Source organism: Pseudomonas fortuita (genome assembly GCF_026898135.2).
GTDB classification, from domain to species: Bacteria; Pseudomonadota; Gammaproteobacteria; order Pseudomonadales; family Pseudomonadaceae; genus Aquipseudomonas; species Aquipseudomonas fortuita.
Genome location: NZ_CP114035.2, coordinates 4798435 through 4854969, shown reverse-complemented (window position 1 = coordinate 4854969; position 56535 = coordinate 4798435). Strand labels below are relative to the sequence as shown.

General features: G+C 62.1%; 50 protein-coding genes, 4 tRNA genes and 2 pseudogenes (2 of these 56 cut by a window edge). 34 read left to right on the top strand and 22 right to left on the bottom strand.

The annotated features are described in order from the left end of the window. Positions 1–1628 carry the 5' portion of a ribonucleoside-diphosphate reductase subunit alpha gene (locus OZ911_RS22245; protein ID WP_016488686.1) on the bottom strand. Its footprint begins 1252 nt before the window's first position, so the window shows 1628 of its 2880 coding nt (coding positions 1–1628); its start codon is at positions 1626–1628; its stop codon lies off the left edge, out of view. Between the two features lie 769 nt (positions 1629–2397). On the opposite strand from OZ911_RS22245, the gene OZ911_RS22240 reads away from it, so the two are divergent. Continuing rightward, on the top strand, positions 2398–3096 hold the full coding sequence (locus OZ911_RS22240; RefSeq protein WP_016488685.1) for a response regulator: 699 nt from the start codon (positions 2398–2400) through the stop codon (positions 3094–3096). After that, positions 3093–4700 carry an ATP-binding protein gene (locus OZ911_RS22235; protein WP_016488684.1) on the top strand — a complete coding sequence of 536 codons (1608 nt, stop codon included), beginning with the start codon at positions 3093–3095 and terminating at the stop codon, positions 4698–4700. Before OZ911_RS22240 ends, OZ911_RS22235 begins: the two co-directional genes overlap by 4 nt. Before the next feature lie 3 nt (positions 4701–4703). Here the strand turns inward: OZ911_RS22235 and OZ911_RS22230 are convergent, their stop codons facing one another. Together OZ911_RS22230 and OZ911_RS22225 are read right to left on the bottom strand one after the other, a co-directional pair. After that, positions 4704–5405, bottom strand: coding sequence for a 4'-phosphopantetheinyl transferase family protein (locus OZ911_RS22230; RefSeq protein WP_016488683.1), 702 nt, complete (start codon positions 5403–5405; stop codon positions 4704–4706). A 124-nt stretch (positions 5406–5529) separates the two neighbouring features. After that, positions 5530–6324: a dienelactone hydrolase family protein gene (locus tag OZ911_RS22225; RefSeq protein WP_016488682.1), complete on the bottom strand. Its 795-nt coding sequence runs from the start codon at positions 6322–6324 to the stop codon at positions 5530–5532. A 129-nt stretch (positions 6325–6453) separates the two neighbouring features. Between OZ911_RS22225 and OZ911_RS22220 the strand changes: the two genes are divergently transcribed. From OZ911_RS22220 to OZ911_RS22205, 4 genes are all read left to right on the top strand, one after another. Beyond that, complete coding sequence (locus OZ911_RS22220) at positions 6454–7059, top strand: outer membrane beta-barrel protein (protein WP_016488681.1); 606 nt, start codon at positions 6454–6456, stop codon at positions 7057–7059. Between the two features lie 149 nt (positions 7060–7208). Beyond that, positions 7209–7886 (top strand): response regulator, encoded by a 678-nt coding sequence (locus OZ911_RS22215; protein ID WP_016488680.1) that lies wholly within the window; start codon positions 7209–7211, stop codon positions 7884–7886. Then, positions 7883–9229 (top strand): ATP-binding protein, encoded by a 1347-nt coding sequence (locus tag OZ911_RS22210; RefSeq protein WP_016488679.1) that lies wholly within the window; start codon positions 7883–7885, stop codon positions 9227–9229. Before OZ911_RS22215 ends, OZ911_RS22210 begins: the two co-directional genes overlap by 4 nt. Positions 9230–9536: 307 nt before the next feature. Continuing rightward, positions 9537–10859 carry a dicarboxylate/amino acid:cation symporter gene (locus OZ911_RS22205; protein WP_016488678.1) on the top strand — a complete coding sequence of 441 codons (1323 nt, stop codon included), beginning with the start codon at positions 9537–9539 and terminating at the stop codon, positions 10857–10859. Positions 10860–10933: 74 nt separating this feature from the next. Here OZ911_RS22205 and tsaA read toward each other — a convergent pair whose 3' ends face one another. The 4 genes from tsaA to OZ911_RS22185 all read right to left on the bottom strand — a co-directional run bounded on the left by tsaA (position 10934) and on the right by OZ911_RS22185 (position 13382). Continuing rightward, a complete protein-coding gene (gene tsaA / locus OZ911_RS22200; protein ID WP_016488677.1) occupies positions 10934–11626 on the bottom strand; it encodes a tRNA (N6-threonylcarbamoyladenosine(37)-N6)-methyltransferase TrmO in 693 nt (230 codons plus the stop codon). A 6-nt stretch (positions 11627–11632) separates the two neighbouring features. Further along, positions 11633–12094: a YehS family protein gene (locus tag OZ911_RS22195; RefSeq protein WP_016488676.1), complete on the bottom strand. Its 462-nt coding sequence runs from the start codon at positions 12092–12094 to the stop codon at positions 11633–11635. 47 nt (positions 12095–12141) lie between these two features. Beyond that, positions 12142–12852, bottom strand: coding sequence for an rRNA pseudouridine synthase (locus tag OZ911_RS22190; protein WP_016488675.1), 711 nt, complete (start codon positions 12850–12852; stop codon positions 12142–12144). 77 nt (positions 12853–12929) lie between these two features. Beyond that, on the bottom strand, positions 12930–13382 hold the full coding sequence (locus OZ911_RS22185) for a GNAT family N-acetyltransferase (RefSeq protein WP_016488674.1): 453 nt from the start codon (positions 13380–13382) through the stop codon (positions 12930–12932). Positions 13383–13668: 286 nt separating this feature from the next. Between OZ911_RS22185 and OZ911_RS22180 the strand changes: the two genes are divergently transcribed. The 4 genes from OZ911_RS22180 to OZ911_RS22165 are packed head-to-tail and all read left to right on the top strand — an operon-like array spanning position 13669 to position 17485. Then, positions 13669–14190: a hypothetical protein gene (locus OZ911_RS22180; RefSeq protein ID WP_311124158.1), complete on the top strand. Its 522-nt coding sequence runs from the start codon at positions 13669–13671 to the stop codon at positions 14188–14190. 47 nt (positions 14191–14237) lie between these two features. Beyond that, the gene (locus tag OZ911_RS22175; RefSeq protein WP_023048905.1) at positions 14238–15032 is read left to right on the top strand and encodes a DUF6502 family protein; all 795 of its coding nucleotides are present in this window, start codon (positions 14238–14240) and stop codon (positions 15030–15032) included. Beyond that, positions 15029–16681, top strand: a complete 1653-nt coding sequence (locus tag OZ911_RS22170; protein ID WP_023048904.1) for a DUF5666 domain-containing protein — start codon at positions 15029–15031, stop codon at positions 16679–16681. The genes OZ911_RS22175 and OZ911_RS22170 overlap by 4 nt, the downstream gene beginning before the upstream one ends. A gap of 54 nt (positions 16682–16735) precedes the next feature. Then, positions 16736–17485, top strand: coding sequence for a hypothetical protein (locus tag OZ911_RS22165; protein WP_016488670.1), 750 nt, complete (start codon positions 16736–16738; stop codon positions 17483–17485). 72 nt (positions 17486–17557) lie between these two features. Here OZ911_RS22165 and rimO read toward each other — a convergent pair whose 3' ends face one another. Next, a complete protein-coding gene (gene rimO, locus OZ911_RS22160; RefSeq protein WP_016488669.1) occupies positions 17558–18889 on the bottom strand; it encodes a 30S ribosomal protein S12 methylthiotransferase RimO in 1332 nt (443 codons plus the stop codon). A 236-nt stretch (positions 18890–19125) separates the two neighbouring features. Between rimO and OZ911_RS22155 the strand changes: the two genes are divergently transcribed. Then, on the top strand, positions 19126–21036 hold the full coding sequence (locus OZ911_RS22155; RefSeq protein ID WP_023048903.1) for a potassium transporter Kup: 1911 nt from the start codon (positions 19126–19128) through the stop codon (positions 21034–21036). Positions 21037–21952: 916 nt separating this feature from the next. On the opposite strand, the gene OZ911_RS22150 is transcribed toward OZ911_RS22155, so the two are convergent. The 5 genes from OZ911_RS22150 to OZ911_RS22130 form a co-directional block, all read right to left on the bottom strand. Then, the gene (locus tag OZ911_RS22150; RefSeq protein WP_070086528.1) at positions 21953–23245 is read right to left on the bottom strand and encodes a virulence factor family protein; all 1293 of its coding nucleotides are present in this window, start codon (positions 23243–23245) and stop codon (positions 21953–21955) included. Then, positions 23245–25887 (bottom strand): bifunctional lysylphosphatidylglycerol flippase/synthetase MprF, encoded by a 2643-nt coding sequence (gene mprF / locus OZ911_RS22145; RefSeq protein WP_016488666.1) that lies wholly within the window; start codon positions 25885–25887, stop codon positions 23245–23247. Before mprF ends, OZ911_RS22150 begins: the two co-directional genes overlap by 1 nt. A 262-nt stretch (positions 25888–26149) precedes the next feature. After that, positions 26150–26226 (bottom strand) — tRNA-Met (locus OZ911_RS22140). Positions 26227–26361: 135 nt separating this feature from the next. Beyond that, positions 26362–26438 (bottom strand) — tRNA-Met (locus OZ911_RS22135). Positions 26439–26572: 134 nt separating this feature from the next. Further along, positions 26573–26649: transfer RNA gene (locus OZ911_RS22130), tRNA-Met, on the bottom strand. Between the two features lie 219 nt (positions 26650–26868). On the opposite strand from OZ911_RS22130, the gene dinB reads away from it, so the two are divergent. Beyond that, a complete protein-coding gene (dinB, locus tag OZ911_RS22125) occupies positions 26869–27927 on the top strand; it encodes a DNA polymerase IV (protein ID WP_161775550.1) in 1059 nt (352 codons plus the stop codon). A 27-nt stretch (positions 27928–27954) separates the two neighbouring features. Here dinB and OZ911_RS22120 read toward each other — a convergent pair whose 3' ends face one another. From OZ911_RS22120 to OZ911_RS22110, 3 genes are all read right to left on the bottom strand, one after another. After that, on the bottom strand, positions 27955–28908 hold the full coding sequence (locus OZ911_RS22120) for a hypothetical protein (protein WP_023048902.1): 954 nt from the start codon (positions 28906–28908) through the stop codon (positions 27955–27957). 20 nt (positions 28909–28928) lie between these two features. Then, positions 28929–30644 (bottom strand): proline--tRNA ligase, encoded by a 1716-nt coding sequence (locus OZ911_RS22115; RefSeq protein WP_016488663.1) that lies wholly within the window; start codon positions 30642–30644, stop codon positions 28929–28931. A 159-nt stretch (positions 30645–30803) separates the two neighbouring features. Further along, positions 30804–32084 carry an OprD family porin gene (locus OZ911_RS22110; protein ID WP_016488662.1) on the bottom strand — a complete coding sequence of 427 codons (1281 nt, stop codon included), beginning with the start codon at positions 32082–32084 and terminating at the stop codon, positions 30804–30806. Between the two features lie 683 nt (positions 32085–32767). On the opposite strand from OZ911_RS22110, the gene OZ911_RS22105 reads away from it, so the two are divergent. Both OZ911_RS22105 and OZ911_RS22100 read left to right on the top strand, forming a co-directional pair. After that, positions 32768–33187, top strand: coding sequence for an HIT family protein (locus tag OZ911_RS22105; RefSeq protein ID WP_023048901.1), 420 nt, complete (start codon positions 32768–32770; stop codon positions 33185–33187). Position 33188: 1 nt separating this feature from the next. Further along, positions 33189–33395: a SlyX family protein gene (locus OZ911_RS22100; RefSeq protein ID WP_016488660.1), complete on the top strand. Its 207-nt coding sequence runs from the start codon at positions 33189–33191 to the stop codon at positions 33393–33395. Between the two features lie 56 nt (positions 33396–33451). Here OZ911_RS22100 and OZ911_RS22095 read toward each other — a convergent pair whose 3' ends face one another. Further along, positions 33452–34045, bottom strand: coding sequence for a cold-shock protein (locus OZ911_RS22095; RefSeq protein WP_016488659.1), 594 nt, complete (start codon positions 34043–34045; stop codon positions 33452–33454). A 280-nt stretch (positions 34046–34325) separates the two neighbouring features. On the opposite strand from OZ911_RS22095, the gene OZ911_RS22090 reads away from it, so the two are divergent. The 18 genes from OZ911_RS22090 to OZ911_RS22005 all read left to right on the top strand — a co-directional run bounded on the left by OZ911_RS22090 (position 34326) and on the right by OZ911_RS22005 (position 48049). Further along, positions 34326–34799, top strand: a complete 474-nt coding sequence (locus tag OZ911_RS22090) for a Dps family protein (RefSeq protein ID WP_003254783.1) — start codon at positions 34326–34328, stop codon at positions 34797–34799. 228 nt (positions 34800–35027) lie between these two features. Continuing rightward, positions 35028–35357, top strand: coding sequence for a ribbon-helix-helix domain-containing protein (locus tag OZ911_RS22085; RefSeq protein WP_016488658.1), 330 nt, complete (start codon positions 35028–35030; stop codon positions 35355–35357). A gap of 92 nt (positions 35358–35449) precedes the next feature. Then, the gene (locus tag OZ911_RS22080; protein WP_003254776.1) at positions 35450–35671 is read left to right on the top strand and encodes an FmdB family zinc ribbon protein; all 222 of its coding nucleotides are present in this window, start codon (positions 35450–35452) and stop codon (positions 35669–35671) included. A 93-nt stretch (positions 35672–35764) separates the two neighbouring features. After that, positions 35765–37540: an aspartate--tRNA ligase gene (gene aspS / locus OZ911_RS22075; protein WP_016488657.1), complete on the top strand. Its 1776-nt coding sequence runs from the start codon at positions 35765–35767 to the stop codon at positions 37538–37540. A 113-nt stretch (positions 37541–37653) separates the two neighbouring features. Continuing rightward, positions 37654–38400, top strand: a complete 747-nt coding sequence (locus OZ911_RS22070) for a YebC/PmpR family DNA-binding transcriptional regulator (RefSeq protein WP_023048900.1) — start codon at positions 37654–37656, stop codon at positions 38398–38400. Between the two features lie 184 nt (positions 38401–38584). Then, positions 38585–39109 carry a crossover junction endodeoxyribonuclease RuvC gene (gene ruvC, locus OZ911_RS22065; RefSeq protein ID WP_016498323.1) on the top strand — a complete coding sequence of 175 codons (525 nt, stop codon included), beginning with the start codon at positions 38585–38587 and terminating at the stop codon, positions 39107–39109. A 109-nt stretch (positions 39110–39218) separates the two neighbouring features. Then, positions 39219–39836: a Holliday junction branch migration protein RuvA gene (gene ruvA / locus OZ911_RS22060; protein WP_016488654.1), complete on the top strand. Its 618-nt coding sequence runs from the start codon at positions 39219–39221 to the stop codon at positions 39834–39836. Continuing rightward, the gene (gene ruvB, locus OZ911_RS22055) at positions 39833–40879 is read left to right on the top strand and encodes a Holliday junction branch migration DNA helicase RuvB (RefSeq protein WP_016488653.1); all 1047 of its coding nucleotides are present in this window, start codon (positions 39833–39835) and stop codon (positions 40877–40879) included. Before ruvA ends, ruvB begins: the two co-directional genes overlap by 4 nt. Before the next feature lie 125 nt (positions 40880–41004). After that, the gene (ybgC, locus tag OZ911_RS22050) at positions 41005–41457 is read left to right on the top strand and encodes a tol-pal system-associated acyl-CoA thioesterase (protein ID WP_016488652.1); all 453 of its coding nucleotides are present in this window, start codon (positions 41005–41007) and stop codon (positions 41455–41457) included. Positions 41458–41459: 2 nt separating this feature from the next. Continuing rightward, positions 41460–42155 carry a protein TolQ gene (gene tolQ, locus OZ911_RS22045; protein WP_008090219.1) on the top strand — a complete coding sequence of 232 codons (696 nt, stop codon included), beginning with the start codon at positions 41460–41462 and terminating at the stop codon, positions 42153–42155. A 14-nt stretch (positions 42156–42169) separates the two neighbouring features. Continuing rightward, positions 42170–42622 (top strand): protein TolR, encoded by a 453-nt coding sequence (gene tolR, locus OZ911_RS22040; protein ID WP_012273765.1) that lies wholly within the window; start codon positions 42170–42172, stop codon positions 42620–42622. Next, on the top strand, positions 42622–43740 hold the full coding sequence (gene tolA / locus OZ911_RS22035; protein ID WP_016488651.1) for a cell envelope integrity protein TolA: 1119 nt from the start codon (positions 42622–42624) through the stop codon (positions 43738–43740). The genes tolR and tolA overlap by 1 nt, the downstream gene beginning before the upstream one ends. Before the next feature lie 26 nt (positions 43741–43766). After that, entirely contained in the window at positions 43767–45038 is a 1272-nt protein-coding gene (tolB, locus tag OZ911_RS22030; RefSeq protein ID WP_012273763.1) for a Tol-Pal system beta propeller repeat protein TolB, read from the top strand. A 54-nt stretch (positions 45039–45092) separates the two neighbouring features. Then, positions 45093–45593 carry a peptidoglycan-associated lipoprotein Pal gene (gene pal, locus OZ911_RS22025; RefSeq protein ID WP_012273762.1) on the top strand — a complete coding sequence of 167 codons (501 nt, stop codon included), beginning with the start codon at positions 45093–45095 and terminating at the stop codon, positions 45591–45593. A 6-nt stretch (positions 45594–45599) separates the two neighbouring features. Next, complete coding sequence (gene ybgF / locus OZ911_RS22020) at positions 45600–46406, top strand: tol-pal system protein YbgF (protein WP_016488650.1); 807 nt, start codon at positions 45600–45602, stop codon at positions 46404–46406. Between the two features lie 168 nt (positions 46407–46574). Continuing rightward, positions 46575–47222 carry a 7-carboxy-7-deazaguanine synthase QueE gene (gene queE / locus OZ911_RS22015; RefSeq protein WP_016488649.1) on the top strand — a complete coding sequence of 216 codons (648 nt, stop codon included), beginning with the start codon at positions 46575–46577 and terminating at the stop codon, positions 47220–47222. 16 nt (positions 47223–47238) lie between these two features. Then, entirely contained in the window at positions 47239–47913 is a 675-nt protein-coding gene (gene queC / locus OZ911_RS22010; protein ID WP_016488648.1) for a 7-cyano-7-deazaguanine synthase QueC, read from the top strand. A 60-nt stretch (positions 47914–47973) separates the two neighbouring features. Continuing rightward, positions 47974–48049 (top strand) — tRNA-Lys (locus OZ911_RS22005). An 83-nt stretch (positions 48050–48132) separates the two neighbouring features. Here OZ911_RS22005 and OZ911_RS22000 read toward each other — a convergent pair. The 3 genes from OZ911_RS22000 to OZ911_RS21990 all read right to left on the bottom strand — a co-directional run bounded on the left by OZ911_RS22000 (position 48133) and on the right by OZ911_RS21990 (position 52722). Beyond that, complete coding sequence (locus OZ911_RS22000; RefSeq protein WP_016488647.1) at positions 48133–49092, bottom strand: cation diffusion facilitator family transporter; 960 nt, start codon at positions 49090–49092, stop codon at positions 48133–48135. Positions 49093–49237: 145 nt separating this feature from the next. Further along, on the bottom strand, positions 49238–51304 hold the full coding sequence (locus tag OZ911_RS29130; protein ID WP_070086902.1) for a methyl-accepting chemotaxis protein: 2067 nt from the start codon (positions 51302–51304) through the stop codon (positions 49238–49240). A 65-nt stretch (positions 51305–51369) separates the two neighbouring features. Further along, positions 51370–52722 carry an APC family permease gene (locus OZ911_RS21990; RefSeq protein ID WP_016488645.1) on the bottom strand — a complete coding sequence of 451 codons (1353 nt, stop codon included), beginning with the start codon at positions 52720–52722 and terminating at the stop codon, positions 51370–51372. A gap of 439 nt (positions 52723–53161) precedes the next feature. Between OZ911_RS21990 and OZ911_RS21985 the strand changes: the two genes are divergently transcribed. After that, on the top strand, positions 53162–54670 hold the full coding sequence (locus OZ911_RS21985; protein WP_023049389.1) for a YdgA family protein: 1509 nt from the start codon (positions 53162–53164) through the stop codon (positions 54668–54670). Positions 54671–54940: 270 nt separating this feature from the next. Further along, positions 54941–55999, top strand: coding sequence for a quinolinate synthase NadA (gene nadA / locus OZ911_RS21980; protein ID WP_016488643.1), 1059 nt, complete (start codon positions 54941–54943; stop codon positions 55997–55999). A gap of 114 nt (positions 56000–56113) precedes the next feature. Here nadA and OZ911_RS21975 read toward each other — a convergent pair. Together OZ911_RS21975 and OZ911_RS21970 are read right to left on the bottom strand one after the other, a co-directional pair. Further along, a pseudogene (locus OZ911_RS21975) lies at positions 56114–56269 on the bottom strand (M48 family peptidase); the annotation flags it as partial. A 179-nt stretch (positions 56270–56448) separates the two neighbouring features. After that, positions 56449–56535 (bottom strand): annotated as a pseudogene (locus OZ911_RS21970) (M48 family peptidase); its annotated part runs 69 nt beyond the window's last position; the annotation flags it as partial.

The following is a 56535-nucleotide window of genomic DNA, read 5'->3' as shown; positions in this document are numbered from 1 at the left end:
TGGATGGTCTTGAACACCTTGATCTTGTTGTACTCGGTCAGGGCTTCGTAGTACTCGTAGCGCTCTTCGAAGGCCTTGCCGGTCAGGTCGTGCAGGTCTGGCACTTCCGAAGGCGAGAACAGGGTCCACTTGCCGTCATCGAAGACGCGCTTCATGAACAGGTCAGGGATCCAGTTGGCGGTGTTCATGTCGTGGGTACGACGGCGGTCATCACCGGTGTTCTTGCGCAGCTCGATGAACTCTTCGATGTCCAGGTGCCAGGTTTCCAGGTAGGCACACACGGCGCCTTTGCGCTTGCCACCCTGGTTGACGGCAACGGCGGTGTCGTTGACCACTTTCAGGAACGGTACAACGCCCTGCGACTTGCCGTTGGTGCCCTTGATGTAGGAGCCCAGTGCACGCACCGGGGTCCAGTCGTTGCCCAGGCCACCGGCGAATTTCGACAGCATGGCGTTGTCGTGGATCGCGTGGTAGATGCCCGACAGGTCGTCCGGCACGGTGGTCAGGTAGCAGCTGGACAGCTGCGGGCGCAGGGTACCGGCGTTGAACAAGGTCGGGGTCGAGGCCATGTAGTCGAAGGACGACAACAGGTTGTAGAACTCGATCGCACGGGCTTCCTTGTCTTTCTCTTCCAGCGCCAGGCCCATGGCCACGCGCATGAAGAATACCTGCGGCAGCTCGAAGCGTACGCCATCCTTGTGGATGAAGTAGCGGTCGTACAGGGTCTGCAGGCCCAGGTAGGTGAACTGCTGGTCGCGCTCGTGGTTGATCGCCTTGCCCAGTTTTTCCAGGTCGAAGTCGGCCAGGGCCGGGTTCAGCAGCTCGAACTCGATACCTTTGGCGATGTAGGCCGGCAGGGCCTTGGCGTACAGGTCAGCCATCTCGTGGTGGGTGGCGCTGTCGGCAACGCTGAGGAAGCCCAGGCCTTCGGCACGCAGGGTGTCCATCAGCAGACGGGCGGTCACGAACGAGTAGTTCGGCTCGCGCTCGACCAGGGTACGGGCGGTCATCACAAGGGCGGTGTTGACGTCCTTGATGGCGACGCCGTCGTACAGGTTCTTCAGGGTTTCGCGCTGGATCAGGTCGCCATCGACTTCGGCCAGGCCTTCACAGGCTTCGCTGATGATGGTGTTCAGGCGGGCCATGTCGAGCGGCGCCAGGCTACCGTCAGCCAGTGTAATGCGGATGCTTGGGTGCGGCTCGACCACGGCGTCGGTGTTGGCGCGGGTGGCGCGCTCCTTGGCGCGCTGGTCGCGGTAGATCACGTAGTCGCGGGCGACTTTCTGCTCGCCGGCGCGCATCAGGGCCAGTTCTACCTGGTCCTGGATTTCTTCGATGTGGATGGTACCACCCGATGGCATGCGACGTTTGAACGTGGCGGTGACCTGCTCGGTCAGGCGCGCAACGGTGTCGTGGATGCGCGACGAAGCGGCGGCGGTGCCGCCTTCAACTGCGAGGAACGCCTTGGTGATGGCAACGGTGATCTTGTCGTCGGTGTAAGGGACGACAGTGCCGTTACGCTTGATCACGCGCAGTTGGCCAGGGGCGGTGGCGGCCAGATCCTGGTTGGAATCGGCGGCCTGCGGCACCTTGGCCTGCGGGTTCTCGCGAGTTGTGTCGGTTTGCATGGGTGGGTGTCTCCACAGTTTCTATATTGTTCAGGCGCCTTTTGGGCGCCCACCGTTCCGTCCACTTGCTCGATGACCCGGCGGGGGATGCGCAATGCATGCGCATCCGCCCGCACGGGCGTACCGACTTCGGGACAGACTCAGGAATAAGGGGCAATAGCTTGCCGCTCCCTGGCCGAAGTCAAAGGTTTTGGGCAGGGCCCAAAAACTGTTGCTGATGGATGCCAGGGCTGGCCTGCAACACCCATACCCGAACAAGGCCCTGGAGGGGCTTGCCTCGGTCGCCTCCGCAGGAGCGGTTTGGCTGCTGAAATCACCTGAAGTTCAGCTCGTAAAATCGCTTGATTTTGCGGGTTGACTTTTGTGTGTGATTTTGCACGAAACCCTATATGTAGTGGTTCGCTGCGTTCGGGATACAAGATAATGCGGTATTGGGGGCTTTGCAAGGCGAGCGCCTGTGGATAACTTGTGCGTACTTTGTGTGTGAATGGTGGGTATTCGCTGTAGGCCTTGTGCCAAGTGGTTTGCAGTATTTTTCTGCGTGGTGACGCCCTTGGGCAGTTTTTTTCGGGCGGGATACCTGTCACAAAAAACGGTTCAGTTCAGGGGGGCGGTATTGCATGTCTGAAGATCTGGGGTGCCTGGGAGATCGAGCGCCGCCCGCGCGGCGCATCGCGAGCGGGCGGCGCTTGGTCTCGCAGGCGCCACCCATCTACAGCCATACTCTCAGCTGCCCTTACACGATCCCAAGAACAACAAGGCCAAAGCCATGGACCACCCCGTACCCCGCATCCTCATCGTCGAAGACGACCAGCGCCTGGCCGAGCTCACCGCCGAGTACCTGCAGGCCAACGGCTTCGAGGTCGCGGTGGAGGGCGATGGCGCCCGGGCCGCGCGGCGCATCGTCGACAGCCAGCCCGATCTGGTCATCCTCGACCTCATGCTGCCCGGTGAGGACGGCCTGAGCATCTGCCGCCGGGTGCGCAACCAGTACCCTGGCCCGATTCTCATGCTTACCGCACGCAGTGACGAACTCGACCAGGTCCAAGGCCTGGACCTTGGGGCCGACGACTACGTTTGCAAACCCGTACGCCCACGCCTGCTGCTGGCGCGTATCCAGGCTCTGCTGCGCCGCAGCGAAGCCGTGGACAGCAAGCGCCAGGGCCTGGCCTTTGGCGCCCTGCGTATCGACAACCGCCTGCGTGAAGCGCGCCTGGGTGACCAGCTGATCGAGCTGACCGGTGCCGAATTCGACCTGCTCTGGCTGCTGGCCAGCAACGCCGGGCGGGTACTGACCCGCGAACAGATCTTCACCGCGTTGCGTGGCGTCGGTTACGACGGCCAGGACCGCTCCATCGACATACGTATCTCGAAAATCCGCCCCAAGATCGGCGATGACCCGCTTCAGCCACGGCTGATCAAGACCCTGCGCAGCAAAGGCTACCTGTTTGTCGGCGAGGCACCATGAACAACTCGATCTTTTTGCGCATCTACGGCGGCATGCTGGCTGTGCTGGTGCTGGTTGCCCTGCTCGGCGTGCTCAGCCTGCACCTGGTGAATGAAGTGCGCGCTGCCCAGCACCGGGAGGGACTGGCACAGGGCACCTTCAGCCTGATGGCTGACAACCTGGCACAGCAGAATGCAACCGAACGCAAGCGCTCGCTGCTGATCTGGGAGCGACTGCTCGGCGTGCCGCTGGCGCTGCAACCGATGACGGCGCGCAGCCTCGACGGTGGCCAGCGGGCGCGCCTGTACCGCGGCCTGGTGGTGGTCGAAAAGACTGGCCCGCATGCGGCGCAAGTGCTGCGCAAGGTTGGCCACGAAGACCTGATGCTGGTGGCGCAGATCAAACAGATAAGCGAGCAACTGGCGCGGGCCACGCTGTACCTGTTGGCCGATGAACTGGTGCGCTACCCGATCACCGAGCAGCAGCAGCGGCTGGCACAGATCAAGCAGGAAAAGGGCTTCGGTTTTGGCGTCGCCCTGCAGCGCATCGAACGGGTAAGCCTGGACGATGACCAGCGGCGCCGGGTAGAGGAGGGCGATACGGTCATGGCGCTGGGCAAGGATGGCGACTCGATTCGTGTGTTTGCTGGGCTGGCGGGCTCGCCCTGGGTACTGGAAATCGGCCCGTTGTACCAGCTAAACCCGTATCCGCCGCAGTTGCTGGTCCTGATTACCTTTCTCGGCCTGTGCCTGATCGGTCTGGTGGTCTACCTGCTGGTACGCCAGTTGGAGCGCCGTGTGTCGGGCCTTGAGATTGCCGCCACACGCATCGCCCAAGGCAGCCTGGACACCCGTGTGCCCGCCGGTGACGCCGACTCGGTAGGGCGCCTGGCTGCCGCCTTCAATGGTATGGCCGAGCACCTTCAGCGCTCGCTGACCATGCAGCGCGAGCTGGTGCGGGCGGTATCCCACGAGTTGCGCACGCCCGTTGCGCGCCTGCGCTTTGGGCTGGAGATGATCGAAAGTGCCGCCACCGAACAGGCGCGGGCCAAGCACCTGGCGGGCATGGACGGAGATATTCAGGACCTCGACAAGCTCGTCGACGAAATGCTGACCTACGCCCGCCTGGAGCAAGGCGCGCCGGCCTTGAAGTTTCAGCGGGTCGACCTGGACGTCTTGCTCGCGCGGGTAGTCGAAGAGCTGGCGCCGTTGCGTGCCGAGGTACGGGTAGTGCGCGGCGATTGCCAGGGCGCGGATGCCGAAGGCGCCTGGGTCGAGGCCGAGCCGCGCTACTTGCACCGGGCGTTGCAGAACCTGGTCAGTAACGCCATGCGCCATGCGGCGTCTGAGGTGCGCGTGAGCTACCAGTTGGGGCAGCAGCGGTGCCGTATTGATGTCGAAGATGACGGCCCCGGGATCCCCGAGGGCTTCTGGGACCGCATCTTCACCCCGTTCACCCGACTGGACGACAGTCGCGCCCGTGCTTCGGGTGGGCACGGCCTGGGCCTGTCGATCGTGCGGCGAATCATCTACTGGCACACGGGCCGTGCGACGGTGGGGCGCAGCGAAGCGCTGGGTGGCGCCTGCTTCAGCCTTAACTGGCCACGGCAGCAGGCGCCACTGTGAAGGTCAGACGCTGACCAGGCTGAGCAGGTGGCCGTCCTGCAGGCAGAACTGGCCCTGCAACACTGTGCCATGGCGCCACTGCGGCGACAGGTCGGTGAGCAGGCGCAGCTGAGCCAGGCCTTCGGTGGACCAGTCGATCACTTCGGCATGCTCGAAATAGAAGCGCTGGCGGGTCAGCGGGTAGAGGGTCTTGAACAGGCTTTCCTTCAGCGAGAAGGTCAGGGTGACCGTCAGGCCGAGCTGGCGGCGGTCCAGGCGTTCGAGCTCGGGCGGGGTGAGGATTTCGGCCATCAGCCGCTCGGCGCGCTCGTCATCCAGCAAGGCCTCCTGATCCAGGCCCAAGCCTTGGCAGCTGCGCTCGGCGGCGACCACGGCGGCGGCCCAGCCCTTACCGTGGGTGATCGAGCCATGGATACCCGCCGGCCAGATCGGCGAGCGGTCCTCATGGGTGCCAGGCACGTAGTCGCGACCGTCCAGGCCCTGCAGCGCGGCGCGCGCGCATACGCGACCGGCCAGGTACTCAGCCTGGCGCTTGGCCACCGAGCGCTGCAGGCTGGCGCTGGGCACGAGCCCGGCGCGCTGGAAGTCGTCGGGTGCCAGGCGGGCAGGGTCGAAGGCGCAACTGACCAGCACCGCGCCGGGCAGCGGGCGGGGCAGGGGCCAGTGGTGCTGGAGCGGGGCGCAGCAGGCGGGGAGAATGTTCATGGGGCTATTGTGCCAGCCGCAGCGGCGGTGTGGGAGGTGGAACAGCAGGGGGCTGCTGCGCAGCCCATCGCCGGCAAGCCAGCTCCCACAGGTGTTGCGCAGCGCTTGAGGTTTGCGCTAATCCTTATTTGAACACCTGCTTGAAGAACGCCTGCATATCCGCCCATGAGCTCTCGTCCGCAGCCTTGTTGTAGCCTATGTCCGGTCCGCCATGCTCACCATGGCTCAAGCGGTCGGCATCCGGGTTGGTGAAGCCATGCTTGGCCCCCGGAATGTTGACGAACTGGTAGTTGACCTTGGCGGCGTCCATTTCCGCTTTGAACGCATTGACCTGCTCTTGGGTGACCATGCTGTCTGCGGCGCCGTGCTCGACCAGTACATAGGCCTTCACCTTGCCAGCCTGGGCCGGCGTCTGTGTGGCCAGTGCACCGTGGAAGCTCACCACTGCATCGAGCTTGTCCACGCCGCGTCGTGCTGCATCGAGCACCACCTTGCCGCCGAAGCAGTAACCGACGGCACCTAAACTGCTCTTATCGGTGTAAGGCTGTAGTTCCAGCAGTTTCAGGCCGGCGTCGAAGCGCTTGGCGGCCGCCGCCGGGTCTTTCATCGCTTCGGCCATGAACGCTTGGGCATCCTGCGGATGTTCGGTCTGCTTGCCATCGCCATACATGTCGATGGCCAGCGCACTGTAACCCAAGGCCGCGAGGTCACGGGCGCGGCGCTTGGCATAGTCATTCAGCCCCCACCATTCATGCACCACGACGATGCCCGGACGCTTGCCTTGGACTGCATCATCATAGGCGTAGTAGCCGATCAAGCGCTTGCCCTCGGCGTCCTGATAGGGGATCTCGCGGGTCACTATTGCCGCCTGGGCGAGGGCGGCGCTGCACATCAGGGTCAGGGCCAGCAGGGCACGCATCTTTACTACTCCTTGTCTTGCAGACAGTTCGTTCAGCCGGTGTTCAGCCAGGGTTCAGTCACGGTTCAGGGTGCCTTCCTTACTCTAGCTTCCAGACCGAAACAGCGCACCCAACTGGAGTATCCAGCCATGAAAACCTTCAACACCCTGCTTGCCGCCATGGCCGTCTGTGCCGCTGGCATCACCACTGCCCAGGCCGCCGACGACAACTTCGCCAGCCTGACCTACGGCCAGACCAGCGACAAGGTTCGCAAATCCGGCCTGCTGCAGCGCAACACTGACCAGCTCAACGCCGATGGCATCATCGGCAAGGACGACACCTGGGGTGTACGTGTGGGCAAGATCAACGACCAGGGCCGCTACTACATGACTTATGACAACGTTTCAGGCGACCACAGTGGCCTGAAGTTGCGCCAGGAAAACCTGCTGGGCAGCTACGACTTGTTCCTGCCGGTGGGCGATACCACCAAACTGTTCGGCGGTGGCAGCCTGGGCATGACCAAGCTCACCCAGGACTCGCCCGGGGCCAGCCGGGATACCGACTACGGTTATGCCTACGGCCTGCAGGCCGGCGTGATCCAGGACATCACCGACAAGGCTTCGGTGGAGCTGGGCTATCGTTACCTGCGCACCAATGCCGCGACGGAAGTGGGCGCGCATGGCGGGCCCAAGGACGGCACCCTGCGCCTGACCAGCAGTGCGCAGACTTATCTGGCCGCAAGCTACAAGTTCTGACGCGCGAGCCGCGTTATCCTGTACCGGCCCTTTTGCGGCTAAAGCCGCTCCCACAGGGATCGCACAGTTCCTGAGACGTGTGCAGCACCTGTGGGAGCGGCTTTAGCCGCGAAAGGGCCGGCACAGGCAATACACACAAGGAGCTGCACATGAAATTGCTGGTGGTCGAGGACGAAGCCCTGCTTCGCCATCACCTCTACACCCGCTTGGGCGAAAGCGGCCATGTGGTCGAGGCGGTCGCCGATGCCGAGGAGGCGCTGTTCCAGGCTGGGCAATACCACTTCGACCTGGCCATCATCGACCTGGGCCTGCCCGGTATCAGTGGCCTGGAGCTGATCACGCGCCTGCGTAACCAGGACAAGACCTTCCCCATTCTCATCCTCACCGCCCGCGGCAACTGGCAAGACAAGGTCGAGGGCCTGGCCGCCGGTGCCGACGACTATCTGGTCAAGCCGTTCCAGTTCGAAGAGCTCGAAGCGCGGCTGAATGCCCTGTTGCGCCGCTCCAGCGGCTTCACCCAGTCGACCATCGCTGCTGGCCCCTTGGTACTCGACCTCAACCGCAAGCAGGCTACCCTCGACGACCAGCCCTTGGCGCTGACTGCCTACGAGTACCGGATTCTCGAATACCTCATGCGCCATCATCAGCAGGTGGTGGCCAAGGACCGCCTGATGGAGCAGCTGTACCCGGGGGACGAGGAGCGCGACCCCAATGTGATCGAAGTACTGGTTGGCCGCCTGCGCCGTAAACTTGAGGGCGAGCATGGCTTCAAGCCCATCGACACCGTGCGCGGCCTGGGTTATCTGTTCACCGAGCGCTGCCGATGATCCGCTCGCTGCGGGTACGCCTGATGCTGGCCGCAGCCGTGCTGGCATTGCTGTTCATGTTGGCCCTGCTGCCGGCCTTGCAGAAGGCCTTCAGCCTCGCCCTGCAGGAATCGATCGAGCAGCGCCTGGCTTCGGATGTGACCACGTTGATTTCCGCCGCGCGTATCGAGCATGGCCAGCTGCAGATGCCGACGCTGCTGCCGGACGAGCGCTACAACCTGCCTTACACGGGCTTGCTCGGCTACATCTTTGACCGCGATGGCAACCTTGTCTGGCAGTCGCGTGCCACCGCCGATCGGCACATCAACTACCGCCCCCGATATGACGGGCGCGGCAACGAGTTTGCCCGCATTCACCAGGCAGATGGCGAAGAATTCTTCGTGTACGACGTTGAGATCAAGCTGCTGGGGGGGCAGAGCGCTGCTTACAGCATTGTCGCCCTGCAGCCGGTGAGCGAGTACAAGGCTACCCTCAATGGCCTGCGGGAAAAGCTCTATCTGGGCTTTGGTGCTGCCTTGCTGGCGCTGATGGTATTGTTATGGGCTGGCCTGACCTGGGGCCTGCGCTCGTTGCGCCGGCTGAGCCGCGAGCTGGATGAAGTGGAGTCGGGCACACGCGATGGCCTGAGCGGCGAGCACCCTCGTGAGTTGTTGCGCCTGACCCGCTCGCTCAACCGTCTGTTGCGCAGTGAGCGTGAGCAGCGCACGCGCTACCGCGATTCACTGGACGACCTGGCGCACAGCCTGAAGACGCCACTGGCGGTGTTGCAAGGTGTGGGCGAAAGCCTGCAGCAGCGTAGCGGTGAGCGCGAGCAGGCGCGGGTGCTACAAAGCCAGATCGAGCGCATGAGCCAGCAGATCGACTATCAGTTGCAACGTGCCAGCCTGCGCAAGAGCGGCCTGGTACGCCACAGCGTGAGGCTGCGGCCGTTGCTCGATAGCCTGTGCAGCACCTTGGCCAAGGTGTACCGGGACAAGCGGGTGAACGTGACGCTGGAACTGCCCGATGCGGCGCAGGTGCCGATGGAGCAGGGCGCCTTGCTGGAAATGCTGGGCAACCTGCTGGAAAACGCCTACCGCCTGAGCCTGGGCCAGGTGCGGGTTAGCCTTGAGCAGGCGCCCGGGCAGTTGACCTTGTGTATCGAAGACGATGGGCCCGGGGTGCCGGCCGACCAGCGTGAGCGCATTCTGGAGCGCGGTGAGCGGCTGGACAGCCAGCACCCGGGCCAGGGCATCGGGCTGGCGGTGGTCAAGGACATTGTCGACAGCTATGACGCCGAGCTGAGCCTGGGGGACTCGCCCTTGGGGGGCGCGGCGTTCAGAATCACTTTCCACCTCGATTGATTGGCCGGCACTTCTGATTCAGGAGGGCGGATTCCCGCCATACCCCGTGTACAAAAACCGCCACCGGGCGGAAATCCGCCAGCCTTCCTCAGGCAAATCGCCCTGTCGTTGGGCATTTATCCCCAGCAAATGTGGCCCTTGCACCCTTCATGGGCATTTTGGCACCACCCTTGCTATTGATCATGGCAGAGGCCTGCCCAGGCAGCTCGAACACAACGACAAATCCCTCCAAGTGCAGGAGGGTTAGCGATTCAGGTGCCGCATCACCCTGGGAAGGGTGAACCGGCACACTTGAGGAAAATGAGCCATGACGACACGTCAGCCGCTGTACAAATCCCTGTATGTCCAGGTGATCGTTGCCATCACCATCGGCATCCTGCTCGGCCACTACTACCCGGAAACGGGCGTTGCCCTCAAACCCTTGGGTGACGGCTTCGTCAAACTGATCAAGATGGTCATCGCCCCGATCATCTTCTGCACCGTGGTCAGCGGCATCGCCGGCATGCAGAGCATGAAGTCGGTTGGCAAGACTGGCGGCTACGCGCTGCTGTACTTTGAAATCGTCTCCACCATCGCCCTGATCATCGGCCTCGTCGTCGTCAACGTGGTCAAGCCAGGCGCTGGCATGCACATCGACGTCAGCACCCTGAACGCCAGCAGTGTGGCTGCCTACGCCGCCGCCGGCGCGCAGCAGACCACCGTCGGCTTCCTGCTCAACGTCATCCCTAACACCGTGGTCGGCGCCTTCGCCAATGGCGATATCCTGCAGGTGCTGATGTTCTCCGTGCTGTTCGGCTTCGCCCTGCATCGCCTGGGCAGCTACGGCAAGCCGTTGCTGGATATGATCGACCGCTTCGCCCATGTCATGTTCAACATCATCAACATGATCATGAAGCTGGCCCCGATCGGTGCTTTCGGCGCCATGGCCTTCACCATCGGCCAGTACGGCGTTGGTTCGTTGGTGCAACTGGGTTACCTGATGGCCTGCTTCTACATCACCTGCCTGCTGTTCGTGCTGGTGGTGCTGGGCGGTATCTGCCGCGCCCATGGCTTCAGCGTACTCAAGCTGATCCGCTACATCCGTGAAGAGCTGCTGATCGTGCTGGGTACTTCCTCCTCGGAATCGGCCCTGCCCCGCATGCTGGCCAAGATGGAGCGCCTGGGCGCCAAGAAGTCGGTCGTCGGCCTGGTCATTCCGACCGGTTACTCGTTCAACCTGGACGGCACCTCGATCTACCTGACCATGGCTGCGGTGTTCATCGCCCAGGCCACCGATACCACCATGGACATCACCCACCAGATCACCCTGCTGCTGGTGCTGCTGGTGGCTTCCAAAGGTGCTGCCGGCGTGACCGGTTCGGGCTTCATCGTGCTGGCCGCCACCCTGTCGGCTGTTGGCCACCTGCCGGTAGCTGGCCTGGCGCTGATCCTCGGCATCGACCGCTTCATGTCCGAAGCCCGCGCACTGACCAACCTGGTGGGCAACGCCGTTGCCACGGTGGTCGTGGCCAAGTGGGTCAAGGAAATGGACAACGACAAGCTGGCCTCCGAACTGGCCTCCGGTGGTGCACCGCTGGTCGATACCCGTCCGACCGATGACCTGGGCGTGGCAGAAGGCCCAGCGCGCTGATCGCGCGGCTGTAGTACGAAAAAGGCGACCTTCGGGTCGCCTTTTTAATGTGTGTGGTGCGCCTCGGTGCGCGGTCAGGCCGGCACCACCTCCAGCACCCGGATCACATCCGGCTGAGGGTAATGCCACCTCACCTGCACATCCCAGAACTTCACCCCGTAGACCCGTTCGGCCGGCGGTACCTGGTAAGCCGGTCTCGGGTCTTGCGCCAAGCATTGTTCAATCAGTTCTACCAGCGGTTCAGCCAGGCGCAGTGCATGCTCGCGGGCCTGGGGCAGGGCGTTGTCGCCCCACTGTACGGCAATTGCGGCGGGCGCTGCGTTGGCCATCTGGTTGCTGGCGTCTGCAATGCTGTCGGCATACGGCACATAGGGCTTGATGTCCAGTACCGGCGTGCCATCGAGCAGATCGATGCCGGACAGCAACAGGCGCCCCGGCTCCACACCCTCCAGGCGTACCACCGACTGGCCGATGCCGTTTGGCCGGTGGGTTGCACGGGTGGCGAACACCCCCATGCTCTTGTTGCCGCCCAGCCGCGGTGGCCGCACTTTCAGGCGCGGCTTGTCCTCCAGGGCCTGGTGGAACAGGAACAGCAGCCAGACATGGCTGACCTGCTCCAGGCCTTCGACCGCATCCCCTTGGTCGAACGGCGGCAGCAGTTCGAGCACGCCGCGCGCGGCAGGCGCCAGTTGGGGCTGGCGCGGGATGGCGAATTTTTCCTTGAAGCAGGAGCGGACGATGCCGACCGGAGCAACCGTATGCTGCATGGCCAATCAGCCGCGCACGCGCTGGGTCAGGCCTTTGAGGAAGTTGCGCAGCAACTGGTCGCCGCATGGGCGATAGTTTTCGTGGCCGGCTTTACGGAACAGCGCGCTAAGTTCAGGCTTGCTGACCGGGAAATTGACCGACTTGAGGATCGTGTGCAGGTCGTCTTCCTTCAGTTCGAAGGCCACCCGCAGCTTCTTGAGGATGAGGTTGTTGGTCACTGGCAGCTCTACCGGCTGCGGCGGGCGGCTGTCGTCCTTGCCGCGGCGGTGGATCACCAGGCCATCGAGAAAGTGCGCCATCACCCGATCAGGGCAACGCACGAAGCCTTCCTCTTCTTCCTTCTTCAGGTAGGTGGCCAATACCTGAGGGTGCACTTCGAGGCCGGAAAGGCCGATGATCTCGGCCATCTTGGCGTCGTTCACCTTGAGCATGTAGCGCAGGCTGCGCAGGACGTCGTTGTGGTTCATTGCTGCAGAATCCTGTTCAGGTGCCACGCTTGTGCGTGGCGTATTGCTTAGAAACGTTCGGTGGTCGCCATGTAGCGCCATTGGCCCAGGGGCAGCTTGCCCATCGACACCCCGCCCAGGCGAATGCGGCGCATGCTGACCAGTTCCAGGCGCAGGTAGGCGCACAGCTCGGCGATTTGCCCGGGCTGGGGGTTTTTCACGACCATGCGCAGGTGGGTCTCGTTCTGCCAGCTGGCCTTGGCCTTGGGCAGCTCGCGGTCATTGCGCGTAGCACCGCGCGCCAGGCGTTCCAGCGCCTGAGGTGTGGTCTCGCCGCGCACTTCGACAATAAACTCCTGCTCCAGGCGACGCAGGTCGGCCTCGATCTTGCGGCTGACCCGCCAGTCCTGGGTGAATACCTGCAAGCCGCTGGCGCCGCGCTCGAGCGGTGCCACGCAGGCCTGCCGGGTGAAATGCCCGTGCAGGGCGCGCACACCTTCGCGGTGCGCCTCGCTGAGGTTGCCCATGTTCATGCTGGCGCGGGCGCTTTCGCTGTCCACGCCGGCCGCCTGGTTGAGCAGCAGGGTTACCGGCTCCAGCGCTTCGACCCGGGCACCCGGGAGCAGCTCGACGTGCTGGTGTTCGACCTTGAACTGCGGCTGCTCGACCACCACGCCGTCGACTGTGACCCAGCCGCCTTCGATATAGAGCTCGGCATCGCGGCGGGAGCAGCCAAGTTGCTCGATAAGGCGTTTGGACAGGCGGACGGGTTCGGACATGACGGCAATTCGCAGAGGCAGGGAAAGGCCAGCATTGTACCTGCCTGAGCGGCAGAGGGGCTGGGAATCTGTGTCATTTACGCCATTTTGCAAAGGCGCATGTGCAGCAGCGGGTAGGGCTGGCCCAAGCCGTCGGTTTCCGATCGGCCGATCACCTCGAAGCCTTCATGCAGGTAAAAGCCCAAGGCCTGAGGGTTTTGCTCGTTGACGTCCAGGCGCTCGGCATTCAGCTCGTTGATCGCATAGTGCAGCAGGCGCTTGCCTACCCCTTTGCCACGGTACTCAGGCGCAACAAACAGCATGTCCACGCGCCCGTTGGCGACCCCGGCAAAGCCACAGATGCGTTGCCGGTCCTTGCAGCAGATCAGCATCACCGCGTCGAGGTAGCGGCGCAGCACCTGTTCGCGCAGTAACACGATGTACCCCTCTGGCAGAAAATCGTGAGTGGCACGCACCGAGTCCTCCCAGATCTGTACCAGCTCGCCGTAGTCGCGCAAGTGCGGGGTTTGCAGCGTCAGTAGCGATTGCATGCCGGTGGTCCTCCATGGTGATAGGGAAAACATAGCAGGCCAACCACCGGTCGGCTTGTCCGTGCTGTGCTTGAACGGTGGGGGGCAGGGGTCTATTAATTAAGCGTGGGAAAAAATCCCACAAAAAGAAAATTCGAAAAAGATTCGTACTGATCTGGCGTTCTCGTGGCGACTATCTGGAGACGGACCATGCAAATCCACCTGCTGTTCAAGAAGGCTTTAATCGCGGCTGCTGTAGCGGGCGTGCTGTCGACGGCCGTTGTTTTGATCCCTGACTCGATTTCTCATGGCTCCAGCGCCTACGCCAAAGATGGCGGTGGCGGTGGCGGACACGGAGGTGGAAGCGGTGGTGGTGGGGGTGGCCACGGAGGTGGAAGCGGCGGTGGAAGCGGCGGTGGAGGGGGTGGCCACGGTGGTGGCGGAAGCGGCGGTGGTGGTGGCCACGGTGGTGGGGGCGGAAGCGGCGGTGGAAGTGGCGGCGGTGGTGGCCACGGCAGTGGAGGAGACGGCGGTGGCCATGCCGGCAACAGTGGCAGCGGCCAGGGCCACGCCGGTGATTCAAACGCTGGGCGCAGCGGCAACCATGCTGAAGCGGGTGACGATCATGGCAATCATGTGGGGGGTGAGCCCGGTGACGATCACGGCAATCACGTGGGCGGCGAGCCCGGTGACGATCATGGCAACCATGTCGGCGGCGAGCCTGGCGATGATCACGGCAATCACGTTGGTGGTGAACCTGGTGATGATCACGGCAACCATGTGGGTGGCGAACCGGGTGATGACAACAGCAGGGGCTGACAGGCGTTGATCAGCCCAACTCTGCCCCCTTCGCTGTTAAGCGCACTGCGGCGTGTCATGCGCCCGCTGGTGCGCTTGATGTTGCGCAAAGGGGTTAGCTATACGATGTTCGCCGACCTGCTCAAGGAAGTGTTCGTCGACGTAGCCCATCGTGAGTTTGGCCTGGACGGCGCCCCGCCCACCGACAGTCGCATCAGCCTGCTCACGGGTGTGCATCGCAAGGATGTCCGGCGGCTGCGCAGCGAAGGTGGCACGGCACTCGAGGCCTTGCCGGCGAACATCACCCTGGGCGCACAGTTGGTCAATGCATGGACCACCCGCCCGCCGTTCTGCTCGGCACCTGGCCAGGCCCTGGCACTGCCGCGTTTGGCAAGTGTGGGTGGCGAGTGTTCATTCGATGCCTTGGTGGCCACGGTCAGCACTGATATCCGCGGGCGTGTGGTGCTGGATGAGTGGTTGCGCCTTGGCATCGTCCGGCTTGATGAGCAGGATCGTGTGCACCTGGAAGCCAAGGCGTTCGTGCCGCAGAAAGGTTTCGATGAAAAAGCCGCGTACTTCGGCCACAACCTGCATGACCATGCCTGCGCAGCGGTGCACAACCTCAGTGGCCAGGGCCTGCCGTTCTTCGAACGCAGTGTGCACTACGATGCTTTGAGCCCGGCCAGCGTCGAGCACGTGCGTGAAGTGGTTGCCAAAGATGGCATGCAGACGCTGCTGGCCTTCAGCCGGCTCGCAGCAGAGCTGGAAAGCGTTGATGTGCCCAGCGCGGAGCAACGTCAGCGCATCACTGTCGGGCTTTATTTCTACACTGAAGCTACCGACCCCGAATTGTCCAAGACGCCAGGCCCATGACGCCCCTCACGCGCTGCCTCCGTGTCGTTGCCTTTGCCCTGGTCCTGGGGTTGAACCTGGCGGCGCCTGCCGATGTGGTCGCAGCACCGGTTTGTGTCAGCCGCGACGAAGTGGGCATGGCCGGTGCCACAGGCCTGCGGTTTCCGGGGGGGACAGGCGGTACCGGTGCACGCAGTGGAAACGGTGGTGTCGGCGGCACTGGCGCGGTGGCCGAAGGTGTGGACGGCACCTACTCTGATAACGGTAATGGCGGGGTAGGCGGTACCGGTGCGCCGATCCTGCGCCCAGGCGGTACCGGTGGTACCGGCATCGTCGGCACCATCACCGGGTTTGCTTCGATCTGCGTCAATGGCATGGAAGTGCACTATGGCAAAAACGTGCCGGTGAGTGAAAACGGTGCACCCGCCAGCAGTGCTCACTTGGCGATCGGGCAGGTTGTAGCGGTGGAGGCAATTGCCACCCAGCGCGGTCTCCAGGCAGGGCGTATCTCGATCCTCAACGTCTACGAAGGGCCGCTGACGGCGCTCCCCAATGCTTCGGCCCCCCTGCGGGTGATGGGCCAGCCTGTGCGGCTCGCCGAAGGCGCGCGGGTGGCTGAAGGGCTGCGTGCGGGCGAGCCGGTCCGGGTCAGCGGCTTGCGCGATGCCACGGGCGAAGTGGTGGCAACCCGTATCGAACGGGCGCCGGGCCTCAGGGAGGCCAGTGCCATTGGTGCAATCGACCGCCCAGGCAGCCTGCAAGGGTTGACGCTGGGCACCCGCGTAGCCCCCGCGCGGGAAGTGCTGGTGCGCGGCCAGTGGACCGGGCGCCAGCTGGAAGTGGCACAAACCCGCCCAGACCCGAGCCTGCCGTTTGCTGGCCGTGTACAGCAGGCGGTGGTCGAAGGGCTGGTGCAGCGCGTTCAGGCACGGCAACTGGTGGTCGCGGGCATTAATGTGACGCTGGGGCAGGGTACTGTGATTGTCGGCAGGCAGCCTGCAGGATTGGCGCTCGATCAACGCGTTCGGGTGAGCGGCGTGCTCAGTGGTACTCACGAGTTACGGGCCACCCGTGTGGAATTCCAGGATGACCGTGCTGACAACCCGGGCCGAGGCCATTCGGGGCATGGCGGCGAGCACGGCAGCAGTGACTCAGCCGGCTCCGACAACAGCGGCCATGGAACAAGCGAGGCGACCAGCGTTCGCAGCGAAAGCAGTGATGATCACAGAGGGCGCAGTACCGTTGAAGACGCCAGTGGTCACGGCAGGTCTGAAAGCGTGGACAAGTCTGGTAAGTCAGAGCATGTCGAAACCGTGGAGCAGCCCGAGAGCAGCAACAGTGGCAAGGGTGATCGGGTAGAGAAGGTTGAAGTCGAGAAAGTGGAAAAGGTTGAGAAAGTAGAAAAAGTTGAGAAGGTCGAGAAAGTGGAAAAGCCTGAAAAGGTCGAGAAAGTAGAAAAAGTTGAGAAGGTCGAGAAGGTGGAAAAGCCTGAAAAGGTCGAGAAAGTAGAAAAAGTTGAGAAGGTGGAAAAGCCTGAAAAGGTAGAGAAAGTCGAAAAGCCTGAAAAGGTCGAGAAGGTGGAAAAAGTCGAGAAAATCGAAACCATCGAAAGGCCGCAAAAGGTAGAGACCGTCGAAAAAGTAGAGCATCCGGAGCGATCCGGGCGTTAGGCAACTAGGCTGGGGAAGTCCGACCACACTTCCCGAAGGGGTACTGAGGTGCAGATGAGACCCGCGCTCCCTCTTTTTGCCTGCCTGCTGTCATGTACCAGTGCGTCGACCGTGGCCGATACCTTCAGCACCGCCATCGGCATGGACTATTCAAGTGGCGACTATGGCACAGGTACCACTTCGGAAATCTGGTACGTCCCCGTGGTCGGCAAATATGAAACCGGCCCCATGACCTACAAGGTCACCGTGCCCTGGTTGCGCATCACCAACCCGGAAGTAGGCCCCAATGGTGACCCCTTGCCCGGAGGCTGCCGGGATGTGGAGAGCGGGCTGGGTGACACGGTCGCCAGCGCCGGGTATGCCCTGCTAGATGGCAGTGACGGCGGCCTGATGCTCGACCTGATCGGCAAGGTCAAATTCCCAACCGCCGATGAAGACCAGTGCCTTGGCACCGGTGAATATGACTACACCGCCCAGGTCGACATCACCAAAGGCTTTGGCCCGGTCACCGGTTTCGCGACATTGGGCTGGAAGAAGTTCGGCGACCCGCCCGACAGCGATTTCGACGACCCGGTATTTGTCAGCCTCGGCTTCGCCCTGCCAGTGGCTGCGGGTACTTCGGCGGGCGCCTCCTACGACTGGCGGCAGAAAGTGGTCTCGACCGGTTCGCAGATCAAGGAGCTCACCCTGTTCCTGACCCACAAGCTCAACCAGCAATGGAAAGTCCAGCTCTACGCGGTCAAAGGCTTCTCTGATGCGAGCCCGGATGCAGAGGGTGGCCTGATGCTGTTTCACACGTTCTGACGAAAAAAGCCCCTGCTCGCGTCATTCCTTGCGTGGAATGGCAGGGCAGGGGCTTTTCATGTTTCAGCCGCTTTAGATGGGCTCTGCCCACATGTCGTATTCGTCGGCATCCACTACACGGCAACGCACTTTGTCGCCCGGCTTGAAGCCATGGTCGCCATCAATGAAAACGCTGCCGTCGATTTCCGGGGCATCGAAGAAACTGCGGCCAACCGAACCTTGCTCCTCGACTTCGTCGATCAGCACGTCGATTTCCTTGCCGATGCGCAGTTGCAGGCGGGCGGTGCTGATGGCCTGCTGGTGGGCCATGAAGCGGTCCCAGCGCTGCTGCTTGATGTCGTCCGGCACTTCTTCCAGGCCCAGGTCGTTGGCCGGGGCGCCTTCTACCGGCGAGTACTGGAAGCAGCCCACACGGTCGAGCTGGGCTTCGGTCAGCCAGTCCAGCAGGTACTGGAAATCTTCCTCGGTCTCGCCCGGGAAGCCGACGATGAAGGTGGAGCGGATTACCAGCTCAGGGCACTGCTCGCGCCAGTTCTTGATACGCGCCAGGGTGCGGTCTTCGAAGGCAGGGCGCTTCATCGACTTGAGCACTTTCGGGCTGGCATGCTGGAACGGGATGTCCAGGTACGGCAGGATCTTGCCGGCGGCCATCAGCGGAATCACGTCATCGACGTTCGGGTAGGGGTACACATAGTGCAGGCGTACCCAGGCGCCCAGGCTGCTCAGGGCCTCGCACAGCTCGAGCATGCGGGTCTTGACCGGGCGGCCGTTCCAGAAGTCGGTCTTGTACTTGACGTCTACGCCGTAGGCGCTGGTGTCCTGGGAAATCACCAGGATCTCCTTGACCCCGGCCTTGACCAGGCGCTCGGCCTCGCTCAGCACTTCACCTACCGGGCGGCTGACCAGCTTGCCGCGCATCGACGGGATGATGCAGAAGCTGCAGCTATGGTTGCAGCCTTCGGAAATCTTCAGGTACGCATAGTGGCGCGGGGTCAGCTTGATGCCCTGTGGTGGCACCAGGTCGATCAGCGGGTTGTGGTCCTGGCGCGGCGGCACGACTTCGTGCACTGCGTTAACCACCTGCTCGTACTGCTGTGGGCCGGTGACCGACAGTACACTCGGGTGCACGTCACGGATACTGCCTTCCTCGACACCCATGCAGCCGGTGACGATGACCTTGCCGTTTTCCTTGATCGCTTCGCCGATCACTTCAAGCGACTCGGCCTTGGCGCTGTCGATGAAGCCGCAGGTGTTGACCACCACCACGTCGGCGTCCTCGTAGGTGGGCACGACTTCATAGCCTTCCATGCGCAGCTGGGTGAGGATGCGCTCGGAATCGACCAGGGCTTTTGGGCAACCCAGGCTTACGAAACCTACCTTGGGGGTGGCGGGCGTGGTGGACATGACTAACCTCGGTATTGAATACAGGTCGCCCGGCCGGAATCGCGGGCGATCTTGACGGGCGCTTTTTAGCGCCTCTGATCAAAAAGTGCGCAATTCTAGCGAGCGCAAGGTCGCTTGACCAGCAGAAATACGACGAACGCTGCGCTATGCTTCGCGCCGTTGCGTGATGGTGCCTCCGAGGGCCAGGCGCGCGAGTGAATACTAAAGGCCGAGATGGCCGTCTGCGGGAGTGGTCGATGGTTCAGGCAAGCAGTCACGCCGAGGGCGGGCACGCGGCAAAGCAGGGCGCGGCTCGCTCGCTTGGCCTGCTCGTGGCGGCGGTCGGGGTGGTTTATGGCGATATCGGCACCAGCCCTTTGTATACCCTCAAGGAAGTCTTCACCGGCGGATACGGAGTGCCGGTCAACCACGATGGCGTGCTGGGTATCCTGTCGCTGATCCTGTGGTCGCTGTTGTGGGTGGTGTCGTTCAAGTACGTGATGTTCATCCTGCGGGCCGACAACCAGGGCGAGGGCGGCACCATGGCGCTGACCGCGCTGGCGCGGCGGGCCACGGCTGCCTATCCGCGGTTGCGCACGCTGATGGTGATCTGCGGCTTGATCGGGGCGTCGCTGTTCTACGGCGACAGCATGATCACCCCGGCAGTATCGGTGCTGTCGGCCGTGGAGGGCATGGGCCTGGCGTTTGACGGTATCGACCACTGGGTGGTGCCGATTTCGCTGGTGGTGCTGGTGGCGCTGTTCCTGGTGCAGAAGCACGGCACCGACAAGATCGGCAAGCTGTTTGGCCCGATCATGGTCACCTGGTTCGTGGTGCTGGGCGCATTGGGCGTGCACGGTATCTCTCAGAGCCCGGAGGTGCTCAAGGCCTTCAACCCAGGCTGGGCAGTCAACTTTTTCGTGGTGCACCCGGGCATGGGCGTGGCCATTCTTGGCGCGGTGGTGCTGGCGCTGACCGGCGCCGAGGCGCTGTACGCCGACATGGGGCATTTTGGCCGTAAGCCGATCGCCCGGGCCTGGTTCATCCTGGTGCTACCCGCGTTGGTGCTCAACTATTTCGGCCAGGGTGCACTGCTGCTGCAAGACCCGGAGGCAGCGCGTAACCCCTTCTACTTGCTGGCGCCGAACTGGGCGCTGCTGCCGTTGGTCGGGTTGGCCACAATGGCCACTGTGATTGCCTCGCAGGCGGTCATTTCCGGGGCCTTTTCCCTGACCCGCCAGGCCATCCAGCTGGGTTACATTCCGCGTATGCATATCCAGCACACCTCCAGCGACGAACAGGGGCAGATCTACATTGGTGCCGTGAACTGGACGTTGATGGTGGGCGTGGTGCTGCTGGTGATCGGCTTCGAGTCGTCCGGCGCCCTGGCGGCGGCCTACGGTGTGGCGGTGACCGGCACCATGCTGATGACCACCGTTCTGGTATCGGCGGTGATGCTGCTGCTGTGGAAGTGGCCGCCGGTGCTGGCCGTGCCGATCCTGGTGGGCTTCCTGCTTGTAGATGGGCTGTTTTTCGCTGCCAACGTGCCGAAAATCGTCCAGGGCGGTGCCTTTCCGGTATTGGCCGGCGGGGTGTTGTTCCTGCTGATGAGCACCTGGAAACGCGGCAAGCAGATCCTGGTAGAACGCATCGACGAAGGTGCGCTGCCGTTGCCGTTGTTCATCAGCAGTATTCGCATTCAGCCGCCGCACCGGGTCGAAGGCACGGCGGTGTTCCTCACTGCACGGTCTGATGCCGTGCCCCACGCGCTGCTGCACAACATGCTGCATAACCAGGTGCTGCACAGCCAGGTGGTGTTGCTGACTGTGGTCAGTGAGGACCGGCCGCGGGTACCGGAACAGGAGCGCTTCGAGGTAGAGGCTTATGGTGACGGGTTCTTCCGTGTGGTGTTGCACTTTGGCTTCATGGACGAGCCGGACGTGCCGGCGGCATTGAAGCTGTGCCATCGGGACGATCTGGACTTCACCCCGATGCGCACTACCTACTTCCTGAGCCGCGAAACGGTCATCGCTTCACGTCTGGAAGGCATGTCGCGTTGGCGGGGCAACCTGTTTGCGTTCTTGCTGAAGAACGCCAACGGTAACCTGCGCTTCTTCAACCTGCCGCTGAACCGGGTGATCGAACTGGGGACCCAGGTCGAGATCTGACTGCCAGGAGGAGGCTTGCCCTGGGGACAAACCGGGGAAACGCGGTGCCTGGCACCGGCTTTGCCGGTGTTCGCGGGACAAGCCCGCTCCCACAGGTACAGCGCAGGCTCAGGGCTTATGTAATACCTGTGGGACTGGCTTGCACAATGCTTGAAAGCTGGCGCGATCACTGCGGGAGGAGGCTTGCCCTGGGTACAACCGGGGAAACGGTTTCTGGCACCGGCTTTGCCGGTGTTCGCGGGACAAGCCCGCTCCCACAGGTACAGCGCAGGCTTAGGGCTTATGTAATACCTGTGGGACTGGCTTGCACAATGCTTGAACGCTAGCGCGATCACTGCGGGAGGAGGCTTGCCCTGGGTACAACCGGGGAAACGCGGTGTCTGGCACCGGCTTTGCCGGTGTTCGCGGGACAAGCCCGCTCCCACAGGTACAGCGCAGGCTCAGGGCTTGTGTAATACCTGTGGGACTGGCTTGCACAATGCTTGAACGCTAGCGCGATCACTGCGGGAGGAGGCTTGCCCTGGGTACAAACCGGGAAAACGCGGTGTCTGGCACCGGCTTTGCCGGTGTTCGCGGGACAAGCCCGCTCCCACAGGTACGGCGCAGGCTTAGGGCTTATGTAATACCTGTGGGACTGGCTTGCACAATGCTTGAAAGCTGGCGCGATCACTGTGGGAGGAGGCTTGCCCTGGGTACAAACTGGGAAACGCGGTGTCTGGCACCGGCTTTGCCGGTGTTCGCGGGACAAGCCCCACACAGGTACGGCGCAGGCTTAGGGCTCGTGTAATACCTGTGGAACTGGCTTGCACAATGCTTGAACGCTAGCGCGATCACTGTGGGAGCGGGCTTGCCCCGCGAACACCGGCAAAGCCGGTGCCATCCCATGCGCAACCTGCTTCGCGGAGCTCAGGCACATTCAGTTCTGTTCGGCGACGCTGGATTTACCTTGGCGTGTCTCGATCTCACCAATCAAGCGCTTGGCCAGCGCCGGGTAGTTCTCATCAAAGTGGTGCCCCCCAGGCAGCTTCAGGCGTTCACCCACCGCGGTCTTTTCGGTGCAACCGCTCTCATCGCTCTCTTCCACGCCATACACGCACACCACCTTGGAGGCTGGCAGTTTGGCCATTTCCGGTCCGGTTGGTGCTTCCTGGCCTTCCTTGCCCAGCCAGCCCTCGACCTCGATCTCGAAACTGCCGCTGCGGGCAAAGGCCAGCAGCATCACTGCGTCGATACGTTGCTGGTCTTCCACCGGCAGGCGGTTGTAGATTGCCGGCAGCACATCGGCACCGAACGAATAACCGGTGAGGACAAAGCGCTTGGTGCCCCACTTCTGTCGGTAGTGCTGCATCAGCTCGGACAGGTCGGCAGCGCTTTGCTCCGGGGTTTTGTGCTGCCAGTAATAGCGCAGCGTGTCGATACCCACCACCGGGTAGCCCAGCTTGGCCATTTCTCCGGCAACATCGCGGTCAAGGTCGCGCCAACCGCCGTCACCGGAGAGGAACAGGGTGACCGTGTCGGTGGTCTGCCCGGCCGGCACTTCCACCACAGGGATGGCCAGGGCGTTGCCGTCGTGACCTACCAGGGCCTGGGTCAGCTGGGCCTTGAGCACTTGGGGCAGATGGATGTCGTAATCGCTGATGCTGGTTTCGGCGTTGACCTGGTCGCGCACGAAGGCGGCGCTGGCGTCATCCGGGTTGTCGTTCCAGGCGACGTTCCAGTGGCCGTGGGCAGCCGCCTTGGGCAGGGGGGACTGGCAGCCAGGTTGCTCCAGGTTGAAGTCCACGGAAATGGCCCGGGCCTTGTCATTGTTCTGGTTGGCCAGCCAGCGCCAGGCCTGGGCGGCGCCAGGGCCGATACCGGCGACCAACGTCGGCTTTTCCGGCAGCTCGGCCAAGCCCTGGTCCATCGCCTGTTGCTGCTTGCTGCAATCGTTAGGCGGCAAAATCACCTGCACCATTTGGGCTTCAGCGGCCTGGCTCAGGTCGAGCAGCTGCTTGTCCGTCAGCGCCTGATCCTGTGGCACACCGATGGCCACCCGGGCCTTGGGGTGCACACCTGGGGTCACGCGGGTGATGCTGGTGCCATTGATGCTCAATTGCTCCAGGCGCGCTTCGGGGGCGGGGCGCGTCCATAGCCAGAACGCCAGCGCACCCCCCAGGGCGGCCAGCAGCAGGGGAACCAGCAGGTACAGCCAAAAGCGTCGGGTCATCAACGTTTCACCAATCCAGTCAGGCCGCCTGCAATCAGGGCGGCAGTATCAGCCAGTGCCACCAGCGGGTCGAGCCCGGCCGGCACGGCCATGTAGCGGGGTTCCCAATCCGGTTGGAACTTGTCCTTGAAGCGTCGAAGCCCCTGGAAGTTGTAAAGCTGCTCGCCACGGCGGAACACCATCGAGCCCAGGCGCTGGGTCAGAGGCGCGCCACGCCGCGGCTGAAGGCCGGAAAGCGGCACCATGCCCAGGCTGAAGCGGGAATACTCATGGCTTTTGTAGTGCAGGATCAGGCCGATCATCATGAACTCCATGGTCAGCTTCGGTGCCTCGGGGTGCGCACGCATCAGGTCGAGGCTGGCCAGTTCGTTGCTGTGGGTCTCCAGCAGGTTGGCGAAGGCCACCGGCCGACCCTGGAAGCGGATCAGGGCAATGCGGAAGTGCTGCAGGTACTCCGGGCTGAAGCGCCCCAGCGAAAAGCCTTTCTCGCGCACGTTCTTGCCGCAGAGCCAGGCATCGGAAATTTCCTTCAGCTCTGCCAGCGGGGCCTGGCCGGGCTCGTGGATTTCCAGGCTCAGGCCGTCGCGGCCACCACGGTTCCAGGTGTAGCGCAGGTCCTTCATTTCCTTGCCCTTGGCTTCGAGATCGAAGCGGCGCAAGTCGACCCGGGCTTCCTCGCCCAGCTTCAGTGCAGTCAGGCCAATGTCCATATAGAACGGCAGGTTTTCCGCGCGTACCTGGTAGAACACGGGCCGGGCGTGGTGCAGGTCGCACAGGTCGCGGAACTGCCAGATCATTTCGGCGCGCTCCTGGGCCGGCCCGATCGGGTCGTACAGGGCCACCAGGCTGCGGCCGCGACGGGCATACATAAGGAAGGCATTGTCGCGGGGGTGGAACAGCAACGCCTTGTCGCCAGTCAGGGCCAGGCCGCCGTCGGGCTGGTCGGAGGCCAGCAGAATACGGTTGGCGCGCTGCAGTTCTTCCTCGTCGGGCAGGTGGATCACCGGCGGCGCGGTGCGCAGCAGCCAGGTCAGCGCCAAGGCGGCCAGCAGCAAGGCACTGCCCATGGCGGCGCGCAGGCCACGCGGGGCATCGGCATCAAGGGTGAACTGCCACCACAGCTGGTGGCTGTAGGGCACATCCTGGTAGGCGAACAGCAGCAGCCACACCGATGCGCCGACTGCACAGGCGCTGGCCACCAGGAACACCGGCGAAAACGGCAGCTCCAGCAGGCGGCTGGGCCGGTAGAATGAGCGACGGAACAGGGCCAGCAGGGCGGCGGTGAAGGTCAGCAGGCAAGCCTCTTCCCAGTCAAAGCCCTTCAATAGCGACAACAGGGCGCCGACCAGCAACAGCACGGTGGTCAGCAGCCAGGCGGCGGACAGGCGCCGGCGCAGGCCCTGGGCCAGCAGCAGGCACAGCACGCCGATCAGGCTGGCGCCAAAGTGCGAGGCATCGATCAGCCGGTGCGGCACCAGAAAGCCCATGTGCTCCAGGCGCGTGTCGATTTCGGGGGTGACGCCAGAAAACAGCAGCACCATCCCGGACAGGAATACCAGTATCGACAGGATCGGTGCGGCCATCCCGGAGGCGGCTTTGATGGCCTGCTGTGCGAACAGCAGGCGCCGGGCTTCATTGGCCAGCAGCAGCACGCACGCCAGTAGCAGTGGCAGCACCACATAAATCAGCCGATACAGCAGCAACGCGGCCGCCAGTGGCGCGGCACCGAGCTGGTCGGCAAAGGCGGCGAGCAGGATAGCTTCGAACACCCCGACGCCGCCCGGTACGTGGCTAAGCACGCCTGCGGCCAAGGCCAGCAGGTACACCAGCACAAACGCGCCGAAGGGGGGGGCCTCGGGCAGCAACAGGTACAGCACGGTGGCAGCTGCTGCCACATCCAGCGCGGTGATCAGCAATTGCAGGGCGGCCAGGCGTGCGCCCGGCAGGCGCAGCGTACGGCGGCCCAGTTGCACCAGCAGGTTATTGGCCAGCGGCTGTTCGGCCAGGCGCCGGCGGTACAAGCCGAACACCAACAGGGCAGACGCCACAAGCACGGCGGCAGCGATACCTGCCAGCAGGCCTGGCGCCAACCCCAGTGCGGTCGAGGCTGCGGGCAGGTCGCTCAAGGTTGCCAGGGCGGCCAAGGGCGGCAACGCGCAGCCCAGTGACAGGCTGGCAAATACTGTCATGCGTGCGACTTCGCCAGCCCCCAGCCCCTGACGTGCATACAGACGGTAGCGCACCGAGCCGCCCGAAAGCATCGACAGACCGATGGCGTTGCCGATGGCAAAGGCGCTGAAACCACCCAGCACCAGGCTGCGTGCCGGCAGTTTCACGCCCGCATAGCGGCTGGCCGACCACTCGTAACCCAGCAGGATCACAAAGCCGATCACGGTCGCAAGCAAGGCACCCAGCACCGACTGGGCCGGCACGCTGAGCATGGCATCGTGCAAGGCGTAGATATCCAGCTCGCTCAGCAGGTGGCGGCAGGCAATCAAGGCCATGGTGAACAGCACCAGGGTCACGACCAGGCCGATGGGCTGGCGGTAGCGGCTCACGCGTTCGAGCAAGGGCAGGCGCTGCACGGCACCGGGTAGCGCCGAGGCGAGCGGCACCGGAGGTTCGGGGTTGTGAGAGGTCATGGATTGCCCCGGCCATGCAGCGCGAGGTAGAGGAGAGGTACGGCCAAGTGAAAGTCCCTTAGGAAAACGTATCCAATATTACTCCGGGCTCAGGCGCTTTTAGCGGCCTGGCCGGGTTAAAGATAGTTCATCCTGGGCACAATGTCTCAAGCCTGCGGGTTGGCTGGAGGCCGGGGGAAAATCGAAGCAACGAAAAGCATCGAGCGCAAACGCAACAAACCCCGCGCTGCTGTTAAACAGGCGGGGTTTGTTCTGACGAATATGGTTGCGGGAGCCGGATTTGAACCGACGACCTTCGGGTTATGAGCCCGACGAGCTACCAGGCTGCTCCATCCCGCGTCAGTGGGGCGGATTCTACAGCGTGTGGCTTGTATGTCAAGCGCTAAGCTTTGATTTTTCGAGGTTTTTCCGATGATGCTTTTTCAGCGGACAAAGAAAAAGGCCACTGGGTTAACAGTGGCCTTTTCTTGAACTTGGTTGCGGGAGCCGGATTTGAACCGACGACCTTCGGGTTATGAGCCCGACGAGCTACCAGACTGCTCCATCCCGCGTCTGTGGGGCGGATTCTACAGTTTTCTGAAGGTGTGTCAAGCGCTAAGCTTTGATTTATCGAAGGTTTTTCGGCGTTACTTTTTTGAAGGCAAAGAAAAAGGCCACTGTATGAACAGTGGCCTTTTCTTGAATCTGGTTGCGGGAGCCGGATTTGAACCGACGACCTTCGGGTTATGAGCCCGACGAGCTACCAGGCTGCTCCATCCCGCGCCTGTGAGATCGAATTGTACGGATTTAAGCCCGGGTGTCAAGCAGTTTCGTTGGAAAAACCTTTTTTGTTCAATCCCTTAGCGCTTGCTGGCAGCAAGCAGGTCAGGCGCGACGGGGCTTTCAGGCAGTTTGTCGTGTGAGGGCGAGGGTGAGGTGTATCAGTGGGGCGCATGCGATACTATCTGTATGAATTTACAGTGCTGACGGCCATCCATGTCCTTGCGCAAGATCATCCATGTCGACTGCGATTGCTTCTACGCCGCGATCGAAATGCGTGACGACCCACGCCTGGCCGGGCGGCCCATGGCGGTTGGGGGCTCGCCCGAGCGTCGCGGGGTGATCGCCACCTGCAACTATGAGGCACGTGCCTATGGTGTGCGCTCGGCCATGTCGTCACGGCATGCGCTGAAGCTGTGCCCCGACCTGTTGATCGTCAAGCCGCGCTTCGAGGCCTATCGAGAGGCCTCGCGGGAAATCCACGCGATCTTCCGTGACTACACCGAGCTGATTGAGCCTTTGTCGCTGGACGAAGCCTATCTGGATGTGAGCGACAGCCAGTGGTATTCGGGCAGCGCCACGCGCATCGCCGAGGATATTCGCCGACGCGTCGCCCGCACCTTGCATATCACGGTGTCGGCGGGCGTGGCGCCAAACAAGTTCCTGGCCAAGATTGCCAGTGACTGGCGCAAGCCCAATGGGCTGTTCGTGATTACCCCGGGCGAGGTGGAGGCCTTTGTTGCCGCCCTGCCGGTGGCCAGGTTGCATGGGGTGGGCAAAGTGACGGCAGATAAACTGGCACGGCTGGGCATCGAAACCTGCCTTGATCTGCGGGAATGGTCACGCCTGGCATTGGTGCGTGAGTTTGGCAGCTTTGGCGAGCGTTTGTGGGGGCTGGCGCGGGGTATTGATGAGCGCGCCGTACACAATGACAGCCGCAGGCAGTCAGTCAGCGTTGAAAACACCTACGACACTGACCTGCCGGACCTGGCCAGTTGCCTGGCGCGGTTGCCTGAGCTGCTGGAAAGCCTTAACGAACGTATCGCCCGTATGGACAGCAGTTATCGGCCGGACAAGCCGTTCGTCAAGGTCAAGTTCCACGACTTCAGCCAGACCACCATGGAGCAGGCAGGGGCTGGGCGGGACCTTGAAAGTTATCGGCAACTGTTGGGGCAGGCGTTTGCCCGTGGTGGCAAACCGGTGCGTTTGTTGGGGGTAGGGGTAAGGCTGCGCGATATGCGCGGAGCGCATGAGCAGTTGGAGTTGTTTACGCCTGAATAAGAAGGGGCCGCATCGCGGCCCCTTCATTTACTGCGCGCCGGGGTCTGCCACCAACCGGCCAGTGGCCTTGGTCAGCGATTGCAGAAACTCCTGCTGCAGTTCCGGATCGTTGCGGGTCAGCTCGATCAGGCTTTGTTCCATTTCACTGGCTTCTTCTTCAAGGCCCAGCTCCGACAGACGCTTCACCCGGTGTACCCACTGGCCAACATCGTCATCCTCAAGGTCATCGAAGATCAGCTCATGGGCTTCGAGCAGCTTGTTGCGCAGGGTGGCGCTGACCAGCAGGCTGGCATCACCCCGTACGGCGTTGTCTTCATCGAGTACCTGAAGGTGCAGGGTGCCGACGTGGTTGAGGTTCTGCTCGGAGAACGGGCTGTCGAGCAGGTTCAAACGCAGTACGCCGTTCCTGTCGGTGGTCAGTTCGTGGGTCATCTTGCCGGCCTTGACCTCGACCAGGCGTTCGCTCCAGGGCACGCTGGTGAACTCCTCGCGTTTACCTTTCTGCACTTCGCTGATCCCTGCGAGGTTCTGCTGGGCACGCCCGTTGGACGGCACGTTCATGAACGGGTTGAGCCCGTCCACGCCGTAGCTGAGCCAGTCGTGGGTGATGCTTTGCGGCAGGTTGCCCAAGGTAAAGACGTTGACCACATTGGCGCCAACGCCCGCCACCACGGCCACTGCACCCAGCGGGATCTCGTAGACCTCCCGCCAGGGCTGGTAGGGCGTGTAACGGTCGTAGCGACGGGTGACTTCGAACTCGGTGACTTCGAAGCGCTTTTGCTCATGCACGCGCACACGCCGTTGCGGAAGCTCCATCACCTTCGGCTCGCCAACATCGATCTGCAGGGTGTGCTCGAGCAATTTGCGCTCGACGCGCTCCTCATGGTCGCTGCGCTGGGACATCTGGTTGGCGCAGCCGCTGACGAGCAGGGCGCCGCACAGTGCGGCGCCCCCCAGGGTAAAGGTACTTCGCTTGAACATGATCACTCGTGCATTGGTTATCAGCGGCGAACGCGGGCCTGCAGGAAGCTCAGCACTTCATTGAGCGGCAACGCCTGGGCGTCCTGCTCGGTGCGGTGCTTGTACTCCAGGTTGCCTTCGGCCAGGCCGCGATCGCTGACGACGATGCGGTGTGGGATGCCGATCAGCTCCATGTCGGCAAACTTGATGCCTGGGCTGGTCTTCTTGTCGCGGTCGTCCAGCAGCACTTCGAAGCCGGCGGCGGTCAGTTCGGCGTACAGCTTGTCGGTTGCCTCGCGAACCACCTCGGTTTCGTAGCGCAGCGGTACCAGGGCGATCTGGAACGGCGCCAGGGCATCGTTCCAGATGATGCCCTTGTCGTCATAGCTCTGCTCGATGGCAGCGGCGACCACGCGGGACACACCGATACCGTAGCAGCCCATCGACAGGACCACTGGCTTGCCGTTCTCGCCCAGTACCTGGCACTTCAGCGCCTCGCTGTACTTGGTACCCAGCTGGAAGATGTGGCCCACTTCGATGCCGCGCTTGATCACCAGGGTGCCCTGGCCATCCGGGCTTGGGTCGCCTTCGACCACGTTACGCAGGTCGGCGACCTGTGGAACCGGCAGGTCGCGCTCCCAGTTGACGCCGAAGTAGTGCTTGTCATCGATGTTGGCGCCAATGCCAAAGTCGCTCATCAGGGCAACCGAACGGTCGATGATGCATTCCAGCGGCAGGTTCAGCGGGCCGAGCGAGCCGGCACCGGCGCCAATGGCGTCGCGCAGTTCGGCTTCGGTGGCCATGACCAGCGGGTCGGCAACCTGTTCCAGCTTGGTGGCCTTGATTTCGTTAAGTTCGTGGTCGCCACGGATGATCAGGGCAATCAGCTTGCCTTCTTCGGCTCCGCGCACGATCAGGGTCTTGACGGTTTTTTCGATCGCCAGGCCATGGTTTTCCACCAGCTGGGCGATGGTCTTGGCGTCCGGGGTGTCGACCAGGCGCAGCTCCTCGGTAGGGGCAGGGCGCACGGTTTCACGCGGGATGGCTTCGGCCTTCTCGATGTTGGCGGCGTAGTCGGAGCTGTCGCTGAAGATTACGTCGTCCTCGCCGGAGTCGGCCAGTACGTGGAACTCGTGCGAGTAGCTGCCACCGATCGAGCCGGTGTCGGCCTGCACTGGACGGAAGTCCAGGCCCAGGCGGGTGAATACGTTGCTGTACGCCTGGTGCATGCGGTCGTAGGTTTCCTGCAGGGAAGCCTGGTCGGCATGGAACGAATAGGCGTCCTTCATGATGAATTCGCGGCCACGCATCAGGCCGAAGCGCGGGCGGATCTCGTCACGGAACTTGGTCTGGATCTGGTACATGTTGAGTGGCAGCTGTTTATAGCTGGACAGCTCGTTACGGGCCAGGTCGGTGATGACTTCTTCGTGGGTCGGGCCAACGCAGAAGTCGCGCTGGTGGCGGTCCTTCAGGCGCAGCAGCTCCGGCCCGTACTGCTCCCAGCGGCCGGACTCCTGCCACAGCTCGGCAGGCTGGATGCTTGGCATCAGCACTTCCAGGGCGCCGGCGGCGTTCATTTCCTCACGCACCACGGCCTCGACCTTGCGCATTACCCGCAGGCCCATCGGCAGCCAGGTGTACAGGCCGGAGGCCAGTTTGCGGATCATGCCGGCACGCAGCATGAGCTGATGGCTGATGACCACTGCATCGGCAGGGGTTTCTTTCTGGGTGGCGAGCAAATATTGACTGGTGCGCATGGTTAGCCGTGTCGATTGCCTAAGACGTTGAAATAGCCCCGCATTGTACGGGGGCGAAACGAAGGCGTACAGGATGCCCCAGGGCGGGGCGCTTGTCAGCCAAGAAAAAGCCCGGCGAGATCGCCGGGCTTTTCAAGTGCGGGGCACTGCAAGCCAGGCTTACAGGATGCTCAGCGGGTATTCCACGATCAGGCGCAGTTCGTCGATCGAGCTCGAACCGTAGTAAACGCCGTCGCTGGAGCGGTAGGTGGCCTGACGCACGCGCAAGCTCAGGTCTTTCGCCGGGCCGCTCTGCAGTACGTACTTGACGTCTACGTCGCGTTCCCATTCCTTGCCGTTGTTGGTGCTTTCGGTAGTGGCGCCCGAGCCGCGAACATAGCGGGTCATGAAGGTCAGGCCAGGTACGCCGTATTCGGCGAAGTTCAGGTCGTAGCGTGCCTGCCAGGACTTCTCGTCTTCGGCGTTGAAGTCGGAACGGGCAACGGAGTTGGCCAGGAAGATGGTGCCGCCACCGTCGACGCCGTAAGCGTAGTCGCCGTCGCCGCTGACCTTCTGGTAAGCCAGGGTGAAGGTGTGGGCGCCAATGTTGTAGGCGGCCGAGAGGCTGGCTGCAATGTTGTCCAGTTCGTTGCTGCCGTCAGCCTTGCTGACGAATGCGCCGGTCAGGTTGTCGCCGATGGACTTGGTGTCATAGATGTTGAAGTCGAACACCAGGCCTTGCTTGTCGCTGATCGGCAGCGCCCAGTTGATGTTGCCGTACCACTTGCGGAAGTGGTCTTCAATGCGCGAGTAGTAGACGCTGGTGCTGAGGTTGTCGTTGATGGCGTAGGTGCCACCGAAGACGTTGGCCTCGGTCAGGCGCAGGCTATCGTGGTAGGTCTGGGCCTGGGCGTTCAGGGCGGTGAAGTGACCGGCGTGCAGGGTGAGGCCATCGATTTCGTTGCTGGTGATCAGGCCACCTTCAGCAACTTCTGGCAGCAGTCGGCTGTCGTCGGTGGCAAGTACCGGCAGGGCGGTGAACTGGTCGCCGAACTTCAGCACGGTATTGGACACGCGCAGTTTTACTGCACCGCCGCCTTCGGAGTAGTCATCTTGCGAACGGCCATCGGAGGCAGTCGGGAACAGGCCGGTGCCGGCGCGGCCTTTGCCGCTGTCCAGTTTCAGGCCCAGCATGCCGATGGCGTCAACGCCGAAGCCTACGGTGCCCTGGGTGAAGCCCGATTCGAAGGTGCCCAGGAAGCCCAGGCCGGTTTCTTCGACGCGGCTCTTGCCGCTGTCGTTGTTACGGAAGTCACGGCTGAAGTACAGCATGCGGGTTTTTACGTTCAGCTTGCTGTCTTCGAGGAAACCTTTGGACTCGTCTTGTGCCGAGGCCATTGCCAACTGCGAGGTCCCTGCCGCAACGGCCAGGGCGATCATGCTCCACTTCATCACGCGCATCGTGATTTGCTCCTTTGGTTTTAGGAAGAGTACCGCCGCGCCCAAGTGTTTTAGTTATAGGGTGCAGCTCTTTCTTGTTATGTCGGCGAAAATGTATAGCACGCTGACTGTTGTTGGCGATATGGCTATAAAGACTCTTTACGGAACTTTTTTGCCGTGTCGCGTTTAAGTATTTCCATGTCGCAAATCACACCCCGGTTTATAGGGCGTGTAAACGCCAGCGTTGTTCCTTTCGCCGTGGTGAACCTGCAAGTGCTGATTCCGGCTAGGGAAACTCCCTGGTAACCAATGCCGCTGTTGTTATTTGTCGCGTACACCTGCCATTGCAGATGCCGTGCCGACTTGGCGTGAAGGGAATGCAACAAGCGTGCTCAAAATTCGCAACAGTTCATGAATTTTTCACAAAACCTGCTACCGAGGGTCGGAAAGTGCCGTAAATACGGGTCGAAGGCACAATGAGGGGGTGTTGGAGTCGAGAATCATTAAAATTTAGAAACCTGCCATGAAAGTCAATGTGTTACCGCTATTTGTTAAACCAGAGTCATTTGTGGGGTGGCAAGTGTGGTGGTGGTGCGCAGGTGGCTTCATTTTGGTGCGAAAAGTAGCGCTGTGTTACCGGGGGTGTGCAAGGTATCCTTGCAGGCCTGTTTTCCGCTTGAAGCGGGTTCTGAAGGAGATATGCCGTGTTCGTCCTGGATTCGCGTTTGCAGCAGGATTCCCTGGTGCTTGGGGAGTTTGCGTTGTGCCAACTGCTGCTGAGCAAGGATGCCAACTACCCATGGTTCATTCTGGTACCCAAGCGCGCCGGGATCAGCGAGGTATTCGAGCTGGATGCGGCGGAGCAGCACCAGTTGTGGCAGGAAACCACCCTTCTGGCTGAAGCGCTGAAGGCCGGTTACGGCGCCGCCAAGATGAACGTGGCCACGCTGGGCAATGTCGTCAGCCAGTTGCACATGCACGTGATCGTACGCCAGCGGGACGACGCGGCCTGGCCGGCACCGGTTTGGGGCAAGTGCCCTGCTGTGGCTTACAGCGAAGACCAGTTGCAGGCCATCCGCCAGCGCCTGCGTGGGCTGCAACTTGCTGGCTACCAGGAGGCCTGACATGTCACTGGAATTGCGTATTGTTGAACTGGAAACCCGGCAAGCGTTTCAGGATGACACTATCCAGGCGCTGAATGACGTGATGGTCGAGCAGGCGCGGGTGATCGAGCGGCTGCAATTGCAGGTGGCCGAGCTGATCAAGCGTCATGAAGAGATGGTCGGCCAGTACGGCAGCGAAGGGGAAGAGGCGCCGCCGCCTCATTACTGATGTCCTGAAGCAACAGAAACCCTGGCAGGAGCGGCGCCAGGCCGCTCCTGCACAGGTTAGCGGCGTGTTACCGCAACCACGTCTTCGGCCTGCAGGCCCTTGTCCCGGTGCATCACCGAAAACTCCACGCGCTGGCCTTCGACCAGGATGCGGTGGCCTTCGCCGCGTATGGCACGAAAGTGCACAAAGATGTCATCGCCCGAATCGCGGGAGATGAAACCAAAGCCTTTCGAGGTGTTGAACCACTTCACCGTGCCGGTATCACGGTTGCCAGCATCCTGGGCGGCATGCTGGCTGCTGCGTGCCTTGCGCGGGCTGCGGGCAAAACCCACAGCCAGGTGCAGGGCCACAGCCAGTGCCGCACAGACCAGCGCAGCAAGGTTGCCCATTTCCGGGCGGGCCAGCAGCGTCAGGGTTTGCAGCACCACCGCCACCACCAGCAGGGCGCAGGCAAGGTGTTGCAACTGCTGGCGGGCGCCGCGGTAGTACAGCGGCACGACCGGCGCCAGGACCAGGTTGAGCAGGCCGAGCAGGGCAAGGTAAACCGCGTCGGGTTGTTGCAGGAAGGGTGTCGCATCGGTTTTCAGGCTGGGTATGAGCGATAGCAGCAAGGCTGCCACGCCCGTCACCAGATGGACGATCTTGAACATGGGGTTGGCTCACAGTTGATAAGGCCGATCACAGGAAGAGCGGGCAGTACGGTGCGCATGAGGTGTAAAGCGCGAACACGTGACAAGCCAGCCTATGCACCCGGCAATAACAGTCCGCACGGGTGGCACGGTGCCTATTTAACAGCAAAGCCGAAGCCTACTCAAACCGCAGGCCTCAGTGGGCGATGTGTTGCGCCATGTCACAGGCGGTGTGGGTAAAGTGTTGCTACAGTGGTCGGCGTCCGCTTGAGTCTCAAGCCTTATGGAAAGGGGAACTTCAATGGCAATCGATATCGGTATCAGTGAAGAAGATCGCAAGTCCATCGTCGATGGGCTGTCTCGCCTGTTGTCGGATACCTACGTGCTGTATCTGAAAACCCATAACTTTCACTGGAACGTTACCGGCCCGTCGTTCCGCACCCTGCACCTGATGTTCGAAGAGCAGTACAACGAGTTGGCGCTGGCAGTGGATTCGATTGCCGAGCGCATCCGTGCACTGGGTTTCCCTGCGCCAGGGTCGTATGCATTTTATGCGCGGCACTCCTCGATCAAGGAGGAGGAAGGCGTACCCCCGGCGGACGAGATGATCCGCCAGCTGGTCCAGGGCCAGGAGGCCGTGGTGCGAACTGCCCGTAGCATCTTCCCGGTAGTGGACAAAGTCAGTGATGAGCCAACCGCCGACTTGCTGACCCAGCGCATGCAGGTTCACGAAAAAACCGCGTGGATGCTGCGCGTGTTGCTCGACGGGAAATAAATACCCCAGAGCTGTGACAAAACCTGTGGGGGCGGGCTTGTCCCGCGAATGAGGCCACGCGGTGTATGGCACCGGCTTTGCCGGTGTTCGCGGGGCAAGTCCGCTCCCACAGTGTTTTCCTCGCGCTCAGGACTCGAGTGTTTGTGCGGGAAGACTTTGCTGCTGCTTTAAACCTGCCGCCCGGCGCTTCATTGGTCACCTGTTACCGGTGACGAGGAAGTAGGGCGCATGATGCAAGCGAGCAAGCGTGTGGCTGGTCAGGGAAGCTGGCCAGGAAAACAGTGCATTGATCCGTTCAAGGCAGATTTCGATATGTTGCAGACGCAGCCGGTGTCGCGTTCGGTGCGGCTCAACGGTTTTTCCACCTGTCTGCGCCTGGAGGCCGTCTACTGGGGCATCCTGGAACGCATCGCCGCCGCCAACCGCTGTTCGGTCAGTGCGGTGTTGTCCTACGTGGACCGCGAAGTGCACCTGCGCCAGGGTGGAGTGCGCAACTTCAGTGGGCTGATTCGGGTAATCTGCGTTGCCTGGCTGCAAGACCCGCCAAGTGTGCGCTGATCGCCTGGCGGGCTGCGCAGTGCTTGGTAACCATATATAATCCCGCTTTTTGCTGCCCTGGCAGCCAGCGTTATGGTTGACGAGAGACACCCATGCCCCTTTATGACTATCAATGTGCGTCCTGCGAGCACCGCATGGAAGTGCTGCAAAAGATCAGCGCCGCGCCGCTGACCGATTGCCCGGCTTGCCAGGCGCCGGCGCTGAAGAAGCTGCTGTCGGTGCCAGGCTTCCGCCTGAGCGGTAATGGTTGGTACGAAACCGACTTCAAGACCGGGGCGAAAAAGAATCTGGCAGGCGGCGACAAAGCCGACTGAGTTGAATGCTGTGACCGGGTCTTGCAGTATTAGCCCTCTGGGCGGCCAAGGCCTCCACCGAATACACGAATCACGAGAAGCGAAACCACCATCATGATGCGCAGCCATTATTGCGGCCAACTGAACGAGAGCCTGGACGGCCAGGAAGTCACCCTTTGCGGCTGGGTCCATCGTCGCCGCGACCACGGCGGGGTGATCTTCCTCGACATCCGTGACCGCGAAGGCATGGCCCAGGTCGTGTTCGACCCGGATCGCGCCGAAACCTTCGCCGCCGCCGACCGCGTGCGCAGCGAGTATGTCGTACAGGTCACCGGCAAGGTCCGCAAGCGTCCAGAAGGTGCAGTGAATGCCAACATGGCTTCCGGTGCCATCGAGATCCTCGGCTACCAGCTCACCGTGCTCAACGAGGCGGAAACCCCGCCGTTCCCGTTGAACGAGTTCTCCGACGTCGGCGAGGAAACCCGCCTGCGCTACCGTTTCATCGACCTGCGTCGCCCGGAAATGGCTGAAAAGCTGCGCCTGCGTTCGCGCATCACCAGCAGCATCCGTCGCTTCATGGACGACAACGGCTTCCTCGACGTCGAAACGCCGATCCTTACCCGTGCCACTCCGGAAGGTGCGCGTGACTACCTGGTGCCAAGCCGTACCCACGCCGGTAGCTTCTTCGCGCTGCCGCAGTCGCCCCAGCTGTTCAAGCAGCTGCTGATGGTCGCCGGCTTTGACCGCTACTACCAGATCGCCAAGTGCTTCCGTGACGAAGACCTGCGTGCTGATCGCCAGCCGGAATTCACCCAGATCGACATCGAGACCAGCTTCCTCGATGAAAGCGAGATCATGGGCCTGACCGAGAGCATGATCCGCAAGCTGTTCAAGGAAGTGCTGGACCTGGAATTCGGCGAATTCCCGCACATGACCTTCGAAGAGGCCATGCGCCGTTACGGTTCCGACAAGCCAGACCTGCGTAACCCGCTGGAACTGGTCGACGTTGCCGACCAGCTGAAGGATGTCGACTTCAAGGTGTTCGCAGGCCCGGCCAACGATCCGAAGTGCCGCGTGACCGCTCTGCGCCTGCCAGGCGGTGCCAGCATGCCGCGCAGCAAGATCGACGAGTACACCAAGTTCGTCGGCATCTACGGTGCCAAGGGCCTGGCCTACATCAAGGTCAACGAGCGCGCCAAGGGTGTCGAAGGCCTGCAGTCGCCTATCGTCAAGAACATCCCTGAGGCCAACCTCAACAACATCCTCGACCGCGTTGGCGCTGTAGACGGCGACATCGTGTTCTTCGGTGCCGACAAGTTCAAGGTGGTCAGCGAAGCCCTGGGCGCCCTGCGTATCCGTCTGGGTCACGATTTCGAGCTGCTGACCTGCGAGTGGGCGCCGATGTGGGTCGTCGACTTCCCGATGTTCGAAGAGAACGAAGACGGCAGCTTTACCGCGCTGCACCACCCGTTCACCGCGCCGAAGTGCACGCCGGAAGAGCTCGAAGCCAACCCGGCCACCGCGCTGTCGCGTGCCTACGACATGGTCCTGAACGGCACCGAGCTGGGCGGCGGTTCGATCCGTATCCACCGTAAAGAGATGCAGCAGGCAGTATTCCGCCTGCTGGGCATCGAGGCAGCAGAACAGGAAGAGAAGTTCGGCTTCCTGCTCGACGCCCTGAAGTTCGGTGCGCCACCTCACGGTGGCCTGGCCTTCGGTCTGGACCGCTTGGTCATGTTGATGACCGGCGCCCAGTCGATCCGTGAAGTGATCGCCTTCCCGAAAACCCAGAGCGCCGCGTGCGTCATGACCCAGGCCCCTGGCCTGGTCGACGCCAAGGCCCTGCGCGAGCTGCACATTCGACTGCGCGAACAGACCAAGGTCGAGTAAGCGGTCCCGGGCGCATCCACATGGATGCGCCTTTGCGTTTCGGCGCAGGTATTTTCCCGTCCCGCCCCGTACAGGGGCGGGGCTGTTTGTGATTCAAAGGATTCGGAGTCGTTATGGCTGGTCATTCCAAGTGGGCGAACATCAAGCACCGCAAAGAGCGCCAGGATGCCAAGAGAGGCAAGGTCTTCACCAAGTGGATCCGCGAGCTCACGGTCGCTGCCAAGCAGGGCGGCCCTGACCCGGCATCCAACCCGCGCCTGCGCCTGGCACTGGACAAGGCCCTGGGCGCCAACATGAGCCGCGATATCATCGACCGAGCCGTGGCCCGTGGTGCTGGCACCAATGAAAGCGACAACGTCGAAGAGCTCAGCTACGAAGGTTATGGCCCGGGTGGCGTGGCGATCATGGTCGAAGCCATGACCGACAACCGCAACCGTACCGCCGCCGCCGTGCGTCATGCCTTCACCAAGTGTGGCGGCAACCTGGGCACTGACGGTTCGGTGGCCTATCTGTTCGAGCGCAAAGGCCAGCTCAGCTTTGCCCCGGGTGTGGAAGAAGACGCGTTGATGGAAGCGGCGATGGAAGCCGATGCCGACGATGTGGTGGCCAACGATGACGGCTCGTTCGACGTGTTCACTTCATTCAACAGCTTCTACGCCGTGCGCAATGCCCTGGAAGAGGCGGGTTTCAAGGCCGCTGACGCGGAAATCGTCATGCAGCCGACCACCAGCGCCGAGCTCGACCAGGACGGTGCCGAAAAGGTGCTCAAGCTGATCGACATGCTCGAAGACCTGGATGACGTGCAGAACGTCTACTCCAATGCCCAGATTTCCGACGAGATCATGGAAAACCTCGGCTAAGGTGACCTGGCGATCCACGCCGGCTCTTTGAGTTTTCAGTGCCTGTACCGGCCCTTTCGCGGGTAAACCCGCTCCCACAGGTACTGCACCGCGTTCGAATGCGGTGCAGTACCTGTGGGAGCGGGTTTACCCGCGAAAGGGCCGGTACAGTTTGCAAAGACGCATCATTTTTACGACAGGCACTATGACTCTGATTCTTGGTATCGACCCCGGTTCGCGCATCACCGGCTACGGCGTAGTACGCCAGACCGCCCGTGGTTGCGAGTACGTGGCGTCGGGCTGCATCCGCACCGGCAGCGGCGAGCTGCACGAGCGGCTGCAGATCGTTTTTCGTGGTGTCAGTGAAATCATCGCCCAGCACGAACCGGTGACCATGGGCATCGAGCGGGTGTTCATGGCCCGCAATGCCGATTCGGCGCTAAAGCTCGGCCAGGCACGCGGCGCGGCCATCGTCGCTGCCGCCGAAGCCGGGCTCGAAATCGCTGAATACAGCGCCACCCAGGTCAAGCAAGCGGTGGCTGGGACCGGTGGGGCCAACAAGGAGCAGGTGATGATGATGGTCATGCACCTGCTGAAACTGACGCAAAAGCCGCAGATCGACGCCTCGGACGCCCTGGCTATCGCCCTGTGCCACGCCCACACCCGTTCCAGCCTGGTGCCCCATGGCCTGGCCACGGCGCGGCGGCGCGGCGGGCGCTTGCGTCTGTAGGCGCTTCATGCGCTGATACACATTTTGTGCGGGTGATGCGTTCACCCGTTGCATTTGCTGATAGGGTTGAGCGGTCTTTGACCGGCTCCCCGAGAGGAAGGATCGGAACGTGATTGGACGTTTGCGCGGCACCCTGGCGGAGAAACAGCCGCCGCACCTGATTATCGACGTCAACGGCGTGGGTTACGAACTGGAAGTTCCCATGACTACGCTGTACCGTCTGCCCAAGGTGGGCGAACCCGTCACCGTGCACACCCACCTGGTCGTGCGCGAAGACGCCCACTTGCTCTATGGGTTTGCCGAAAAGCGCGAGCGTGAGCTGTTCCGCGAGCTTATCCGGCTCAATGGCGTGGGTCCCAAGTTGGCATTGGCGCTGATGTCCGGCCTGGAAGTCGACGAGCTGGTCCGCTGCGTGCAGGCCCAGGACACGTCGGCCCTGGTGCGCGTGCCCGGCGTCGGCAAGAAAACCGCCGAACGCCTGCTGGTCGAGCTCAAGGACCGTTTCAAGGCCTGGGAAACCTCGCCGGCCATGTTCACCCTGGTGTCCGATGGCCCGTTGCCAGCCGCCAGCGAGTCCAGCGCCGAGGCAGATGCCGTCAGTGCTTTGGTATCGCTGGGTTACAAGCCGCAGGAAGCGAGCAAGGCAATCGCTGCGATCAAGGACAAGGCCGGCCTTGGCAGTGAAGAGCTGATCCGCCGCAGCCTGAAAGGGATGATTACCAAGTGATCGAAGCCGACCGCCTGATTGCCGCCAGTGGCCGCGACCGCGAAGAGGTCCAGGACCGTGCGATTCGCCCGCTGAGCCTGGACGATTACATCGGCCAGCCGGTGGTGCGCGAGCAGATGGCACTGTTCATCCAGGCCGCCCGTGGCCGCAGCGAGTCGCTTGACCACACGCTGATTTTTGGCCCGCCCGGGCTGGGCAAGACTACTCTTGCCAACATCATTGCCCATGAAATGGGCGTGTCGGTAAAAAGCACCTCGGGGCCGATCCTCGAGCGCCCCGGCGACCTGGCAGCCATGCTGACCAACCTCGAACCGCACGACGTGCTGTTCATCGACGAGATCCACCGCTTGTCACCGGTTGTCGAAGAGGTGCTCTACCCGGCCATGGAGGACTTCCAGCTCGACATCATGATCGGCGAAGGCCCGGCGGCCCGCTCGATCAAACTCGACCTGCCACCGTTCACCCTGGTAGGGGCTACCACCCGTGCCGGCATGCTCACCAACCCGTTGCGTGACCGCTTCGGTATTGTCCAGCGCCTGGAGTTCTACAGCGACAAGGACCTGGCCACCATCGTCAGCCGTTCGGCCAACATCCTTGGCCTGGTCATCGAAGACCAGGGCGCCTACGAGATTGCCCGACGTGCCCGTGGCACTCCGCGTATCGCCAACCGCCTGCTGCGCCGCGTGCGCGACTACGCCGAGGTACGCGGCAAGGGCCAGATCACCAAGGCCGTGGCCGACATGGCGCTGAACCTGCTGGATGTCGACGAACGTGGCTTCGACCATTCCGACCGCCGCCTGCTGCTGACCATGATCGAGAAGTTCGATGGCGGCCCGGTAGGGGTGGACAACCTGGCTGCGGCCATCAGCGAAGAGCGCCATACCATCGAAGATGTGCTGGAGCCGTACCTGATCCAGCAGGGCTACATCATGCGCACGCCGCGCGGTCGCGTGGTCACCCGGCATGCCTACCTGCACTTTGGCCTGAATATTCCCGGGCGTTTGGGGGAGGGCGGTGATTTTTCCGAGCCAGGCGATGAATGACAGATCAAAAGCGACTTTTCGTGGTCCTACCGCTGGCATGCCAAGGGTGCGCTGGCAATAAGACATTAATGAAGAAAAAACAGTTGCCACAGCGGATTGGCAAGCTGAGGAGTAAGCACTAGAGTATGCGCGCGCAAAATCAGCTCGAACCGTTCGCACACCGTTGTCGCGTCTATTACGAAGATACCGATGCGGGCGGTGTGGTGTATTACGTCAACTACCTGAAATTCATGGAGCGCGCGCGCACCGAACGCTTGCGGCACCTGGGGTTTTCCCAGTCGCAGCTGGCTGAAGACAACCTGCTGTTCGTGGTCCATTCCAGCGAAGCGCGTTATCACGCGCCGGCGCGGCTGGATGACGAATTGCGGGTGACCGCGCACGTACTTGAACTCAATCGCGCCAGCCTGCGTTTTGTACAGCAGGTCTGGCGGGAAAAGGATGAAACGCTGCTTTGCGAAGGGCAGTTCCTGGTGGCCGCCGTGCGCGCCGACACTTTCAAACCCCGAGCCATACCCCCCCAGCTGCGCGACGCCTTTGCGGCGGACGGCTCGGGTAATCAATCGAATGCAGGAGAATAAGCGTGGAAGCTAACGTCGTCGACCATACCTCCATGTGGAGTCTGGTCAGCAATGCCAGCGTGGTGGTACAGCTGGTAATGCTGATTCTGGTGGCCGCCTCGGTCACCTCATGGATCATGATCTTTCAGCGCAGCACCATGCTGCGCGCTGGTCGTCGTGCGCTGGATGCCTTCGAGGAGCGCTTCTGGTCGGGCATCGACCTGTCCAAGCTGTACCGCCAGGCAGGCAGCAACCCCGACCCGGATTCTGGCGTGGAGCAGGTCTTCCGTGCCGGCTTCAAAGAGTTCTCGCGCCTGCGTCAGCAGCCGGGCGTTGACCCTGACGCGGTCATGGAAGGCGTTGGCCGTGCCATGCGCGTTGCCATCTCGCGCGAGGAAGAAAAACTCGAGCAGAGCCTGCCGTTCCTGGCCACCGTCGGTTCCACCAGCCCGTACATCGGCCTGTTTGGTACCGTATGGGGCATCATGAACTCCTTCCGCGGCCTGGCCAGTGCCCAGCAGGCCACCCTGGCAACCGTTGCCCCGGGGATCGCCGAAGCGCTGATCGCCACCGCCATTGGCCTGTTTGCAGCAATCCCGGCGGTAATCGCCTACAACCGTTTTGCCGCGCGCAGCGAAGTGCTGATCGGTCGTTACTACACCTTCGCCGACGAGTTCCAGGCGATCCTGCACCGCAAAGTGCACACCAGCGAAGAGTAATCAGGTAGAAGCCCATGGCCCGAGTTCGCCACAAACGCAAGCCCGTCGCCGAGATGAACGTGGTGCCCTACATCGACGTGATGCTGGTGCTGCTGGTCATCTTCATGGTGACGGCGCCCATGCTCAACCAGGGCGTGAAGGTCGACCTGCCCAAGGTTTCCAGTGAAGCCTTGCCGCAGGACAACAACGTCCAGATCCTCACCATTTCCATCAAGGCCGACAAAACCTACTACTGGAACCTTGGCAGCGAAGTCGATACCGACAAGCAGATGGACAAGGCCATGACCTTGCCTGACATGACCAATGCAGTGACCAAGATCATTGCTGCCGGCCGTGACCAGGGCAAGCAAACCCAGGTGTTCATTCGTGGCGACAAGGCTGTCGACTATGGCGCGGTCATGGGTGCCATGGGCGGGTTGCAGAAGGCCGGTGTCGGTAACGTTGGCCTGATTACCGAGGCGCCCTGATGCAACAGCGAGAGCCATCCGCCTCGGAAAGCTACTTCTGGCCCAGTGTCTGGGCCATCGGCCTGCATGTGCTGGTGTTCGCCATGCTGTTCGTCAGTTTTGCCATGACGCCAGAACTGCCGCCTTCCAAGCCGATTGTTCAGGCTACCCTGTACCAGCTCAAATCCAAGAGCCAGGCGACCACCCAGACCAATCAGAAGATTGCCGGGGAGGCGAAGAAAACCGCTTCGCGCCAGACCGAGGTCGAGCAACTGGAGCAGAAGAAGGTCGAACAGGAGGCCGTGAAGGCCGCGGAACAAAAGAAGGCCGACGCCGCTCAAAAGGCCGAAGAGGCTCGCGAAGCCGCCGAGGCGAAAAAAGCCGAGGACGCTGCCAAGGCTGCCGAAGCCGCCAAGGCTACCGAGGCCAAGAAAGCCGCAGAAGCCAAGAAGGCCGAAGAGGCTAAGAAGGCCGCCGAGAAGCAGCAGGCCGACATCGCCAAGAAAAAGGCCGAGGAAGAAGCCAAGAAAAAAGCCGAAGAAGAGGCCAAGAAAGAGGCCGCTGAAGAGGCGAAGAAGCAAGCCGCCGAGGACGCCAAGAAAAAGGCTGCCGAAGAGGCCAAGAAGAAAGCAGCCGAGGACGCCAAGAAGAAAGCGGCGGCCGAGGACGCCAAGAAAAAGGCAGCTGAAGAGGCCAAGAAAAAGGCCGCTGCAGACGCCCAGAAGAAAAAGGCACAGGAAGCGGCCCGCAAGGCGGCAGAAGACAAAAAAGCCCAGGCCTTGGCCGAGCTGTTGTCCGACACCACCGAGCGGCAGCAGGCGCTGGCCGACGAGCAGGGTGACCAGGTGGCCGGCGACTTCGACGACCTGATCCGCATGCGCGCGGCCGAGGGCTGGGCACGTCCGCCTTCCGCGCGCAAGGGCATGACGGTGGTCCTGCAGATCAACATGTTGCCGGACGGCACCATCACCAGTGTCAGCGTGGCCCGTTCCAGTGGTGACGGCCCGTATGACAGTTCGGCGGTGGCTGCGGTGAAGAACATTGGTCGTTTGACCGAGATGCAGGGTATGAAGCCGAGCGATTTCAACCAATATCGTTCGTTCAAGATGACATTTACACCTGAGGATCTAGCGTTGTGATTAAACGTCTGAGAGGACTGCTGGTCATGCTCTGCTGCGTGGCAGGCATGGCGGTGGCAGAGGAAAAGAACATCCTGGTCACCAGCGGCAGCGACCGGGCAACACCCATCGCGGTAGTGCCGTTCGGCTTGCAGGGCGGCAGCGTGCTGCCCGAAGACATTGCCGATATCATCGGCAACGATCTGCGCAACTCCGGGTACTACTCGCCGATTCCGCGGCAGAACATGATCAGCCAGCCGTCGCAGGCCAGCGAAGTGATCTTCCGTGACTGGAAAGCACTGGGTGCCCAGTACGTGATGGTTGGCAGCATCGTGCCGTCCGGCGGTCGCCTGCAGGTACAGTACGCGCTGTTCAACGTCGCCACCGAGCAGCAAGTGCTGACCGGTAGCGTGGCGGGCAGCACCGACCAGTTGCGTGATATGGCGCACTACATTGCCGACCAGTCGTTCGAGAAGCTCACCGGCATCAAGGGCGCGTTCTCAACCCGTATGCTGTACGTGACCGCCGAGCGTTTCTCCACCAACAACACCCGCTACACGCTGCAGCGTTCGGACTACGACGGTGCGCGTGCGGTCACCCTGCTGCAATCGCGCGAGCCGATCCTGTCGCCTCGCTTTGCACCGGATGGCAAGCGTATCGCCTATGTGTCGTTCGAGCAGAAGCGTCCGCGCATCTTCATTCAGAACATCGACACTGGCCGCCGCGAGCAGGTGACCAACTTCGAAGGCCTGAACGGTGCGCCAGCCTGGTCGCCTGATGGTTCGCGCCTGGCGTTCGTGCTGTCGAAGGACGGCAACCCTGACATCTATGTGATGAACGTGGCGTCGCGCCAGATCAGCCGAGTTACCGCAGGCCCGGGTATCAACACCGAGCCGTTCTGGGGTAAAGACGGCAATACCCTTTACTTCACGTCCGACCGTGGCGGCAAGCCGCAGATCTACAAACAATCGGTCAGCGGTGGTGGTGCCGAGCGCGTCACCTTCGTGGGTAACTACAACGCCAACCCGAAACTGTCGGCTGACGAAAAGACCCTGGTGATGATCCATCGCCAACAGGGCTTTACCAACTTCAAAGTGGCGGCACAGGACTTGCAACGCGGAAGTGTAAAGATTCTCTCGGAAACAAGTCTTGATGAGTCTCCCACTGTTGCGCCAAACGGCACCATGCTAATCTACGCCACCCGCCAGCAGGGCCGGGGAGTCTTGATGCTCGTGTCGCTTAATGGCCGCGTGAGGCTCCCACTTCCTACCGCTCAAGGCGAAGTCAGAGAACCGTCCTGGTCCCCTTACCTGAACTGATTGCGGCGTAATACGTTTTGCTTAACACACTGGGGTTTCATTAGGAGTTTCACGATGGAAATGCTGAAGTTTGGTAAATTCGCTGCGCTGGCTCTGGCCATGGCTGTAGCTGTAGGTTGCTCCTCGAAGGGCGGTGACAACGCAGGCGAAGGCGCTGCTGTAGATCCGAACGCTGGCTACGGTGCCAACACTGGCGCTGTTGACGGCTCCCTGAGCGAAGAAGCCGCCCTGCGCGCAATCACCACCTTCTACTTCGAATACGACAGCTCGGACCTGAAGCCAGAAGCCATGCGCGCTCTGGACGTTCACGCCAAGGACCTGAAGTCCAACGGCAACCGCGTTGTCCTGGAAGGCAACACCGACGAGCGCGGCACCCGCGAGTACAACATGGCTCTGGGTGAGCGTCGTGCCAAGGCCGTTCAACGCTACCTGGTTCTGCAGGGTGTTTCCCCTGCTCAGCTGGAACTGGTCTCCTACGGTGAAGAGCGTCCTGTTGCCACTGGCAACGACGAGCAATCCTGGGCTCAGAACCGTCGCGTAGAACTGCGTAAGTAAGTTCTTATGCGTATGTGCCGCCGTGTAGTAACCGTCCTCGCACTCAGCCTGCCGCTCGCGGCCTGGGCTGAGGTCCCTGTAGTAGATGACAACGCAGGCAGCTATCCGCCTGTGGGTTATGGCACGAGCGGCGCCTATGCCGGGTCAGGGGCTTCGGCCCCTGCCTCTGCACAGGGCCAGCTGTTCATGCAGCTGCAACAGATGCAGGACCAGCTTTCCCGCCAGCAAGGCATCATCGAAGAGCTGCAGAACGATGTGTCGCGCATGAAGCAGGAAAACCTGGAGCGATACCAGGACCTGGACCGTCGCATCAACAGTGGCGCTGCACCTGCCGCGACCCCTGACAATTCCTCCGGTGGTGGTGCTTCAAATGCCGCCCCCGCTGCAGCAGCTGGTGCTGCTGCGCAACAACCGGCCGCCAGTAGCGAGCCTGGTGATCCCGCGAAAGAAAAGCTCTACTACGATGCTGCTTTCGACCTGATCAAGCAGAAAGACTTCGACAAGGCCAGCCAGGCCTTCAATGCCTTCCTGCGCAAGTACCCCAACAGCCAGTACGCCGGCAACGCCCAGTACTGGCTGGGTGAAGTGAACCTGGCCAAAGGCGACCTTCCGGCTGCCAGCCAGGCCTTCGCCCAGGTCAGCCAGAAGTATCCCAAGCACAGCAAGGTGCCGGATTCGCTGTACAAACTGGCCGATGTCGAGCGCCGCATGGGCCACACCGACAAGGTCAAGGGCATCCTGCAGCAGGTCATCACCCAGTACCCCGGCACCTCCGCCGCGCAGCTGGCCCAGCGTGACTTGCAGAAGCTCTGAGCCCTGCAGCTGTACCGCTCGAAAGAAACCCGCGCCAGTCGCGGGTTTTTTCGTTAGAATCACTGCCCTTTTTTCGTAAACACGCTGCTGCGGATAACGCCATGTCGAGTCCGCGACAGTGCCTGACGGAGGCGGGCAGCCTGTTTAGCTGTCACGCCCGTGGCGAGCATGCAAGACACATTACGCATCACAGAAGTCTTTTACTCTTTGCAGGGTGAAACGCGAACGGCTGGCCTGCCCACCGTATTCGTGCGCCTTACCGGCTGCCCCCTGCGCTGCCAGTACTGCGACAGTGCCTATGCCTTCACTGGCGGCACTGTTCGTACCCTCGATTCGATCCTTGAGCAGGTTGCCGGCTTCAAGCCTCGCTACGTGTGCGTGACAGGTGGCGAGCCGCTGGCCCAGCCGAATGCCTTGCCGTTGCTGCAACGACTGTGCGACGCCGGCTATGAGGTCTCGCTGGAGACCAGTGGCGCCCTGGATATCTCGGGCACCGATGTGCGCGTCAGCCGTGTGGTCGACCTCAAGACCCCTGGGTCGGAAGAGTCCCACCGTAACCGCTACGAGAACATCGAGCAGCTCACCCGCAACGACCAGGTCAAGTTCGTCATCTGCTCGCGCGAGGACTATGACTGGGCTGTCTCCAAGTTGATCCAGTACAACCTGGCCGAGCGCGCCGGCGAGGTGCTGTTTTCGCCAAGCCACCACCAGGTGAGCGCAAGCGACCTGGCCGACTGGATCGTTGCCGACAACCTGCCCGTACGTTTCCAGCTGCAGTTGCACAAGCTGCTGTGGAACGACGAACCCGGACGTTGATTGAGAGTAAAAGCACATGACTGAGAAACGCGCAGTAATCCTGCTGTCTGGCGGCCTTGATTCCGCCACCGTCGTAGCCATGGCCAAGGCCGAAGGCTACAGCTGCTACACCATGAGCTTCGACTATGGCCAACGCCACCGTGCCGAGCTGAATGCAGCTGCCCGTGTCGCCCGGGACCTGGGCGTGGTCGAGCACAAGGTAATCGGCCTGAACCTCGACGGTATCGGTGGTTCGGCGTTGACCGACAGCAGCATCGACGTACCTGAAGCCCCAAGCGAAGGCATCCCGGTCACCTACGTGCCGGCGCGAAATACCGTGTTCCTGTCGCTGGCCCTGGGCTGGGCAGAAGTGCTGGAGGCGCGTGACATCTTCATCGGCGTCAATGCCGTGGATTACTCCGGTTATCCCGATTGCCGTCCCGAGTTTGTCGAAGCCTTCGAGCGCATGGCCAACCTGGCTACCAAGGCGGGCGTAGAAGGGCAGGGCTTCCGTATTCAGGCGCCGCTGCAAAACATGAGCAAGGCGCAGATCGTGCAGGCCGGCATGGCCCGTGGCGTGGATTACAGCCTGACCGTTTCCTGCTACCAGGCCGACGATGATGGCCGCGCCTGTGGCAAATGCGACAGCTGCCGCCTGCGCGCCGACGGCTTCAAGGCGGCTGAGGTACCAGACCCTACGCGGTATGTTTGAAAAAACTGTGATGGGGTATTGATTTCTCTTTAGAAATCAGTATTATACGCGCCATCAATAGGGTCGTTAGCTCAGTTGGTAGAGCAGTTGGCTTTTAACCAATTGGTCGTAGGTTCGAATCCTACACGACCCACCATACGCAGTACGTCAAAGCCCGCTACCAGAAATGGTCGCGGGCTTTTTCGTTTTCGCGATCTTGGGGCGCACAGCGCCCCCAGCTTACTCGGCCCACTCGGGGTCGCCTGTGAATACCACCGTCAGCCAGCGGTCCGGCCCTTCACCGCCTACTGCATCACCAATCTCGTTGCGCCACGTATCCCATTCATCGATGGTCTTTGCGGCCATTGTCTTTGGCACGATGAAATACAGCTCAATCTCTCGTGAGCGCCCAACCTTGGCGACATAGGCACGGTACGACTGCAGCCCGTGGCGGGCGACAAAGGCCTTGGCCACTTCATCGACGTGCAGCTTGAGGTCGCCGGGGGTAACCAGAAAGATTTCAGACAGCGCCTGGCGGACCACCGACAGCGGCAGCGGAATGATCACCAGGCACACCAGCGCCAGCACCGCCGGGTCGATGTACGGCGACACCCACTCCAGCGATGTGCCTTGCACCGCGTAACCAAAGCAGAAGGCGATCAGCAACGCGGCGGTGATGCTGGCCGACATCACCCAGCCCTTGACGTCCATGCGCACGAAGTCTGACTTCAGCTTGCGGTTGGCGCGGGCTTCGACGACGGCGATGGTCACGCAGGTGATTACGGTCAGCACGGCATAGACCATGGCAATACCGAACTCCAGGTGACGCCCGCCTTGCAACAGGCTGCTGACGGCGTTGATCAGCGCGTAGATGGCCACGCCGCTAAGCAGGATGCCGTTGAGTGCCAGGACCATCGGTTCCAGGTGCCAGAAGCCCATGGTGAAACGCTCACGCAGCTTGCGTGACATCTGCACGCTGGTGGTGTGCGAGGTAATCAGCTTGACCACTACAAGTGAAAGGCCGCTCATGCTGGCGTCGACCAGCGAGTACACGCCGTCGAAGACGATGGAGAATGAGCCGGAGGCCAGGCCGAAGGCGATGCCTATGGTGGCGATGAACAGGGTGACGGCAATCGAGGTGCGTAACAGGCCCTGTTCGCTGGTGATGTCGAAGAAGGTGGATCGGGTTGCGGTTTGCATGACGTGTGCTCAGTAAAAACGATAATGCTGTGGTGGCTGTACGGGCTTCTTCGCGGGCACGCCCGCTCCCGCCGAGCCTGCGTTGGCCTGGAAGGCGACCACGCACCTGTGGGAGCGGGCGTGCCCGCGAAAGGGCCCTTGCAGGTTAGACGCGGAATTGCTCCATCAGCGCCTGTTGCTGGTTGGCCAGCCGGTTCAGCGCCTGGCTGATGCGCGCCGATTCGTCGGCCTGGCCAGCCAGTGATTCTGTCACATCCCGGATGCCGGCCACGTTACGGTTCACTTCCTCGGCCACCGCGCTCTGTTCTTCGGCCGCAGAGGCAATCTGCAGGTTCATGTCGCTGATCACAGTCACCGCCTCGCCAATGCGCTGCAGTGCAGGCAGCGCCTGTTCCATGCGTGCCGCGCTGGCCTGGGCCTGGCGCTGGCCTTCGTGCATGGCGCCCACGACATCTTGGGTGCCTTGCTGCAGGCCTTCGATGACCTGGCGAATTTCCTCCACCGACACCTGCGTGCGCTGGGCCAGGCCGCGCACCTCATCGGCGACCACGGCAAAACCACGCCCGGCTTCGCCCGCACGGGCGGCTTCGATGGCTGCATTGAGTGCCAGCAGGTTGGTCTGCTCGGCGATGGTGCGAATCACCTCCAGCACCGAGCCTATCTGGCCGCTGCGACCCTCCAGTGCGCGGGCCTCGTCCATGGCAGTGTTCATGCCGGCGGCCAGGCGATCGATGCCCTGGCGGGTGCTGTCGATCAGTTGCAGGCCTTCGCGGCTGGCCTGGTCGGCGGCCCGTGCGGCCTGGGCCGCCTGTGAGGCATTGTGTGCAACATCCAGGGCGGTGGCGCTCATCTCGTTGGCCGCCGTGGCCACTTGCTCGATTTCACGGTGCTGCTGCTGCATGCCGTTGCTGGTCTGGCTGGCGATGGCGGCAGACTGGTCGGCGGTGCCGCGGGCCTCCTGCAGCGAGCCCTTGACCTGAGCGATGACGGGTTGCAGTTTGTCGAGGAAGCGGTTGAACCAGTGGGTGAGCTGGCCCAGTTCGTCCTGGCGGGCGTAGTCCAGGCGGCGCGTGAGGTCGCCTTCGCCGCTGGCAATATCTTGCAGGCGTGCGGCCACGGCCAGTATTGGCCGGGTGACGCCGCGTGCGGTCAACCACACCAGCAGCAAGCCTGCGATGGCAGCGCCAAGGCCGATCAGCAGGCTGTTGAGGTTGGCATTCTGGCTATGGGCGTCCAGGCGCTGGTTGAGGGCTACGGCGGGTGCCTGCAGCACGCTTTCCGGCAGTTCCAGCAACACCTGCCAAGGGGCTGCGCCAGGGATCGGGGCGAAGGGGTGGGCCACGCGCAGCAGGCCGTCGGCTACTGCATTGTCCATGGGCTTACCGAGCACGCTGGCGTCACGACTGTTGCCAGCCAGCAGGCCGGCTGCGCTGGCAATACTCACATGGCCCTGGCCATCGAACAGCTCGCGGCGGCCGTCCAGGCTCAGTTGCTGCAGGTTGGCCAGGCCAATGTCCAGGCCGACCACGCCGACAACCTTGCCCTGTTCCAGCAGTGGCAGGGCGATGCTGGTCATCAGCACCTGACGGCCATTGACCTCGTCGAGGTACGGTTCGAGCATGCAGGTAGTGGCGGTGTCCTGCGGGCAGGTCAGCCAACGGTTCTTCGCTGCGCCGTTGCTGCCAATGCTGGCATCGCCAAGCATGGCTTCCGGCATGGCTTCAAGTTCCAGGGCGCCGGGGCGCGGTTGTGACCAGTACAACGAGAAACGCCCGCGTTCATTGCTACCCATCGCCTCCTGGCCAAGGTGCTGGCTGTCCTGCTGGTCCAGCGCGTTGGGCTGGAACACCAGGTACAGGCCGATTACATCCGGGTTGCCGGCCAGGCTGGCACGGGCCTGGCGCGTCAGCTCGGCGCGCAGGTCACTGCCGCCTCGGGCCTTGAGTACCTGCACCAGGCGGGCAAAGCCATTGGCGTACTGATAGGCGTCCATGAAGTAGCGCTGCACCCGCAGGGCCTGGGTTTGCGCGTGGGCCTGCAGGCGCTGGCGCGCACTGTTGTCGAGCATGGCGGTGCTGGCCTGGCTGACCAAGGCAGCGCTGCGCTGCGCCTGGGTCAGCGAGGTGGCCACCAGCAAGGCGACGATGGCCAGCAGGCACAGGCCGGCGAGCAGGGTGATCTTCCACTGGATGGAGAGGCGACGCAGCGGCATGAGGCATTCCTTTTCGGGCAAGTACAACGCCCGCGGTCAGGCGCGGGCGTTGTCGGCAGCGTGGGTCATTCGGCGATGTAGTTGGGCGGTGCCGACCGGAAGGCTTTGGTCAGCCAGCCCAGGTAGATCAACCCGAGCGTTGCCCAGATGCCGCCAAACATCAGCGAGTGCACATTCAGGTCCAGCCACAGCGAGACGATGATGCAGAAGCCGATGGTAGGCAGCACCAGGTACTTCAGTTGGTTGGCCAGGCCTTTGCGGTTGCCTTCGCGCAGGTAGCAGTGGTTGATCACCGACAGGTTGACGAAGCTGAATGCGACCAGTGCGCCGAAGTTGATGATCGAGGTCGCGGTAACCAGGTCGAAGAAGATCGCTGACAGCGAAATCAGCCCCACCACCGCAATGTTCAGCACCGGCGTCTTGTAGCGCGAGTGCAGGCGGGCAAAGAGGCTGGCGGGGATCACGTTGTCGCGGCCCATCACGTACAGCAGGCGCGACACGCTGGTTTGCGAAGCCAGGCCTGAAGCGATGGTGTTGATCACGGTGCAGGCGATGAATACCGACTGGAACAGCTTGCCGCCGACGTACAGGGCGATTTCCGGCAGGGCCGCTTCCTGGTCGTGGAAGCGCGCCATGGTCGGGAAGTAGGCCTGGATGAAGTACGACACGGTGATGAACACCACGCCACCGATCAGTGCGGTCAGGAAGATCGCCCGTGGGATCGTCTTGGCCGGGTCACGGGTTTCTTCGGACAGGCAGGTGACCGCGTCGAAGCCCAGGAACGAGAAGCACAGGATGGTGGCACCGGCAGCCAGCGCGCTGAGGTGGGTCTGGCTGTCGGCGAACGGCAGCAAGCTCCAGGTGGTGCCCAGCCCTTCACCCTGGCCCAGGCCGCGCACGCACAAGTAGATGAACACGGCGATGATCGCCACCTGAACGCCTACAAACAGCAGGTTGAAGTGCGCCACCAGGTTCACGCTGCGCATGTTGATCAGGCTGATCAAGGTGACGAAGCCGACGACCCACAGCCATTCTGGTACTTCAGGGAACATGGCCGAGAGGTACAGCTTGGCCAGCAGCGCGTTGACCATCGGCAGCAGCAGGTAATCCAGCAGCGACGACCAGCCGACCAGGAAGCCCACATGGGGGTTGATCGCACGTTGTGTGTAGGTATACGCCGAGCCCGACTGCGGAAAGCGTTTTACCAGGGTGCCGTAGCTTACGGCGGTGAACAGGATGCCCGCCAGCGCCAGGATGTAGGCGCTGGGCACATGGCCGGCGGTGATGCCGCTGACGATGCCGAAGGTGTCGAACACGGTCATTGGGGTCAGGTAGGCCAGGCCAATGATGATCACGTGCCAGAGGCGCAGGGTTTTGCGAAGTTGGCCGTTGCCGGAAGCGCTGTGATCAGGCTGCATGCTGACATGGCTCCTGGTGCTGGGCGTAAACGGCGGGCACGGTGTATTGCGCATGCGGCAAGGGCGAGCGGGTGGGCTCCATGTTGTTCACCTTTTTTGTAGGAGCAGCAGAAGGCGCGGGGGACGCGCTAAGTGGTGAAAATAAAAAACGATGGGTAGGTTGGTGTCAAGTTAAACATGACAAGATGTTACTGAATTGAAATATTTATCGATTTATAAGGGGTTTTGTTCGGTTTTTGCGCGTTTTTTTGCGGTTTTGATCAATTTGAATGTTCGTAAAAATTAACGAATGTGCCTCCCGTGGATGCGTGTCAGATGGTTCTGAAAAATGGATTTCTCGGTGAAGGCTGGCCCTCGTCTTCCATCGCAGTGTTAATCTTCGCCTCCTGCGTGGCCTTTGCTCACCCAATGAAGCCCTTACGGACAATCGGTTCTATTCATGAAGAAATCAGTTGGCATTCTTTCCGGCCTGGCGATCGCCATTGCCGTCGCATCTACCGCTGGCGCCTGGTACACCGGCAAGCAACTGCCAGCCGAACTGGACAACGCCGTTGCCCGCAGCAACGCCGAACTCAAGAAGGCCCTGGTGACCACCGGCGGCAGCATGAGCATCGAACGGGTATCGCTGGAGCAGCATTTCTTCAGCAGTACCGCCCAGTACCGGCTCAAGGCCCGCGACATAAACCTGGGTGAAGGCGAGGTGGTGAATTTCGACGTGGGCGTGACCGACCAGATTGAGCACGGCCCCTTTCCCTGGTCGCGGGTAAAGGCGTTGAAGCTGATGCCGGTGATGGCGGTCAGCAACAGCACCTTGCAGAAGGACGATGCCACCGCCGCGTGGTTCGCTGCCGCAGGCGAGCAGGCCCCGATCAGTGCACAGACCAGCCTGGGGTACGGCGGCAGTGTGGCCAGCCAGGTCCGGCTGGCGCCGGTCAAGCTTGACGAGGCGGACGGCAACAGCCTCGACTTCTCGGGTATGCAGCTGGAGGTCAGTGGCGACAAGGAGGGCAAGGCTTCGAAATTCCACGGGCAGGCCGACCGTTTCGTGATGAAACTTGTGCGCGATGATCAGCCGCCTGCCACGTTCGAACTCAAAGGCCTGAAGGTTGGCGGCAACTTGGCCGCCACCCCGCACGACACTGTCTATGTGGGTAACGTCGACCTGGCGCTGGCCGAAACCAAGGTCACCCTGGGGCCGAAACAGCAGGTGCTGCAGATCAAGGGCCTGGAGCAGAATGTCCTGCAAGCCCTCGATGGCCCGGATACCGTGGGCGGTCGCGTGGAGTACAAGGTCGGCGACATGACCTGGGATGGCCGTGCGGTGGGCAAGGCGCAGATGGTGGTGAGTGTCACCTCGGTCAACGCACCGGCATTGCAGGCGTTGTCGAAGTGGTACCAGGCGCACTTGCCGGAGTTCGAGGCTGCGTCTGCCGCTGGCCAGCCTGTACCGCAGATCCGCATGGACGACGCTGAGAAGGCCAAATTCCAGGGCGACCTGCGGCAACTGCTGGCCGCCAGGCCCAAGGTGGCGATAGAAAACCTGGCGTTCAAGACCGCCAATGGCGAGAGCCGTTTCAACCTGTCGATGGCCTTCGCCGCCCCAGCCAGCTTCGATCTGCCGCCAGACCAGTTGAGCAAGCAACTGATCACCGAGGTGAAGGGCAAGCTATCGCTCTCCAAGCCGATGATGGGTGACCTGGCGACCTTGCAGGCGCTGCTGGATGGCCAGACTGATGCCCAGGCGATTGCCATGCAATCGAGCCAGGCGGGGGAGATGGTCGGCATGATGGCGCTGCAAAGTGGCCTGGCCACCGTTGAAGGCAACGATGTGGTGAGCAGCCTGCACTATGCCGATGGCATGGTCGACTTCAATGGCAGGAAAATGACCGTGGAAGCGTTTGCCATGCTCATGGCAGCGCACCTGGCAGCACTGTCGCCGCAGGGTTGACACCCGCTTTGTCAGGCAACGCTGTTTTGTAGGAGCGGCCTTGAGTCGAAAGGGCTGCTCCTACACAACGCTCATTGCAGTCGCTCGGGTGACAACACAAAAACCACTTTAGTAATCGCTGGATTGTCTGTAGCCTTCGGCCTCCGATAATAATCCGCGCCCGCAGAGGGCCGTGGCGGCCTGCTTGCCGTCCGGCACCCTTAGCCGATCTGTCAGGGCCGGGTGATACACTCGATTTGATGCGCACGCGCGCCTGCAGGTCCAGCGATCATGACCCAGATTTCCGAACGCCTGTTGGTTCAGGCTCACCTCGACGCCAAGCAGCCCAACCCGCTGACAGCCGAGCAGGAGGCCGAATACCGTGCGGCCATCGCTGCCGAGCTCAAGGCCCAGAACGCCGTGCTGGTTGCCCACTATTACTGCGACCCTGTCATCCAGGCCTTGGCTGAAGAAACCGGTGGCTGCGTGTCCGATTCGCTGGAGATGGCCCGCTTTGGCAAAAATCACCCGGCCGAAACGGTGATCGTGGCCGGTGTGCGCTTCATGGGCGAAACCGCAAAAATCCTCACCCCGGAAAAACGCGTGCTGATGCCCACCCTGGAGGCCACCTGCTCGCTCGACCTGGGCTGCCCGGTTGAAGAGTTCTCAGCCTTCTGCGACCAGCACCCCGAGCGCACTGTGGTGGTCTATGCCAACACTTCGGCTGCCGTGAAGGCCCGTGCCGACTGGGTGGTGACTTCAAGCTGCGCGCTGGAAATCGTCGAAAGCCTGATGGATAACGGCGAAACCATCATCTGGGGCCCAGACCAGCACCTGGGCCGTTACATCCAGAAGCAGACCGGTGCCGACATGCTGCTGTGGGACGGTGCCTGCATCGTTCACGAAGAGTTCAAGTCGCGCCAGTTGGCCGACATGAAGGCGCTGTACCCGGACGCAGCGATCCTGGTGCACCCCGAGTCGCCTGAAGCGGTGATCGAGTTGGCCGATGCGGTGGGGTCCACCAGCCAACTGATCAAGGCGGCGCAAACCCTGCCAAACAAGACCTTCATCGTCGCCACCGACCGCGGCATCTTCTACAAGATGCAGCAGTTGTGCCCGGACAAGGCGTTTGTCGAAGCCCCCACCGCTGGCAACGGTGCGGCATGCCGCAGCTGTGCGCACTGCCCGTGGATGGCGATGAACACCCTGGAGCGGGTGCTGGACTGCCTGCGTAATGGCAGCAACGAGATTTTTGTCGACCCGGCCCTGGTGCCCAAGGCGATCAAGCCGCTGAATCGCATGCTGGACTTCACCCAGGCGGCGCGCCTGAAGCTGTCCGGTAACGCCTGAGATCGCTGGGTCTTTGTGGGAGCGGGCTTGCCCCGCGAACACCGGCGAAGCCGTTGCCAGGCACCGCGTGCCCCCTTCGCGGGGCAAGCCCGCTCCCACAATATTCAACCCCCCTCAGCGCCCCATCATCTCCCGAACCATACGCTGTTGTTCCAGGATCTCGCGCTGGCACTGGTCAATTTGCGACGCCAGCGGGAAGTTGCCGCTCGCCCGGCGCTTGGCGTAGTCCAGCTGCTGGATCGCCTGGTCAAAGTCCCCCACCAGGGTGAAAAGCCGCTGAATCGCATGCTGGACTTCACCCAGGCTGCGCGCCTGAAGCTGTCCGGTAAGGCCTGAGATCGCTGGGTCTTTGTGGGAGCGGGCTTGCCCCGCGAACACCGGCGAAGCCGGTGCCAGGCACCGCGTGCCCCCTTCGCGGGGCAAGCCCGCTCCCACAATATTCGACCCCCTCAGCGCCCCATCATCTCCCGAACCATACGCTGTTGTTCCAGGATCTCGCGCTGGCGCTGGTCAATTTGCGACGCCAGCGGGAAGTT

What these genes read in the sequence shown, in the direction of transcription:
- OZ911_RS22240 (WP_016488685.1), top strand. Translation starts at nt 2,398, where the DNA reads ATGGACCACCCCGTACCCCGCATCCTCATCGTCGAAGACGACCAGCGC.
- OZ911_RS22235 (WP_016488684.1), top strand. Translation starts at nt 3,093, where the DNA reads ATGAACAACTCGATCTTTTTGCGCATCTACGGCGGCATGCTGGCTGTG.
- OZ911_RS22230 (WP_016488683.1), bottom strand. Translation starts at nt 5,405, where the DNA reads ATGAACATTCTCCCCGCCTGCTGCGCCCCGCTCCAGCACCACTGGCCC.
- OZ911_RS22225 (WP_016488682.1), bottom strand. Translation starts at nt 6,324, where the DNA reads ATGCGTGCCCTGCTGGCCCTGACCCTGATGTGCAGCGCCGCCCTCGCC.
- OZ911_RS22220 (WP_016488681.1), top strand. Translation starts at nt 6,454, where the DNA reads ATGAAAACCTTCAACACCCTGCTTGCCGCCATGGCCGTCTGTGCCGCT.
- OZ911_RS22215 (WP_016488680.1), top strand. Translation starts at nt 7,209, where the DNA reads ATGAAATTGCTGGTGGTCGAGGACGAAGCCCTGCTTCGCCATCACCTC.
- OZ911_RS22210 (WP_016488679.1), top strand. Translation starts at nt 7,883, where the DNA reads ATGATCCGCTCGCTGCGGGTACGCCTGATGCTGGCCGCAGCCGTGCTG.
- OZ911_RS22205 (WP_016488678.1), top strand. Translation starts at nt 9,537, where the DNA reads ATGACGACACGTCAGCCGCTGTACAAATCCCTGTATGTCCAGGTGATC.
- tsaA (WP_016488677.1), bottom strand. Translation starts at nt 11,626, where the DNA reads ATGCAGCATACGGTTGCTCCGGTCGGCATCGTCCGCTCCTGCTTCAAG.
- OZ911_RS22195 (WP_016488676.1), bottom strand. Translation starts at nt 12,094, where the DNA reads ATGAACCACAACGACGTCCTGCGCAGCCTGCGCTACATGCTCAAGGTG.
- OZ911_RS22190 (WP_016488675.1), bottom strand. Translation starts at nt 12,852, where the DNA reads ATGTCCGAACCCGTCCGCCTGTCCAAACGCCTTATCGAGCAACTTGGC.
- OZ911_RS22185 (WP_016488674.1), bottom strand. Translation starts at nt 13,382, where the DNA reads ATGCAATCGCTACTGACGCTGCAAACCCCGCACTTGCGCGACTACGGC.
- OZ911_RS22180 (WP_311124158.1), top strand. Translation starts at nt 13,669, where the DNA reads ATGGCTCCAGCGCCTACGCCAAAGATGGCGGTGGCGGTGGCGGACACG.
- OZ911_RS22175 (WP_023048905.1), top strand. Translation starts at nt 14,238, where the DNA reads ATGCGCCCGCTGGTGCGCTTGATGTTGCGCAAAGGGGTTAGCTATACG.
- OZ911_RS22170 (WP_023048904.1), top strand. Translation starts at nt 15,029, where the DNA reads ATGACGCCCCTCACGCGCTGCCTCCGTGTCGTTGCCTTTGCCCTGGTC.
- OZ911_RS22165 (WP_016488670.1), top strand. Translation starts at nt 16,736, where the DNA reads ATGAGACCCGCGCTCCCTCTTTTTGCCTGCCTGCTGTCATGTACCAGT.
- rimO (WP_016488669.1), bottom strand. Translation starts at nt 18,889, where the DNA reads ATGTCCACCACGCCCGCCACCCCCAAGGTAGGTTTCGTAAGCCTGGGT.
- OZ911_RS22155 (WP_023048903.1), top strand. Translation starts at nt 19,126, where the DNA reads ATGGTTCAGGCAAGCAGTCACGCCGAGGGCGGGCACGCGGCAAAGCAG.
- OZ911_RS22150 (WP_070086528.1), bottom strand. Translation starts at nt 23,245, where the DNA reads ATGACCCGACGCTTTTGGCTGTACCTGCTGGTTCCCCTGCTGCTGGCC.
- mprF (WP_016488666.1), bottom strand. Translation starts at nt 25,887, where the DNA reads ATGACCTCTCACAACCCCGAACCTCCGGTGCCGCTCGCCTCGGCGCTA.
- OZ911_RS22120 (WP_023048902.1), bottom strand. Translation starts at nt 28,908, where the DNA reads ATGTTCAAGCGAAGTACCTTTACCCTGGGGGGCGCCGCACTGTGCGGC.
- OZ911_RS22115 (WP_016488663.1), bottom strand. Translation starts at nt 30,644, where the DNA reads ATGCGCACCAGTCAATATTTGCTCGCCACCCAGAAAGAAACCCCTGCC.
- OZ911_RS22110 (WP_016488662.1), bottom strand. Translation starts at nt 32,084, where the DNA reads ATGCGCGTGATGAAGTGGAGCATGATCGCCCTGGCCGTTGCGGCAGGG.
- OZ911_RS22100 (WP_016488660.1), top strand. Translation starts at nt 33,189, where the DNA reads ATGTCACTGGAATTGCGTATTGTTGAACTGGAAACCCGGCAAGCGTTT.
- OZ911_RS22095 (WP_016488659.1), bottom strand. Translation starts at nt 34,045, where the DNA reads ATGTTCAAGATCGTCCATCTGGTGACGGGCGTGGCAGCCTTGCTGCTA.
- OZ911_RS22090 (WP_003254783.1), top strand. Translation starts at nt 34,326, where the DNA reads ATGGCAATCGATATCGGTATCAGTGAAGAAGATCGCAAGTCCATCGTC.
- OZ911_RS22085 (WP_016488658.1), top strand. Translation starts at nt 35,028, where the DNA reads ATGATGCAAGCGAGCAAGCGTGTGGCTGGTCAGGGAAGCTGGCCAGGA.
- OZ911_RS22080 (WP_003254776.1), top strand. Translation starts at nt 35,450, where the DNA reads ATGCCCCTTTATGACTATCAATGTGCGTCCTGCGAGCACCGCATGGAA.
- aspS (WP_016488657.1), top strand. Translation starts at nt 35,765, where the DNA reads ATGATGCGCAGCCATTATTGCGGCCAACTGAACGAGAGCCTGGACGGC.
- OZ911_RS22070 (WP_023048900.1), top strand. Translation starts at nt 37,654, where the DNA reads ATGGCTGGTCATTCCAAGTGGGCGAACATCAAGCACCGCAAAGAGCGC.
- ruvC (WP_016498323.1), top strand. Translation starts at nt 38,585, where the DNA reads ATGACTCTGATTCTTGGTATCGACCCCGGTTCGCGCATCACCGGCTAC.
- ybgC (WP_016488652.1), top strand. Translation starts at nt 41,005, where the DNA reads ATGCGCGCGCAAAATCAGCTCGAACCGTTCGCACACCGTTGTCGCGTC.
- tolR (WP_012273765.1), top strand. Translation starts at nt 42,170, where the DNA reads ATGGCCCGAGTTCGCCACAAACGCAAGCCCGTCGCCGAGATGAACGTG.
- tolA (WP_016488651.1), top strand. Translation starts at nt 42,622, where the DNA reads ATGCAACAGCGAGAGCCATCCGCCTCGGAAAGCTACTTCTGGCCCAGT.
- tolB (WP_012273763.1), top strand. Translation starts at nt 43,767, where the DNA reads ATGCTCTGCTGCGTGGCAGGCATGGCGGTGGCAGAGGAAAAGAACATC.
- pal (WP_012273762.1), top strand. Translation starts at nt 45,093, where the DNA reads ATGGAAATGCTGAAGTTTGGTAAATTCGCTGCGCTGGCTCTGGCCATG.
- ybgF (WP_016488650.1), top strand. Translation starts at nt 45,600, where the DNA reads ATGCGTATGTGCCGCCGTGTAGTAACCGTCCTCGCACTCAGCCTGCCG.
- queE (WP_016488649.1), top strand. Translation starts at nt 46,575, where the DNA reads ATGCAAGACACATTACGCATCACAGAAGTCTTTTACTCTTTGCAGGGT.
- queC (WP_016488648.1), top strand. Translation starts at nt 47,239, where the DNA reads ATGACTGAGAAACGCGCAGTAATCCTGCTGTCTGGCGGCCTTGATTCC.
- OZ911_RS22000 (WP_016488647.1), bottom strand. Translation starts at nt 49,092, where the DNA reads ATGCAAACCGCAACCCGATCCACCTTCTTCGACATCACCAGCGAACAG.
- OZ911_RS29130 (WP_070086902.1), bottom strand. Translation starts at nt 51,304, where the DNA reads ATGCCGCTGCGTCGCCTCTCCATCCAGTGGAAGATCACCCTGCTCGCC.
- OZ911_RS21990 (WP_016488645.1), bottom strand. Translation starts at nt 52,722, where the DNA reads ATGCAGCCTGATCACAGCGCTTCCGGCAACGGCCAACTTCGCAAAACC.
- OZ911_RS21985 (WP_023049389.1), top strand. Translation starts at nt 53,162, where the DNA reads ATGAAGAAATCAGTTGGCATTCTTTCCGGCCTGGCGATCGCCATTGCC.
- nadA (WP_016488643.1), top strand. Translation starts at nt 54,941, where the DNA reads ATGACCCAGATTTCCGAACGCCTGTTGGTTCAGGCTCACCTCGACGCC.